Origin of the sequence: Bradyrhizobium sp. SZCCHNRI20481 (genome assembly GCF_032485055.1) — a bacterium.
Classification (GTDB): domain Bacteria; phylum Pseudomonadota; class Alphaproteobacteria; order Rhizobiales; family Xanthobacteraceae; genus Bradyrhizobium.
The window spans coordinates 1-54,987 of sequence record NZ_JAUEUE010000012.1; the positions used below are offsets into that span (position 1 = coordinate 1).

The window sequence follows — 54,987 nt, forward strand, 5'->3', positions numbered from 1 at the left end:
GCGAAAACCATGGTGTTACCTTTGAAACATTGTCCGCCGAAGTCTTCTCGTCCGATCCCAGAACCAAAAGCCGAAGCTCTCAATCCCGAGACCCGCAAGGACTCCGCCGTCCACGTTTCTCTTTCTTCATCTTCACTTGTCAAACAGCCCGCACTTGTTAGTTCGCTTGAACTAATTAGTGCAACTTCTCTGGTCTCTTTCGCCGTCGAAGTCCCCGTTGCCGGGGCGCTTCACATAGCTGATTTTGAGAGACCGTCAAGAGCTTTTCTGAAGAAAAACTCAGGAGCCAGTCGGAAGAAAAAACACCAAAGAAAGCAACGTTGGTCCCGAAAGTCGGGGGCCTCAGTCATCAGTGATGTCCGGCTGGCGTGGTGGTGAGATAGTGCGGCGCCGCATCCCGTGCAAGAACTTTTTGCGACGGCTGTGCAGAAATGTGGATAGCGCTGTCGCCCCCCACGCTCGGACCCGTCACACGCCGTTTCCGTTCCATTTTGAAACGGCTGGCGCGCGCAGCGTCAGAAATTGCTCGTGTGCGGTTGCACCAGCGCACGATACGAGTGCGGCATCCGCATGCGGGACGAGATCTTTCCGCCGGACGACGTTGGTCGGATAGAAGCTGTCGAGATTGCTGGTGTCGATGTCGACGGTCTCGATCCCCTCCCCGCCTGCAACGATCGCCTCACGGCGCGGAAACGCTGATGTATCCGGACCGAACACGCCGCTGAGCCCGGGATCGAAATTCGCGGCGTCGCACACATTCGCGAATGCGAAGTAGGCGTTGTTCTCGCCACCGCGAACACGGAGGTGAGGCCAGGTGATGCAGATCGGCACCGGCCGGGATGGGTCTTGCGATGGGTTGAGAGGGTGCCGTCCGGAATTGGCCCGGCCTCGGCCGGATCGGTCAGCCCTGTTGCCGCAAGTTCCGGAAACACCACTGGCAGCGCCGCGCCCCTTCGCCCCAAGCCGGCGCGAGACGGCGTCAACGCGATCGCGGCGAAGTGCTGCGTGCTGGAGCCGTCAGGAAGCGATCGAGCTCGACGATCGCTTCGGCCTCGCGGGCGCGCCGCAGCTGCCTGGCCTGCTCGATGCCCGGCGGCAGACGCTTCGCCCTGTCTCGCGCCTCGCGCGCCATCTCTAGCAACCGCTCACCCAACGACATCGTCTGCTTGACACGCCGACGCCGTTTCTTCCGACCTTCTACTTCCATGCGGGTTTGCATCCAGTTTCATTGATGCGCACCGACAACTCTAGATCAGGAGATGCCGGGCGCATCAACATAAGTGAATCGGCCGCGACCACCGTAGTCCGGGCGGCAGAGCAGCAGCGGCCGGCCGCGCCGGGAGCATCGAGGCTAGCCGCAGCGCCGGCCCGCTCTCGTATCATTTGATATGCGATGCACAGGTCTTCCGGCAGGCCTCTGCAAAGGCCGCTCGAGAAGTTCGAACGCTCGATCCGATGCCCCACGCATCGCCATGCGACGCGCAATCAAGCCGTTTCGATCGTTTGAGCGTTCCAAATCCGAGACCAACGCCGCCGCTCAGGATTGCGTGAACTTGATGGTCGACACCGGCCAGCGCCCGTCATGACCGCGAAGGGTGATGCGCAACCCATGCAGCTCATCAAGATACACCTGCTCCACGGTTCCGGCCTTGCCGTCGCTCAAGGCCACGCATTTGCCGATCAGCTCGGTCTGGACGTGCTCGAACTCGCACAGAATGGTGAAGGCTCGCGTCTTGGCAACCATGAGGGACCGGTGTGTGGGCTGATGGGAGCCGCAACGCTGCGGAGACAGGTCGGCTGGCAGATAGATCGGGTCATCCCCCTCCCGGGTCAACCGCTCATCAAGTGATCGTGCATACCGTGCAGACGGCATGCACGACCTGTTCAGCGGCACTCGAAATTCGCTGCATCCTCGAGGCTGCCGCTGCCCTTGGAGGTCAGCACCTTCGGGAACGCGCAGAGATCGCGCGTGCGCCCGGGCCGAGGCACATCGGCCGCACGCCGCGCGGTGGCGTGGATCGCCTCAGGCGCCGCGGCCGTGCCCTCCACCCATTGGTCCAGAGCGGTCAGCAAGTGAAACTGATTGGTGGCGGGTCCGCCGCCGCAATGGTTCATGCCGGGAACCAGGAACAGCCACGCGACCCGGCAAGCGGCACGCGATAGGCCGGCGCGCCCGCGATGACGCCGTCGAACAACTCGGGGAAGCGCTGCCCCAGAGGCGGTCACGCCCGCGGGTGCCGGCGGTGCCAGTTGCACGCCGCCCGCGGCGACGAACTCGGCCGTGACGACGCGCCCGCTGTCGGCGAAGCCTTGCGCGAGCGCGGCGCAACTCGCCTTGAAATCCTGCGCATGGACGGAGGCCACAGCCGACGATGTCAGTACCAGCGCGGCCAGCGTCGTGATCCGGATCGCCGTCAATCTCGTCCTCCCCACGTGCGGGCCACGGCCCGTCCTGCGCCGTCATTGATCCGCGGCGCGCAGCGGCCGTGCGCATCCACGCGATTGAAAACCATAGGCGAAGCGTGCCATCTGGTCGGCTCAAGACAGCGTCGAGGACATCATGGCTGCGGACATCCGGTTGAATGCGTTTGCGATGAACTGCGTCGGGCACCAATCGCCCGGCCTGTGGCGGCATCCGCGCGACCGCTCCTCCGACTACAATCGCCTGCCCTATTGGCTCGACCTCGCCAAGACCTTGGAGCGCGGCCGCTTCGATGGACTGTTTCTCGCCGACGTACTCGGCGTCTACGACGTCTATGGCGGCACCCCCGACGCGGCGCTCCGCCACGCCATCCAGGTGCCCGTCAATGATCCGATGATGCTGATCTCGGCAATGGCCGCCGTGACCGAGCATCTCGGCTTCGGCGTCACCTGCACGCTGTCCTATGAGCCGCCCTACCCGTTCGCGCGGCGGATGTCGACGCTCGATCATCTCACCGAGGGCCGCATCGGCTGGAATATCGTCACCGGCTATCTCGACAGCGCCGCACGCGGCATGGGCAGGGAGCGCCAGACTGCGCATGACGACCGCTACGACGTCGCCGACGAGTACATGGAGGTCGTCTACAAGCTGTGGGAAGGCAGCTGGGAGGACGACGCCGTCAAGCGCGACCGGACCAGCGGCGTGTTCACCGATCCCACGAAGGTTCACCGCGTCAGCCATCGCGGCGAGAACTACCAGCTCGACGCCATCCATCTCTGCGAGCCGTCGCCGCAGCGAACGCCGGTGCTGTATCAAGCCGGCACCTCGCCGCGCGGCCGCGTGTTCGCCGGCCGCCATGCCGAATGCGTGTTCATGTCCGGCCCGTCGGCCAAGATCATCGCGCCGCGCGTCGCCGCCATCCGCCAGGCCGCCGCCGACGCGGGTCGCGCCAGCAGCGACATCGTCATCTTCAGCATCGCCACCGTGGTGCTCGGCGAGACCGACGCGGCGGCCGAGGCGAAGTTCGCCGACTATCGCCGCTACATCGACCACGAGGCGTCGCTGACCCTGATGTCGGGCTGGACCGGCGTCGACTTCTCGACCTACGACCTCGACCAGCAGGTCCGCCACGTGCTCAACGATGCCGGCCGCAGCGCCATGGACAACGTCACGCGCGCCGATCCGGACCGGGTGTGGACCGTGCGCGAGGTTGCCGAGCATGTCGGCATCGGCGGCATCGGCCCGGTGTTCGTCGGCGGGCCTGCGAAGGTCGCCGATCTCGTCGAGAGTTGGATCGAGCAGACGGGCGTCGACGGCCTCAACCTCGCCTTTGCGCTGTCGCCGGAGAGTTTTGCCGATGTCACCGACATGCTGGTGCCGGAGCTGACCAGACGCGGCCGCTACAAGAAGGCGTATCAGCCAGGAACGTTGCGCGAAAAGCTGTTCGGCCGTGCCCGGCTCGCGGCGCCGCATCCGGCGGCAAGCTACCGGCCATAGCACAGCGCACTTGGCTGCTCACGCGGACAGCCGCTGCAGCAGCTGCGAAACCGCTGCCGCGATCGGCTTGATGATCGGCACGGCGAATTGCGGCTGCAGCTGATCGGCCGCCTGCGCCAGCGGTCCACCGCCGATGATCACGGCTTCTGCACCGTCCTCGGCAATACAAGCGCGCGTGACGTCAGCCAGGGCGGCAGCAAGCCGCGCCGGATCGACGGCGAGCGCGGCCGGGTCGCCTTGCGTCAGACGCGTCCCGGTGAACTGCGCCGACAGGTCCAGCCTGTCTGCAAGGCCCGCGATGCTCGCAACCAGCGCAGGCGTCACCGTGGCAACGCCGAAGCGCCGCCCGCCCTCTGCGGCCTCGCGCATCGACGCCTCGCCGATCCCGACCACCGGCAGCGGGCAGAGCCTGCGCAGCTCCGCGGCGCCGGGATCGCCGAACGCCGCGACGATGATGCCATCGCAAGCATCGCGATGCCCGCAGCCGATGTCGACCACTTCCGCAGCCGATGCCGCCAACGCCTCGGCATCGACGATCATGGCCGGCGCCCGCATCGCGGTCGCGCCGACCACCTCCGCCCGGCCGGCACAGCAGGCGGCCGCAATCGACACCATCATCGCGGTGGTCGCGGCCGAGCTGTTGGGATTGATCAGGAGGATGCGAGGCATGCGAACGGTTGCTCAGATGACGAAGCTCTCCTCGTGAACAATCGCCGGCCAAACGTCAACTCCAGGCACATTCGCCGATGAGGGTGGCGGACATCGCCGTTCGTCGCCGGCCGCTCACCCGATCCGCATCGACAATTCGACTTCGTCGCCGAACGGCATCGACAGATAGCCGTTGGCCGGCGAACGGACGTAGGCGAGGTAGTCGGGGCTGTGGTCGGCATTGTCAGCGACGATGAACGCGCCGGCGCTGAGCCGGCTCTCGAGCAGCGCCAGGATATCGCCATACAGCGGCTTGGCGCCGTCCAGCAGAACCAGGTCGATCGCGTCCGGGAGATCACCGCTCAGCGTCTGCAGGGCGTCGCCCTGGCGGATCTCGACCAGATCGGCCAGGCCGCCCTCCGCGAGGTTGGCACGGGCACGGGCGACCTTGGACAGCTCGAACTCCGTGGTGATCAGCTGGCCGCCGCCATTGTCACGCAGCGCCGCGGCGAGGAACAGCGTCGAGATGCCGAACGAGGTGCCGAATTCGACAATCGATCGCGCACTGACGCCGCGCGCCAGCATGTAGAGCAGCACGCCGGTGTCGCGCGACACGGGCAACGGAAAGTCCTTGAGCTGCGTGTAGAGCTCGACATGGCCGGACCTGCTGCGCATCAGTTGCGCGCCCCGTTCGGCCGTGCCGGCGAAGATCGGGCTCGTCTCCGGCCGCAGCAACGTGGCCTCGGCAAGCAGGCGATCCAGCAGCGGCGCTACCGGCTGAGTGGTCAGGGTGATCATTGATATTCTCCGTGTTCTCGATGCGTGTCGTTTGCGTCGAAGTCAGAATACGAATAATCATTCGCATTCGCTAATCGCATTTCGGAACGCTCCATGGCCCTGGTTCGAAAAGCCCCGATTTCCCCGCGAAAACTGCCGAAACAGGCACGCTCGGCCGACCTCGTCGCGGCCATTCTGCAGGCGGCTGTTCAGGTTTTGACGAAGGAAGGCGCGCAACGCTTCACCACTGCGCGCGTCGCCGAGAAGGCCGGCGTCAGCGTCGGCTCGCTCTATCAGTATTTTCCGAACAAGGCGGCGATCCTGTTCAGGCTGCAGAGCGACGAGTGGCAGCAGACGACGGAACTGCTGCACGACATTCTGGAGGACACGCGCCGTCCGCCTTTGACGCGATTGCGCGCACTCGTTCACGCGTTCCTGCAATCGGAGTGCGACGAAGCCGCGGTGCGCGGAGCGCTCGACGACGCCGCCCCGCTCTACCGCGATGCGCCCGAAGCGCGCCGGGCCAAGGCCAGTGGCCGCCACGCCATGCTCGCCTTCATGCACGAGGTGCTGCCTGGTGCTGGAGAGGCCGAGCACGCGCGGACAGCAGACCTGATCAAGACGACGCTCAGCCAGGTCGGCAAGCACTTCTCGGAGACGCCGCGCAGCCGGGCCGAGATATCGGCCTATGCCGATGCGATGGCCGACATGTTCTGTGCGTACCTCTCCACCGCGAACAAGCCTCACAGACGCAAGGCCGGGTAGTCCCGCAGCCGGCACGTCCCCGCCTCTCCTTAGCGCGATACTTCTTAGGTGTTTGCGCAAGGACGGCGGACGGGATTGCACTTGTTTGTTCGCACGTCGAGGTTTGCGAGTACGGCGACGCTGAAAATCCACTTGGGTGGGAAGTGTCCTGCCTCGAGACCGCGCAGCCATCCTACAAGGAACTGTTTCCGCATCACGTGAAAGCGTACGAAAGTCGGCTCAAAGAGTGACATTCGTCCGCTTCTGCCCATCCCGGGCCTTTCGGTCGAAGCTTGCGACGTCGGTTCTAGGGGTTCAACCGGAAGTAGGCCGTCGGACGGCGGCTTTGACCCAAAGCGAACGATCACGCTGCACCGGCAGAGTGCGTGGAGCGGCGTCACATTTGGGTGGATCAGAGGGGCTAACCTCTGACGCCGGGACCGCCGTTGCGCTGGGGCTTGGGCGCACAGTTGTTGTTCTCGGAGGTAGGTTCGCACTTCAAGACGTGGTCCTTGACGAAACCTCGGATCGTGCCGCCCGCCCGCCTCAGGATGCCGGGGTCGGACGGGGTGTAGGTCTGGTCGCATTTCGACATTACCGAGGCGACCTTCGTCATCTCGTTGCTCGCGCCGATCTGCACCGACTCCTTGCCGCAGCTGCCGGAATTGATCTGCTTGAGCAGTTCGATTCGCTTTCTCCCGAGGGCGAGAATGGGCCCGCACTGCTCACGCTCGCTGGCCCTCTGCCACAGACCCTTCAGCCTGTCGTCGTGAGCCTGCAGCGAGGCGATGTTTCCCGCCTTGCAGGCCCGATCGGGGGCGTCGGCCACCGTATCGGAGGCGCGCGAACGGGCGCTCGCCGGCGCCGGCCCGATCCGAGTCGCGGTGGCCGTGCCGGTCGACATCGACTTGCCGTCGGGCGCCAGCGTGTAGTTCCAGGTGCCGAGGCTATTGGTGTAGGTGAGGACGTTGCCCGAGCAGGTCCAGGTGCCCTGCACGCAGGCGGGATGTTCGCTGCACAGCGCGCGGCCGTCGGCCTTCACCGAACCGCGGTTGCCACTGCCGGAATGCCGCCACTCGCCGACGAACTTGGAGGCACAGCTGGCGGGCGGCGCGGCTAACGCCGGGGTGGCGAGGGTAGCGAAAATCAGGGAAGCCGCAATCAACGATCTCATCAATATGTCTCCTTTGGAATGCGGCAGCAATCCTACAGACCGGCGTCGGCGCGGCAAGGCCGACCGCCTGCCTTTTCCCCGACATGAGTCGAGGCAACCCCGCGATAGCTGCGGGTTATCCAACCATGCAGGCGTCGTCGGTGTGGGCGGCGGCTTCACCAACGTGCTGCGCAATGTAAACACGGCGCATGGCGACAAAGATTGTCACCATTCAGCTGATCGAGTGGACGTCCTGAGGAATGTGCTTGGCGACGACGAGTTGCCGCCTCCATTGCCATGTCCGCCCGTGGCCCGGGCTCGGACTACCCGGTCTACGCTTGGGATGCCCGCAATGGGCTGAGTGCGAACGCCGCTGACTCGGTCGCGGAGGCTTGCTTTAGTCACGGGCTGTCCTCCCGAATGCGCTTGCTCCGCGGCTCCTGCCCCCAATGGCTGCCGATTTATCGCACCGCGCAAGTCGGAGGCCTCAGGCCAAATCCGCTCATGAGCTCCCGCGCTTCATCTCGGCCGGCAGATGCAAGGCCGTTCGATCGGACAACCCGCCCAAACCTCTGCGGAGAGTTACTAAGACGTAGATGGCCGGGACGAGGCCCGGCCATGACGTGGAGGCAGAGGGGCTCAAGCTGATTGTCATATGCCAAAGCTCCAGGTCTTGCGTGACGAGCCTATTGCTTCTCCTCGCGCTTGCGCGACGGAACGAAATTCGCCCGCGTTCTCAAGCTGATTTGCCCTGTCCAGTCCTCCTGCGAAAAACATTCTTGTTTCTTTTTTTCGGAATTTGTGGTTGTATCACCCTATCCCGCCCGATCGAGAGGGGCGCTTCGCGAACGTCACGAAACGTTGGTGCGGGATGCGATGGCCGGTTCTCGTCGCAGCGTGCGTCAAGCGCGCGGACGAACGATGGGAGCCGGACGGCGAAATCGCGTGGTCCTGATACTCCGACGCTAGTATCAAGTTCGCGAAGATGCTTGCGTGTCTCGCGGATGACGGTGGCCAGAAAGCCCGGCGCACCGGGGAGATCGCGTATAAGCCGTAAGCCCATTGCGCAGGGAAGGCCGGATGTCCGGCTGATCCTGTGGTAACCGCCGCGTGCTTCCTTTTTTGCACGCGGGCCATGGGTGTCAGTCGACGCCCGGCCTTCCCTGTGCCCTCTCTCGATGGAGGGACGAACGGCAGACACATCTCGGACGCCCTGCGCGTCGCGAGGATGCGAGCGGCTGTCTCGTCAGATCTCGCGCGCCAAGAAAACAAAACCTCTCGCGGCACGGGCACATGAGAAACTTTCATCTCCATATGAACATATCTGCAAAATTGCGCAGGGCTCACGATCCTGCGAATGATCCTGGACAATTGCATGCAACCGCCTGTTTGGGAGATTGCCGAATGACACCGTCCTTCAGCGGCCTGCGCCGCGCGCGGCCCTTGCATCTCGCCCGTCGCGGCGTCCTGATGATGGCCGCGGCCCTGCTCGGTGCGCTCGCCACGTCGCAAGCCGACGCAGCCGAGACGCTGCGCATCGGCTATCAGAGATCCTCGACCCTGATCGCCCTCCTCAAAACCAATGGCGAGTTGGAGAAGGCGCTGACGCCGCTCGGCATCAAGGTGTCGTGGCACGAATTCTCCAGCGGCCTGCCACTGCTGGAAGCGATCAACATCGGCAGCATCGATGTCGGCGCCGATGTCGCCGATACCGTCCCGGTGTTCGCGCAGGCCGCGGGCGCGAGGCTCGCTTATGTCGCCGAGGAGGCCGCCTCGCCGTCGGCGCAGGCGATCCTCGTGGCAACGGCTTCGCCGACCAAGACGCTCGCTGAGCTGAAAGGCAGGAAGATCGCGGTGACCAAGGGCGCCGGCAGCCACTATCTGCTGCTCGCCGCGCTCGCCAAAGCGGGTCTCACCTTCAAGGACATCACCCCCGCCTATCTGCCGCCCGCCGACGGCAGGACCGCTTTCGTCAGCAACAATGTCGATGCCTGGGTCGCGTGGGATCCGTTCCTGACCAGCACCATCCGCCAGTCAGGGGCGCGCGTGCTCGCGGACGGCAGCGACGGGCTTGCCAGCTACAAGCGCTACTATCTCGCATCCGCCGACTACGCCGCCGGGCATGGCGACGCCCTCAACGTCATCTACGGCAAGCTCGTCGAAACCGGCAAATGGGTGAAGGCCAATCCGGGCGCCGCGGCGAGCCAGCTCGCTGCCCTGTGGGGCATCGATGCGGCCACCGTCGAGGAGGCCAACAGCCACCGCTCCTACCAGGTCGGCGCGGTCACCGCGGCCGGCCTGTCGGAGCAGCAGAAGATCGCGGATGCTTTCCTGGCGGAGCGCGTGCTGCCGGCGAAGGTGGACACATCGGCGTTGGCGATCTGGACTCCCAAAGCGCCGTGAGCCACACAGGAGCCGAGATTGTGCCCCGCAGCGAAGCGCGGCGCGAGGCCCGACGACGAGCCTGAACGAAGGAGACCCCCGTGACTGCCCATCTTCCCCCGCCGACCGACCGCATCACCGAGCATCCGGCGCATCGCATCTTCGTCGATCGCTGGTCGCCGCGCGGCTTCAGCGACGAGGCGCTTCCGGAGACGGAGCTCCTAACCTTCATCGAGGCGGCCCGCTGGGCGCCCTCCTCCTACAATTCGCAGCCCTGGCGCTTTCTCTACGCGCTGCGCGGCTCGGCCGAGTTCGACACCTTCCTGTCGCCGCTGGTCGAGTTCAACCGCGGCTGGGCGCAGCATGCCGCGGCGATCGTCTACGTGCTGTCGAAGAAGACCTTCACCCCGGCGGGCAAGACCGAGCCGGCACCGACGCGCACGCATTCCTTCGATGCCGGCGCGGCCTGGGCCAATTTCGCCAACCAGGCGGCGGTGTCCGGCTGGATCACCCACGGCATGAGCGGCTTCGACGTCGCCGCCGCACAGGCAGCGCTCGGGGTGCCCGACGGTTTCGCCGTGGAGATCGCGATCGCGGTCGGCCGCAAGGGCGATGGCGAGAAGCTGCCGGCCATGCTCAAGGAGCGCGAGAAGCCGAGCGCACGCCTGTCCATCGCCGAGATCGCCTCGGCCGGCCTGTTCCCGCAGCGCTTCGGCGGCTGATCGATGTCTCAGGGGCGGCGCACCGCGCCGCTCCTGACTGACGGCGAAATCTGTGGCAGAAGATGCGATCTGCTTGAGGAGAGTTGATCCGCATGCCGCCGCCGAAACCGCCCGCCTTCGAAACCCTGAGCCTGCACGCGGGCCAGCACCCGGATCCCGCGACCGGCGCCCGCGCGGTGCCGATCTATCAGACCACGTCCTATGTGTTCGACGACACCGAGCACGCCGCGGCGCTGTTCAATCTCGAACGTGCCGGCCACATCTATACCCGCATCTCCAACCCGACCACGGCCGTGCTCGAAGAGCGGCTCGCCGCGCTCGAAGGCGGCGTCGGCGCCGTCTGCACCGCGAGCGGCCAGGCGGCGCTGCATCTGGCCATCGCCACGCTCCTGAATGCGGGCGATCACATCGTGGCCTCCTCCTCGCTCTATGGCGGCACCATCAACCTGCTCGCGCACACGCTGCCGCGCTTCGGCATCACCACGAGCTTCGTCAAGCCCAGGGATCACGACGGTTTCCGCGCCGCGATCAAGCCGAACACGCGGCTCCTGATCGGCGAGACATTGGGCAATCCCGGTCTGGAGGTGCTGGACATCCCCAAGGTCTCGGCGATCGCGCATGCAGCCGGCGTGCCGCTCCTGATCGATAACACCTTCGCGACGCCCTATCTGAGCCAGCCGATTTCCCAAGGCGCCGACATCGTGATGCACTCTGCGACCAAGTGGCTCGGCGGCCATGGCATCGCGATCGGCGGCGCGATCATCGATGGCGGCCGGTTCGACTGGCGCGCGTCCGGCAAATTCCCGCAGCTCACCGAGCCCTATGCCGGCTATCACGGCATCGTCTTCGACGAGCAGTTCGGCGCGGCCGCCTTCATCATGCGCGCGCGGACCGAAGGCCTGCGCGATTTCGGCGCCTGCCTGTCGCCGACCAACGCGTTCCATCTGCTGCAGGGCGTCGAGACGCTGCATCTGCGCATGGAGCGGCACGTCGCCAACACCCGCGCCGTGCTGGAGGCGCTGACTGCCAACAAGGCCGTCGACTGGGTGCTGCATCCTTCGCTCGAGGCCCATCCGGACCATGCGCTCGCCAAGGAGCTGTTGCCGCGCGGCGCCGGCTCGATCATCTCGTTCGGCATCAAGGGCGGACGTCCCGCGGGGCGCAAGTTCATCGAGAGCCTGAAGCTGATCAGCCATCTCGCCAATGTCGGCGATGCCAAGACGCTGGTGATCCACCCCGCCTCGACCACGCATCAGCAGATGGACGCCGCCCAGCTCGCCGCGGCCGGAATCGGCGAGGAGCTGATCCGGCTCTCGGTCGGCATCGAGGCGGCCAGCGACATCATCGACGATCTCGGACAGGCGCTGCGCGCCTCGCAGAAGGTGTGAGCCATGCAGCTGTCGATCGGAGATCATGAGGTCTTCGCCGCCACGGGCGGCCGCGACTTCGATTCGTCCCTGCCCGCCGTCGTCTTCATCCATGGCGCCGGCTTCGATCATTCGGTCTGGGCGCTGCACAGTCGCTGGTTCGCCCATCATGGCTTTGCCGTGCTGGCGCCCGATCTGCCGGGCCATGGCCGCTCGGCGGGACCGGCGCTGCCGACCATCACCGCCATGGCCGATTGGATCGTCGCGCTGTTGCAGGCGGTAAACGCGAAACCCGCTCACCTGATCGGCCATTCGATGGGCTCGCTGATCGCGCTGGATGCCGCGGCACGCCGTCCCGATCGCGTGTCGGCGCTGAGCCTGATCGGCACCGCGGCGACGATGACGGTCGGGCCTGACCTCCTGAAGGCCGCCGAATCCAACGATCACGCCGCCATCGACATGGTCTCGATCTGGGGCCTCGGTTTTGCCGCCGAGCTCGGCGGCAGCCGCGCGCCGGGCTTGTGGATGCATGGCGGCGCGCAGGCGACCTTGGAACGCTGCGCGCCCGACGTGCTGTTCAACGATCTCTCGGCCTGCAACGAGTACCAGGATGCGCTGGCATCGGCGGCCAGGATCAAGGTGCCGACGCGGCTGATCCTCGGCGAGAAGGACATGATGACGCCGCTGAAGGCCGGCAAGGCGCTGGCGACTGCGATTGCGCAATCGCGCACGACCGTCCTGCCCGGCGCGGGACATACGATGATGACAGAATGTCCAGATGCGCTGCTCGATGCGCTGATCGATTAGCTTGCGGTCACGGTTCCGGTCGCCGACCCCAGCGACGCAGAACGCGACCGAGCCGCAGCAGGTGCAATATCGCCACTGGCGCGGCGGTTACGGTCCTCGCCACGGCTATTACGGCCATCGCTCTTACGGGCATCGCCACGGCTATGGTGCGGGTGCCGCCGCCCTCGGCGGCCTCGCGGCCGGCGCGATCATCGGGGGCGCCATCGCCGACAGCCGCGCCGAGGCCGCCAACGCCCAGGCCTATTGCGCCCAGCGGTTCCGGTCCTACGACCCGGGCTCCGGCACCTATCTCGGCAATAACGGCCTGCGCCATTCCTGCCCGTAACGACACCAAGGTCGATGCCCCCCCGGCATCGACCGCCGCCTGGACCAATGGCGCGTGACAAAACGTCCGCTGCGACAAATGCAACGAAGTTCGTCTCGTCCGGTTGAGCATAGCGCTGAATCAACGGGAGACATCAGGATGGTCACCTTCAAAGCCGCCGCGACGCTCGCCATCGCCGGCGCACTTTCTGTATCCACGCTGCACTCGGTCTCGGCTGCGCCGCTGACGTCGCTGTCAGCAGCCGCCAAACCGAGCGCCGAAAGCTCGAATGCCGTGCAGGTCCGCTACGGCGGCTGGCATGGCGGCTGGGGCGGCGGTGCCGCGATCGGCGCGGGGCTGTTGGCGGGTGCCCTGATCGGATCGGCGATCGCCGCACCCTCCTACTATGGCGGCTACGCGCCCTATCCCTACTACGGCGGGTACCGCTACGCCGCCTATCCCTACGGCTATGGCGGCTACTACCCGGCCTACCGGCCCTATTACGGCGGCTATGGCTACAGCTACGTGCCGCGCCCGATCTATCGCAGCTACGGCTATTCCTATGGCCCGCGGCCGTGGCGGCACAGCTACGGCTATTACCGCGGTCCGGGTTGGGGCCATTATGGCTGGCACGGCGGCCGTCATTTCGGACACCGCTACGGTCATGGCGTGATCCGCGCCCATCATCGCTGGTGATGTGATTTCGCTGGTGCGTGGGGCTCGCCCGACGCACCGGCACGGCGATGCGCAACCTCCGCCGCGGCGGATGACGTACTCCTCATGATCGCGCCAGACGAACACGACAAATGTCGCCAACGCCTCATTGCGCCGGGCGCGATTACCCACCAGATCTGCTTGAGAGCCACGACCGTGGCGACGAAGGCGCAGACGACTCCAGTGCGGAATTCCTTGGCAGCTCGACGTCCTGATCATCCTCTTCCCGCAGCTGGAGCTGCTGGACTTTCGCGTTTTCCTTGATCCGCCCATACCCACCCCACCGATCGCGCGCAGCGCCGCTGTCGAACGTCGCAAGCTAGGCAATTGAGAGGTCCGCCGACGAGATGCCCGCCAGCGAGCCGCATGGTTTGAATCGGCAGTCCGGCTCTGCTGGGCTCGCACGATGTCCCGAAACTCACCGCAGGTAACTGGCCAGGTTCAGGCTCTGGATCTTGGAGATGGCGGTATAACTCGCCGTGAGCTGGGCTTGATAAGTCGAGAGCTGGGCGGTGACCGCAGCGACGTCCACGCTGGTCAGGTCGGTCGCCAGACTCTCGGCATAGCTCTTGTAGTCGGTCTGCTGAGACTTCGCGCTCTCGATCCGGGACGCTGCATCGGAGACCTTGGCCTGCACCGTGGCGACATCGTCCACTGCTTGATCGGCAAGCGTCAGCGCGGAGGTGATGTCAGTTCCGGACAGGGTCGAGCTATTCGCAACGAACTTCAGAACACGCATGACCTCCTCGAAAGCAGGGTTGCCGGCGGTCACGCCATACGTCACGGACTGGCCGTCGGAGACACGGACCGAGGCAAGCTCGCTGTCGCCCTGATAATAGCTGGTATCCATCGTGGTCAGCGATCCCGAGCCGGACGCGAAGGTCGAGGTATCGACAGCCGGAGTCGAGGTGCGCCCCCCGCCGAACAGATATTGCCCATCATACTGGGTGTTCAGAATGCCCGCCATCTGCTGCAGCAACTGCTGCGCGGTACTGATCGCCGACGAGGTTCCCGTGCTGCTGCCGGAGCTCGCGGCGCTCAGGGCCGTGCGCAGCTGACTGACGATGTCGGACACCTGTCCCACCGCGGAATACATGACTTGCACCTTGCTGTCGGCCAGGGTCGCAGCATCGATATAGGATTGCGCCCGCGTGACCGAGACCTGAAGATTGACGACGTGCTGGGTGTCGGCGCCGTAACCGGCGAGATACTCCGATTTCAGCCCCGAGGCTTCCTGCACCTGGAGATTGGCCATGGTCGCCTGCGTCCGCAGCGCGCTCGTGATCATCTGGTCGGAGTTCGAGAATGTCGCAATCCGCATCGTCATGATCTGCGCTCCGGACTAGGTCGATTGCACGGCAGTGAGCAGCGACGAGAACATGCTGTTGATCACGGAGATCAGCTGCGAGGCGGCAGCGTATTTGTTCTGCAGCGAGCTCAGCCGCGCGGTCTCCTCGTCGAGATTGACGCCCGATTGCGAGGACAGCGAGCTGGCATAGCTCGACTGGGCCGTCGACTTCGCGGTGTAGGCAGTGGAGGCCTGCGAAGCCTTGCTGGCGACATTGGCGACGATCGCCGCGGCATAGTCGGCAAACGAGCCGGTCGTTGCGCTCAGACCTCCCGCCGACGCAAAGCTGGTCGAGCCGGTGAACTTGTCGATGAGCGCATTGATAACCGTCGCCGAGCCGGCCGTCAGCACCTGGCTGCCGGTCGTCAAGGTCGCAGAACCGTCGAGCGTGCCGGTCGGCAGACCAGAAGCGCCGCTCAAGATGCTGCTGTTGACGGCAAAATTGGCGGCGCTCGTGCCGGTGACGAGATCATTCATGCCGAAATAGTTGGAGAAGCCGCTGCCGCCGACCGCACTGGTCATATCGTTGATCGCGATGCCGTTCGACGACGACGTGGCGCTGATCGACAGGTGTCCGCTGGAGTCGATCGAGGCGGAGACCCCGGAGATGCCGTTGAGTGCCGTGACCAGATCGCCCACCGTCGCGTAGGACGACAGATCGAGATCCTGGTACGAAACGAGATTGCCGCTCTGGTCAGCCACGGCGATGCGGACCGTTCCGGACGCCGACAGGGCGGTCGTGCTGCTGACGCTCGCCGACCCGGTCAGAGTGGCCGGAGGTGGCACGGCCGACGCGCCATTGCTGATCTCATTCAGCGCCGATTTCAGCTGCGAAGCCAACTGATCGAGCTGGGTCTGCGCGGCCGGCAAGGTTTCGTCCCGCAACGTGACCAGCGAGCCGATCTTGCCCGACGTGATCTGGGACGTGACGTCGACGCCGTCGACCATGATGCCGCTGAAGCCGCCGGACGCATAGCTCGAAGCCGCCGAGACATTCGCCGAGGCCGTGTAGCTCAGCGCGTGCGCCGAGCTGTCGACGAGGGCTCGCCCCGACGAGGTATAGACCTGAAGATCGCCATTCGACGCCGTGTAGTAGCTGACGTTCATGTAGGACGAGAGGTCCTGCAGCGCGGCATTGCGTTCATCCTCGAGATCCGCGGTCGATTGGCCGGACGCTGCCATTCTGCGGATCTCGACATTGAGATCGGCGATCTGCTGCAGGTCGTCGTTGACGCTCTGAACCGACGACGCGATGTCCTTGTCGGCGTTGGCGCGCAACGTCTGCACGCCACCAGAGGTGCTGCGCAGCTGGCTGGCGAAATCGTCCAGAGCGCTGACGACGGCCGATTGCAGCGAAACACTGCTGGGCGAGCTTGCCAGCGACGACAAGGCGGACTCCAGCGATGCAAGAGAGTTTGCCAGCGACGTTCCCGTCGTCGAAGTGCCGGATGTGGACGCGCTGCCGAACAGCTGCTGCAGTTGCGTCAGGTAGTTGTTGGTGGTGTCGGCCGCGCCGAGCTCGGAATTGGCTCCGATCAGGGATTTCAGCAGCAGCTTGTCGACATTGCTCGAAATGCCGGTAATCGAAACACCGGTCCCAACTCCCCCGGTCACATTCGTGACCTGGTTGGCCGTCTTCTGCGTATACCCCTTCGTGTCGGCGTTCGAGATGTTCGACGACGCCACGCTGATCTGCAGCTCCGTGGCCGAGATGCCGCTGAACGCGACCAGCCGTGCTATGTCGAGCGACATCACTCTACTCCCGCTGCTGGGCGGCCATCATGCCCTGACATTGGTTCCACAGGACGTCGCACGCGCGGTGCGTCGCCCGCCTGCGCCATAGGGCGACGCATTCGCGATCTGCTCGCGGATCGCCTGCATGACTGCCTCGATGCGACGATTGCTGGCTTCGATCGCAGCCCGCAGCCGAACGAGGTTCTCGTCCATCGCGCCACGCAGGTTAAAGATGTGCTCCATGAGCTGTTCGCGCAGGACGCGGTCGCGGACGTCGAGACTCGCCGTTCGCCTGGCGCATTCGGCAACCCGCTGCTCAAACAGCCCGGCGAGCCGATTCTTGTCGTCAAGCTGCTTGGAGCGCGAGGCCGGGAGCCCTTTGGCAAGCTCCGCATTCTCCTCCGACACCACCGCGATGAGCTCGTCAATCAGCGCGATCAAGGTCCGCACTTCATCTTCGCTGGCCGGCCGCTGATCGGCCTGAACTGCGTGTTTCATCCTGTCGCTCCCATCCTACTGTTCACGCTGCGGTCGGCGGCTGATCTGCGCGACACGGGCGTAGGTATTCAGCGCCGTCACCCTCACGGTGGCGACCTTGAGCTCTTCGTCGAGCAGCGCGCATTCACGCAGAAGCTTTCGTCGGACCGTTTCGATATCGTCAATCAAGGTCAACAGTTGCGCGCGGTCGTCCTTGCCGACGGTCGCGGCGCGCAGTCTCAGCCGCCGCAGCTTCTTCAGCAGAGCCTCGCCCTCGCCGAGCCGCTCCCTCTTCAGGTCGGCCATGATCTACCTCATCGACGAGATCAGGGTGTCGTACATCTTGTTGACCGCCGAGATCACCTGCGATGCCGCCGAATAGGCCTGCTGAGCCGAGATCATATTGCTGAACTGGCCCGTGGTGTCGGTCGTACTCGACTCCAGCTCACTGCCGTAGATGGTTCCTGCACCATTCTCGCCGGACGCCTGCAGGGTCGCATTGCCCGACGTCGCCGTCGACGTGTACATGCCGCTGCTATGCGCCACGAGGCCATTGGGATCGGCGAAGGTCGCCACCGCGATCTTGTAGATCGGAACCGTCTGGCCGTTGGAATACGTCGCCTCGACGAGGCCGTTCTTGCCGACCGAAATGCTGCTCAGCGTACCGAAAGAGATGCCATCGGAATTGGCACTGAAATTGGAGACGCTCGGCGTCGTGCTGCCGGATGACAGCTGGGTCAGACCATCGGTGCCGCCGCCCGTCGTGCCGAAGCTGAGCGCGATCGAGCTGGCCGCCGCGCCGTTATTCCAGGTGATGCCGAGATTGGTCGAAGAGACCGTGCTCAGCGAGCCATCTGAGTTGAAATCGATTGTATAGGTGCCGCTCGTCACGGTGCCGTCCGACGCCGTGGCCGGCGCGAAATCGGCGGTCCATTCATTCGCCGTCGCCCCCTTGGTCCAGGTGACGTTGAGCGTGTGCGATTGCCCCAGCGAATCGTACACCGTCATCGAGCTGCTGAAGGTATCGCCGCTCGCGGCATCGGCCGGCAGGTTGGCGGCGAGCGACGTCTTGGTGGTCGCTCCACCATTCGTCAGCGCAACCTTGGTGTTAATCGATTCGAGCCCATTGCCGACCACGTTGCCGCTCGCATCGGTGCGCCAGCCTTCGAGATAATAGCCGTTGTTCTCGAGGTAGCCGGCATTGTCGGTGGTGAACGCGCCGTTGCGGGTGTAGAAGGTCTCGCCTCCGGCCGAAGTCGAGTTGGTCGCGACGAAGAAACCCGAGCCCTGGATTGCGACATCGGTCGCGTTGGTGGTGGCGGCCAGCAGCCCCTGCTGCGTGATATTGGCACGGCCGGAGACCGAGACGCCACCCGAGGAATAGGCTTTCGAGCTGCTTGATGCCGTCACCAGCTGCTCGAACAGGCCGGACGTGGTCTTGTATCCGGTCGTATCGGCGTTGGAGATGTTGTCGCTGATCATGGCGAGCGATGAACTCTGCGCGTTGAGCGCCGAGATCGCCGATGACAGGGCTCCAGAAAGACTCATGATTGTACTCCGAATGATGCCGTCAGGAGGTGACGCCGATAATGTTGCTGGCGCTGACAGGAATGCCGCCGACGGTGAGCGACGGCGTGCTGGTCGAGGTTTCGATGCCGGTTACGGTCCCGGTGATCGTCGTGTAGTTGAGAACCGAGGTGCCCGCGGAGTCAGTCGCCGTCACGGAGATCGTGTACTGGCCGCCGTCGCTGAGCTGATTGCCGCTGGAATCGGTGCCGTCCCAGGTGATCGAATTGGCGCCCTTGTTGCCGGTCCCGGTGCCGGTCCAGACCGTGCTTCCGGAGGAATCCTTGATCGATATCGAAACGTTCGATGCCGCCGACGAGAGAGAATAGCCGAAGGTCGCCGAGCCGTTCGACAGAACGGCGGTGTCACTCTTGGCCTCGACGGTGTGGCCGATGTAGTTCACCGAATTCAGCGTCACCAGGCTCGAGAACGAGCCGGCCAGCGAGGTCATGCTGCTGTTGAGCGACTGCTGCGAGGTGTAGTTGGCGTAGGACGTCATCTGGTTGATGAAGTCGGTCACGCTGGTCGCGTTGAGCGGATCTTGGTTCTGCAGTTCGCTCACCAGGAGCTGAAGAAAGTCGGTCGAGCTGAGCGTCGTACGCGATGTATCGCTGGATGATGAGGTCGATGAGGTGGTCGCGGTCGACGAACTCGCGGCGGAAACAGTCATGACGGAACTCCGGCTCGCGCCGCGAACGGCGGCGGGACACAGCACGACCACACGGTCGCGAAGGCGTTTGCTGATCAAACGGCCGGAGCGCCGAATCCAGGCGCACAATTAGTCGGTCGAATTAGTTGATCCGACGGCAGAATTTGCCGGCGCGCGGTTGCGCAGGGGCGGCAAAAATCGCCTGGTGCGGGGCCCCGCTCTGCATCGGCAGCGCGGCCTCGCGGCGCACTCGGCCGGTGGGCAGGACGAGACCAGCAGAGAGTATGGACGGCGCGACCAGGTCAGATCGGCTGCACCCGTCGCGTCATCTCCGCGCCACGGCTCGCGTCGTCGCACTCGGGCGCCCCCGATTCATGCGCAAACGAGCTCGACAAATTGAGGGAGATGGCAGCGGTGATGGTGTTGCGGTTCCGGCGCCCACGGCCCAACCGGCCGAAGCGCAGTCGCCCAAGCTCGGCCCTGGCGGAGCTCAGCCGGGCTGGTGGGCGTCAGCCGGGGCGGTTGACGCTTCCTCTTGGGTCAGGCGGTTGGCCGCAGCAAGGATACGCGACGTCAAGCCCGCGGGTGCACGAACCGGCGGCGACGACAGCGCCTCACGAACAAGACGTGCCTCGGACAGCAATCGATCGGCTTCGGGAGAGGACGCAAGCAGATCAGCAGCCGATTGACGCTGCTCCGCTGGCCAGCGCGAGATGTCCTCACCCAGCCTGCCGATCAGATCCTCGAATTCCCTGACGTCCATCGTCCGCCCAATCCAGCGCTTCCGGCTTGGTCATAAAGCATTCAGCCCGCGAACGAAATTGATATCGGCAATTGTGACGATCGACCGCAACCGGACGCGGGAAATTCCGTATTTTTCGGGAGCCGTCTGCACGCAACGCCGCACTGGATACCGAAACGAGAGACAATGCAGCCCGTTTCTGATCGGTTTCCCAAGATTTCCGCAGTGCGGCAGGTGCCTGATTCGGACAGAGCTACCGACGGTTGGCCGAATCACCGGCTGCTCGCTTTCCCCGGGCTGCCGCATCGACAGCCTCCCACGCCTCCCGCAGCTCCAGCAAACTTTGAGTGATCCGCTGGAAATTCTCGCGCATGTGAGGTCGACCGTAGGCCCGCAGCGCGGCCACGATCAGGGCGTTGTAGGTTCCGAACAGCTGGTCGGCGACCGGCCCGCCGCGCGTTGGATCAAGGTGAAGGCTCAATCCGCGCAGGATGGCGGTCGCCCGGGTCACATGGATGTGCCCCTCCTCGAAGCGGCGGGCCTCCTGCGCCTGCAGCGACTTCTGCAAGCTCAGCATCGCTCCGTTGAGCAGCATGATGACGGCCCGGAGCGGCGGAACGGCCACCGCAGCACCGCGATAGGCCTGACTTGCGAATTGCGCCATCGAATTTTGGGTCATCAGTTACTCGAACTCGCGTTGAGAAGGGCTTTTAGATAAGTGAGCGTGTTGTTGGCGCTCTCGATGGCGGCCTGATATTTGGCGTATTGCGCCGTGAGCTGAGTCTGGAACGTGGCGGCCGAGCTCTTGATGTCATCGACCTTGGCCTGCATCGTCTCGTCCTGCGAGGTCAGATTGTCGATCAGCGTCTGCAGCGATCCCGTGCTGGACGATGCGGTCTTGGCGATCTGGTAGATCTGGGTTGCAAGCCCCTGTGTGGAGGTCACGGTGACCGATTGCGACGTCGAGCCGGTGTAGGTGAAGGCCATCCCGGCATAGATCGTCCCGGAATTGCCCACGATCGTGTTGCCGCTGACCGTGAACAGCGAGCTGTCGCCGCCGACCGACGCGGTCGTGAGCGTCCCCGACGAGTCCACAGTCAGATCCAGGGTGAACGACTGCGGCGACGATCCGGTATTGACTACGCTGAGCTGGCTCGACGAGGTCTTGGTCTGCGCCGACAACAACGTCGTCACGCCGCTCAGATTGGTGCTGAGGATCGTCGACAGCGTGCCAGTATCGAGCTCGAGTTCGTTCTTCTCGTTGAACGACAGGCCCAGGTCCGCCATCGTCAGCCCGCCGACCGAGGTTCCGAGCACGGCCTGGAGCGAATTCATGATGTCGCGCATGGTGCCGTCGCCGAACAGGACGGAGCTCGAGGACGCCGTCCCGTCCGAATTGGTGGTCTGCTGCGCGATGACGGCATCGCGGAATGCGTTGTAGTCGGTGACGAATGTCTGCAATGCCGACGAGATCTGGCTCGTGTCCGTCCCGATGGTGACAGTCAGCGTCGTTCCGGACGGAGTCGCCTGCAGCAGATCAAAGGTGACGCCGCTGAGAACGTCGGTGATGTCGTTGGTGTTGCGCGTCAGGCTGATCCCATCGAGCGTGAATTCCGCCTCCTGCGCCGTCTGCAGCACGGTCGTGAAGGCACCCGAGCTGTCGGTCACGCCAAGCTTGTTGAGCACGTCGTCGCCGGACGAGCTGGCATAGGTGATGTCAGCGGAATCCTGGGTCCCCGTCAGCACCAGCTGATACGACCCGCTCGATACCTGGACGATCGACGCCTCGACATTGGTCGTAGAGGTCTGGGCATTGATCGCGTCGACGACATCCTGCAGCGACATGCCGCTGGTGATGGTGATGTCGGCCGTGCTGCCGCCGGATAGGCCGAGCGAGAACGTGCCGGAATAGCCGAGTGCCGCGGTCTGGCTCGACTGCGTCGTGCCTGTCACCTTGTGTGCGGTGGCGATCTGGCCGATCGTCAGCGTGTGGCTGCCGGTCGCAGCACCGTTGCTCACCGACATCGACAGAGCCGATGAGGCGCTGACGTCGCCGGTCGCGCTGATGGTGGCCGCCCGCGTGGCGAAGGCGTTGGTCGCAAGCGAGTTCACCATCGACGTCGCCAGTGACGACAATCCCGAGGACAGCGTCTTCAGCGCGGTCTGCAGCGTCTGGTAGGCCGTGATCTTGGCCTCATTGGCCGTGATCTTGGTCGAGATCTGGGTCGCCTGGGTGAGCTTGGCATTGACCGCGGATTCGATCAGCGCAGTCCAGTCGATCGTGCTCGTCGTGCTCGTTCCCGACGTCGTGAGCGAGCTGCTCGAACTCGTCGATGATGAGGAAGAAGACGACGTCGTGCCGCTCGTGCTCGAGGTTGCGCTGCTCACCGTCATCTATCGTCGTCCTCCGAGGGAAGGGCCGGACCGGCGTGGCGCCGGCCCGGCAGATCACAACTCAGCCCAGCAGCTTCAGGAGGTACTGCGGGATCTGGTTGGCGGCGGCTTCCGCCGACACCGCGGCCTGGGTCTTCACCTGCGCCGACGACAGTTTCGCCTGCTCCGACGCGATGTCGACGTCCTTGATCGCGGAGTTGGCCGATTGCAGGTTCTGCGTCTGCGTGGAGATCGAGTCCGCCGAGAAGTTGAAGCGCGATTCCTGCGCGCCGATGTCGGCGCGGGCCTTCGACACGGTGTCGATCGCGGTGTCGAGAGCGGTCAAGGCTGCGGTCGCGCCGGTCTGGGTGCTGACGTCGAGCGACGAGACGCCGAGCGTGCTCGCGGTGAGATCCGACAGCGTGATGTTGATGGTGTCGGACGCGGACGAGCCGACCAGGACCGAGACGCCCGACGAGAAGGTGCTGGTGCCGTCGAGCAGGCTCTGGCCGCTATAGCGCGTTCCGGTCGCGATCGACGAAATTTCGCTGATCAGCTGCGAGAATTCCGACTGGATGTAGGTGCGGCTGGTTCCGACCGTGGTGCCCGATGCGGACTCTGAGGCCAGCGACTTCATGCGCGCCAGGATGTCGCTGATGTTGGACGCGCCGCCATCCGCTGTCTGCAGGATCGACGTCGCCTGCGCCGCGTTGGTCGCAGCCTGCTGCAGCGTGGTGATGTCCGACGAGATGCGCGTGGAAATGGCGAGACCGGCCGCGTCGTCCGAGGCTGACGTGATGCGCGAACCGCTCGACAGCTTGGCGAGCGAGCTCGTCTCCTGGTTGGAGTTGATGTTCAGGTAACGGACGGCGGAGTTGGCGGCGATGTTGGTGGAAATTGCGGGCACGGTGAGGACTCCTGAGTGATCGGCAAAGCACGCCGCATCGTGGAAGGACTGACGGTGCGGATCGGCCCCGTCTGACCGATCAAACGGAAGCGCCTGCGGGATTCAGGCGGGATTTCTCCTGCGCCGAGAATTTTATGGTTAGCAATCCGTGAAGGCGCCGCGAATGTCGCGCTCGTGACGCCGCAGCATGTCGCGCAGTTGCTGGCGTCCCCGCTTCAACAGGGACTCCACGGCGGCCACTGTCGTGTCCATCACCTCGGCGATCTCGCCGTTGCTCATGTTCTCGTGATACGACAGGATCACGGCGATCCGTTGCTGCTCCGGAAGCCGCTGCATCGCCCCCTCCAGGAGGACGCTGAGCTCCGCACGCTCGATGACGCTCACTGCATCCGGCTTGCCGTCCGCAACCTCGGGTACCACGTCGACATTCTCGGTCCGCGGCTTGCGGCGGATGTCGATGCAGCGGTTGCTGACGACGCGATAGAGCCAGGTCGAGAATTTGGCGCGACCGTGCTGCCACCGCCCCCGGTGAGTCCAGACCTTCAACATCGTGTCCTGCACGACGTCCTCGGCGTCGGCGGCATTGCCGACGATGCGCAACGCAATCGCATAGGCGCGATCGATGTGGCGCTCGACGAGAAGACGAAATGCGAGCTCCTCTCCGGTGGCGAGCCGGTCGAGCAGGTCCTTGTCCTCGTCGAAGACCGCGGTCTCGCCTGGCGGCGCGGAGTCGGGAACCGTGCTGGCCGACTCGCTCGACGACAGCGCCGCGACGTCCGGGGACCCCGGCTCTTTCGAAGATATGCCATCGGCCGGGGCCCAGACGTCCAGCGCGTAGCTCATTTCCGAATCTCCAACCCGCAATGCCGAATGCGGCATTCGCAGACGGCTTCCGATCGTTGAACGCGGCGACCGAAAGAAGCAGGCGAAGATTTTTTGTGACTTTTCAGGTAGTTAGATGGAATGTTTTGCCTAGGGACAGGCAAATTCTGCCGCACGCGGATCGAGCGCCCGACGATCGTTGAGAAAGAGAGGCCGAGGTTCGGCATGGCGGGGGATTCATTCCAGAAGACGAATTCAGCAGAAAACGCGAGCTGCAACGCTTACTAACAGCATCCGTGGATGCATACCGCGCACACAAAGTCCGCGGCTGAGCAAGGTTCGGAATTGTTGCGAAACGATCATCTTCGCCCGGCAATTTTTTCCGAATCACCTCGACGAAATTATCGCATTTTTCGACTCTGTCAGTTGCCGCGGACGCGATTTTTGAATCGCGTGACGATTTTTTCGACATTGCGCGCCTGATCCATCGCCTTCGTACGTTGTAGTTGCTGATAGCACGATAGATGAAGCGATCGACGCGCTGCGTCGCGCGCCGCCGACGCGCGCGCGTAGATGGCCATCATGTCTATAGCGTCAACGAATGTTGCTGAATGTTTCGATCTGCATCGAGGCTCCAGAGCGTCACCGCACGCGATATATCCGGTGTGAAGCTCGTGATCCGCACTGCGACTTCGTTTACGAGACCAATCGTCCGCTTCGGCCTTGATAAGGCGCATCAGATCGAAGTGATTGCGAATACTTCTGCTCGCGCAGCCACGGTGTTTGTCATCTGTTGCAGCCTCGAGCAGCGCGCCCGGCAACATTGCGAAACGAAGCTCGCGTTTTCCGTGTCGAAAGCCCGGTCTTACTCGCATTGTCGCAAGACACCGACGCAAGCGCATGAGCGATCGACGCGCCTGATTGGCCGACGTGATCCGTTCTATTGTGCGGGAGGGCCCGGCATGACGCGACAAGATCTGAAGACCAACGACCACGACCCGGTGCAAAGCCTGCGCGCTCACGGCGTCAGGCTCGGTCAGCGGCAAGGTGATCGTCTGCAATGGCTGTCGCGAACATTCGGGCCGGTGGTTCACTGCGATGACCTTCCACGGCCTGGCCGTGGCCGCACTATCGTCCTGATCGACCCGCCAACGGGCGCCGGGGCGGAGCTGCTGTACGGCGCGCTGACCTCGCATGACGCCGTGGTGATCCCCTTCGGCGAAAACCCCGCGTTCGATTTCCTGAAATCCAAGTTGACCGAGTTCGGTACCGTCGGCACCTCAGCCGACGGTCCGCACGAATTATGGTGGGGCGGCCGCGACTGGCCTGCGCCGGACGCAGCACCGGCAACTGCGATGCGTGTCGTGTCCTGCCATCCAACGACGGTCGGCGACTTGCACGTCTATCATCTCAGACGCTCGTTGCAGCGGCTCGGGCTCCCATTCGACATCGAGGCGATCGATCGCCGCCCCGGCGAACGCCTGAGCGCTGCGGACAAGGCCGACTTCATCGCGCGGATGTGGCAGCGGAATCGCGAACCGCTGTTGTACGTCGAGGCCGACGTGATGTTCCAAGCACCTCCGGACCTTCCTCATCTGGCAGGCTGCGACTTCGCCGTCCATAAGTGGAACGGCTGGGAGATGTCGCCGCGCACCCTCTATTTCGGCCGGTCCAAGGCGGCCGGGACAATGCTGACGACCTGGCGTGAGATCGCCTCTTCATATCCCGATATATGGGACGGCTATCAGATCGATCAGGCCTGGAGTGCGGTGAGCTCCCAGATCGCGCTCGACACGGTCTGGCTTCCCCGCAGCTACCATGCCGTCGCAGGGGAAGCCGGAGTCCGCAACGCGACGATCGTCCACAATCTGAAGCCGACAAAGGCTGATCTTGGTCTCGACCCGGACTTTTCCGAGGTGGCGCGGTCGCCCCGGCGGGCCGGGCGCGTCGGCGCGTTGGAGTCGCTGCTCGTGGTGCGCTCGAAAGTAAAATCCGGCAGAGGTATCACGGTGATCCTGCGCGACGTCGGACGCAGCAGCGCACGCGCCGCCGCTGACAGCATCGAGAAGCTGACCAGCGCCTTCGTCGCTGATTGCGGCGGCTTTGGCCGCCTCGAGCTCTCACTGTGCTCGTGGCAGCCGGAGGTTCGCATCGCGCGGGAGGCCGCTTTGCTGGCCGACAACATGGTGCTCGAGATCATCCCCGGTCAGGAGCTGCCGGCCAATTTGTTCGCCGCGACGGCCACCTCCGGAGCTGCGCACCGGCCCGCCACCTTCAACGCCCATCGCCGCTGACGCCAACCAGGACAAATCATGTTCGACACCATCATTCTTCTCACCGGCAGCCGCGACCAACAACTTGCGCTGTCGGAGCTGCTACGGGCGCACAACCCTGCCCTCGCATTCCGTTTCGCGGTCAGCCTGCAGGACATCGAAGCCATCGAACGCGATGTGCTCGGCAGATCCCGCCTGCTTGCCTTCACGACCGGCGTCATCGTGCCTGCCGACATCCTTCAGGCGCTCGGCCACGGCGCCTACAATTTTCATCCGGCCCCGCCGGATTATCCGGGCTGGGCGCCGGCTCATTTCGCGATGTACGACGGTGCGACGCGCTTCGGCGCAACGGCCCATGTGATGGAGACCCGTGTCGACTGCGGCCCGATCGTCGGTGTCGAGACGTTCGACATCCCGCGCGGCGTGGATGTCCGTGGTTTGGAACAGATGACGTTCGTGCGGCTCGCCTATTTGTTCTGGCGCATGTCGCGCGACCTCGCCTGCGACGCCGGCCCGCTGCCGGCGCTCGGCGTCGGTTGGAGCGGAGCGAAGAGCACCAGACAGATGTACGCCGCCAAGTGCGACATGCCCGCCGACATCGATCCGGCCGAAATGGCGCGCCGCATCCGCGCCTTTCACGACGACTTCCGCGGCATTCCACTGACCATCAACCTGCACGGCACACGGTTTCAGCTCATGAGCGCCGCGGGCGCTGTTGGCGAGCCAAGGACGGTTGACGCACCGGCGTTGGCGCTCGCATCGTGACCTAGCGCTTGAGCGGCTTGATCACTGTCTGGTCGAGCCGCGTTTCCCAGCCGTGACGTTCCAGTTCGGGATCGTCATGTTCCTCCTGCGGCCAGCCGACGCAGAGATACGCAATCAGGCTCCAGTCGGACGGCAACGCGAGTTCGCGACAGACAGCCGCCGGGTCCAGGATCGACACCCAGCCCACGCCGAGACCTTCGGCGCGCGCCGCCAGCCAGAACGTCTGGATCGCCGCCACCACCGAGTAGCGGAGCGTTTCCGGCATCGTGGCGCGGCCGAGCCGATGACCGGTGGCAGCGCCCTCGTCGGCACAGACGGCGAGATGGATCGGCGCCTGCGTCAAGCCTTCCAGTTTGAGACTCGCATAGAGCGCGCGTCGCTCTCCATCATAACCGGCGAGCGCGGCCTGGTTCGCGCGCTCGAAGTTCTCGATGACCGTCGCGCGACGTTCGGGGCTCTCGACGAGCACGAATCGCCAAGGCTGGCAGAAGCCAACCGATGGCGCATGGGACGCGAGCGCGAGCAACTGTTCGATCAGCTCTGGGGAGACCGGATCGGCGCGGAAACGGCGGACGTCGCGACGCCAGCGCACCAGCTCGGCAAAGCGCTGCCGGAATGTCGCGTCGAACTGCGGAGGGCTTCGGCCTGGCTCGCTCATGCGCCCTCCCCGCTCAGGACGTGCAGGAACGATCCGGTCACCGACCCGCGCCGGGCGCCGCGCTCGGCGACGACGCCGCCCGACGCATCGCGGCACGCGATCAGCGGATCGTCTGCCTCGCTCAGGATGGTTGCATAGTGGAATTCGTGACCGTGAACGACGGCGCCCCTTCGGCCGAGGCTGCAATCGGCCAATAGGGTCGCTTGACGGTAGCCGAGATGCAAGCGGCGTCGTGCGAACGAGGTTTCCAGCGACAGCAGCCCCGCCATCGCATGCCGGACACCGTGGGCATCTTCGAGTCCCGCCCCCAGTGTCATGTAGCCACCGCACTCGCCGTGGATCGGCACGCCGCGCAAGGCCATCGCGCGCAGCGCATCGAGGAACGACCGCGCCGAGGCCAACCGTCCCGCATGCAATTCGGGATAGCCGCCTGGCAGCCAGACCGCGTCGGCTGCGGGATCTGGAGCCTCGTCGTTCAACGGCGAAAACGGGATGGCCTCCGCGCCCTGAGCGCGCCAGTGCCGCAGGAGATGCGGATAACTGAACGAGAAGGCCGCATCTGCGGCAAGCGCAATGCGCTGTCCGGGCGGTTTGATGCCAGGGCCAGATGTCTGCGCAGCGAGATCGGTAGAGCGGATCGGATTCGCGAGACCCAGCAGCGCCTCGAGATCGACGGCTCCGGAGACGCTTGCCGCGAGACGCTCGAGATGGGCTTCGAGGGCCGTGATCTCCTGGGCCTGGACCAGTCCGAGATGACGTTCGGGAAATGTCAATTGCGCGTCCCGCGCCAGCGCGCCGAGCAGCCTGATTCCGATGGTCGCGAACGCCGGCTCGATGAGCGCCCTATGCCGCTCGCTCGCGACCCGATTGAGGATCACGCCGGCCACGTGAACATCGTCGCGAAAACGCGCGCAGCCGAGCGCGACGGCAGCGGCCGTCTCGGTCTGCCCACTCACATCGAGAACGAGCACCACCGGCCAGCCGGTCAGGGCTGCGAGACCCGCGGCCGAGCCGCTGCCCGCGCGTCCGGGATGCGACGCGCCATCGAACAGGCCCATGACGCCCTCGACGATGGCGATATCGGCGTCGGCGGCAACGTCGCGGACAAGCCCCAGCAGTTGCGGCGCCGACATCGCCCAGCTGTCGAGATTGTAGCTCGTCCGTCCTGCCGCAACCGTGTGAAAGGCGAGATCGATATAGTCGGGGCCACATTTGAAGGGTTGCACGCGCGTGCCGCGCCGGCTGAGGGCACGCAGCAGTCCGAGCGTCACCGTCGTCTTGCCGGCGCCCGAACGCGGCGCGGCGATGATGATCCCGCTGGGCGCCACCCTGGTCATGGCCGCAACGCCGCCGAGGCATGGCAAAACGTGCTATGCGAACGGACATGATGGAAACCGCGGATCCGCCGAACCGACCGCTGAAGCGTGGCTGGACGACCGGCAGCTGCGCCACGGCCGCGGCGCGCGCCGCCTACGAGCTGCTGATCACGGGCAACTGTCCTGCCATGGTCGAGATCGCCCTGCCCGGCGGACGTCGTGTCGGCTTTGCGGTCGCGATGCACGAGGCCGACGGCGCGAAGGCAACCGCCGGCGTCATCAAGGACGCCGGCGACGATCCTGACGTCACGCACGGTGCGCTGGTCAAAGCGACTCTGCGGCGCGGTGCAGACAACTCCGGCATGACGTTCCGCGCAGGTCCGGGCGTCGGCACCGTGACGCGCCCGGGGTTGCCGCTGCCGCCGGGAGAACCTGCGATCAATCCGGTGCCGCGGGAGATGATCGCGGCGGCGATCGGCGAAGCCGCCGCAGCGCTCGGCGCGACGGGCGACGTCATCATCGAGATCTCCATTCCTGGCGGCGAGGAGCTTGCCAAGAAGACGCTGAACCCGCGCCTCGGCATCGTCGGCGGCCTGTCGATCCTCGGCACCACGGGAATCGTCGTGCCGTTCAGTTGCGCCGCCTGGATCCACTCCATTTATCGTGGCATCGACGTCGCGCGCGCCGCCGGCCTGCCGCACATCGCCGGCGCGACGGGAAGCACGTCGGAGAAGGCCGTGCAGCAGCTCCACAGCCTGCCGGAGACGGCGCTGATCGACATGGGCGATTTCGCCGGCGGCATGCTGAAATATCTGCGCCGGCATCCGGTGGCCCGCATCACCGTGGCCGGCGGCTTCGCCAAGATGACCAAGCTCGGCCAGGGCCTGCTCGACCTGCATTCGCGCGCCGGCGAAGTCGATCTCGGCTGGCTCGCGAACACGTTGCATGACGCCGGCGCGCCGGACGCGTTGGTCACGACCGCGCGCACCGCCAACACCGCGCTGCAGGTGCTTCAGGAGGCCGAGCGGCTCGGATTTCCGGCCGGCGAGGTCGTCGCGCACGCCGCCTGGCAGACGGCGCGGCGTGCGCTGAGCGACAACGACATTGCGCTCGATGTCGCCGTGTTCGACCGCGATGGCCGGCTCGTCGGACAGAGTTACGGGCCGGCTCATTCGCCCCTCCCGCGGAAGCGTCGCTGATAATCGGCATCATACAGCGCGCTATTGCGAAAATCCTCAGCTGCGAGCGCGCGGCCCACCAGGATCAGCGCGGTCCGCTCCACGGCGGAAGTCGTGATCTGCCCGACGATCGTCGCCAGCGTGCCGGTCAGGATCAACTGATCCGGCCAGCTCGCGCGATAGACGATCGCCACCGGACAGTCGTCGCCGTAGTGCGGCCGCAGCTCCTCGACGACTTTATCGAGAACGTGGATCGAGAGATGGATGGCGAGCGTGGCGCGCGACTGCGCGAACAGCGAGAGCTGTTCCGTCTCGGGCATGGCCGAAGCGCGGCCGGAGGTACGCGTGAGCACCACCGATTGTGCGAGTCCCGGCAAGGTCAGCTCGCGACCGAGCGCGGCCGCCGCCGCCGCGAACGACGGCACGCCGGGTGTGATCGTGTAGGGTATCCTCAACGCGTCGAGGCGCCGCAGCTGTTCGCCGAGCGCGCTCCAGATCGAGAGATCGCCGGAATGCAGCCGCGCCACATCTTCGCCCGCGAGCGTGGCACGCTCGATCTCGGCCACGATCTCGTCGAGCGACATCGGTGCGGTATCGACGATACGCGCACCGGGCGGACAATGATCGAGCAGCGCCTGAGGAACCAGCGAGCCCGCATAGAGACACACCGGGCAGCGCGCGATCAGGTCGCGACCACGCAAGGTGATCAGGTCGGCGGCACCGGGACCGGCGCCGATGAAGTGCACCGTCATGGCGCAGGCTCCGCATCGGTGACAGCCTCGCCCTCCGCCAGCGCGCAGGTCGCCGCGGCGTTTGCGACGCGCGCGAGGATCAGCCGGGCATTCGCGCCGGCGGCAGCCAGCGCGGCCGTCTCGGCCACCGAAGGTACACCCTTCAAGCGCCTCACGCGATCGCTTCGCGTGATCGCGCGGTCGGCGACAGCCGTCATCGCTGCAGAGGCAATTCCGAGCAGCGGACGGCCAAGCCGCTGCGCGGCGCAGATCACGCCAGGCTCGCTGACCTTGTCGGCCGCAGTGGCGAGCACCGCCACGTCCGCGGGTGCGAGGCGCGCAAGCGAGAGCGCATGTGCAATCACCGCCTCGATGTCTGCGACGCTGGCGGCACGGCGGCAGCCAATCCCGAGCGCGATCATGGCTTCGTCACCCGCCACTGCGTGATCGGCATGGCCTGCCGCCAGCCATGCATGCGACCGACCGGTTCGATCCGCGAAACGGCGATGCGGATCAGTTCACCGCCATGCTTGCCGAACAACTCGATCAGCCGCGCCTCGCCTTCGAGCGACACCACGTTGGCGACGAGGCGGCCGCCGGGTTTCAGCCGCGACCAGACGGCTTCGAACACCCCCGCTTCCGAAATGCCGCCGCCGATGAAGACCGCATCCGGCGTCTCGAGATCCGCCAGCACCGCCGGCGCGCGCCCCATCACCAGCTTCAGCTCGGGAGCGCCGAGCGCCAGCGCGTTGCGCATCGCCCGGTCGGCCCGGTCCTGCCGCGCCTCGATGCCGATCACGCGCAACGAGCCATGACGCAGCAGCCACTCGATTGCCACCGAACCCGAGCCCAGCCCGACGTCCCACAGCAGTTCGCCTGGACGTGGCGCCAGGGCCGACAACGTCACGGCGCGGACCTCGCGCTTGGTCAACTGGCCGTCATGCTCGAATAGGTCATCGGCAAGACCGGCGGTCAGCGGGATCACGGGCGCATCAACCTCTGCGTCAACCTCGATCGCGATCGTGGTCAACGGATGGATATCGGAAAGATCGAACGCGTCAGCCAGCGCGCTTCGCACCCGTTCGTGCGCGCCGCCGATCGCTTCCAGCACCGTCAGGCGCGAGCGTCCCATGCGGCGTGAGGTCAGCAGCGCGGCGAGCCTTGGGGCGGTGGATCCATCCCAGGCCAGCGCCAGAATGCGCGCCCCCGGCGCAAGATGGCGGATGATCCCTTCGAGCGCGCGGCCGTGCAACGTCACCTGCGCCACGTCCTGCAGCGGCCAGCCGAGCCGCGCCGCCGCGAGGCTGAAGGCCGAGGGCTGCGGGACGCACAGCATCTCGGCGGACGCGAAACGCTGCATGAGCTGCTTGCCGACGCCGTAGTTGAAAGGATCGCCGCTTGCGAGAACCACGACGGGCTCTCCCCGTCGCGCCGCGATCTGATCGAACGCAAGCTTCAGCGGGCTGGGCCAGGCCAGCCGTTCGCCCGCAATCAGCGGCGCTGCAAGCTCGAGATGACGGGTGCCGCCGACCACGAGGGCCGCCTGCGCAATGAGACGTCGCGCAGGCGTCGAGAGGCCGTCAACGCCGTCCTCGCCAATCCCGACGATGGACAGCCAGCGCTGCGCGTTGCAAGTTGCGGCCGAGTTCACCATGGACCCTGCCCCGCATGCGCATCCTCATTCTCGGCGGGACGACCGAGGCTTCGGAGCTGGCGAAGCTGCTCGCCGGCGACGACCGGTTCGCAGCGACGCTCTCGCTCGCCGGCCGCACCGCTTCGCCCAAACCGCAGCCGCTGCCGACGCGCATCGGCGGCTTCGGCGGCATCGCCGGACTGGAAGCCTGGCTGCGGGATCATGCGATCGACGCCGTCATCGATGCCACGCATCCCTACGCCGACCAGATCTCGCGCCATGCCGTCGCAGCCTGCCATGCGCTGTCGGTGCCGCTGGCGTCGATCCGGCGCGCGGCCTGGCAACGTCAGGCCGGCGACCGCTGGATCGAGGTCGACAGTGCCGACGACGCGGCTTCGGCGCTCGGAGCCGATCCGGCGCGTGTGTTCCTCAGCCTTGGTCGCCTGGAGCTCGCAGCCTTCGGGGCAGCCCCGCAGCATCACTATGTCGCCCGAACCATCGATCCGCCTGGTGACGTCCTGCTGCCCTCCGACATTCGCTTCGTCCATGATCGGGGGCCGTTCGACGAGCCGACAGAGGAAGCCTTTCTGATCCAGGAGCGCATCGCCTTCGTGGTGTCGAAAAACTCCGGCGGAGCCGCGACCTACCCGAAGATCGCAGCCGCGCGACGGCTCGCGATTCCGGTGGTGATGATCACCCGCCCCGTGAAGCCGCATGGCGTCGCGCTGGACGGCGCGCGGGCCGCGTTGCTGTGGCTGGAGGCGCAGCTCGCTCATGCGCCGCCCTCGACTTCACGACGCAGCGTATAGACGAAGGGCGGCTGGCGCCCGCGCGCGATCAGGCGCGTGGCCGTCGATCCGATCAGCACGAGCGTGCGCATGTCCGCCCTGTCGGGATCCACCTCGCCCAGCGTGGTGATGATCTGTCTGACATCACCACTGCCCGCGGCCCGCACCAGGATGACGATAGTCGAAGCCGGCTTGATCTGCCGCAGCAGCGCGAACGCCTCGCCCAGCTGATGCGGGCGCGCCTTGGACAGCGGATTATACAGCGCGATGACGAAATCAGCTGCAGCGGCCGCCTCCAGGCGGCGGCGGATGGTCGTCCAGCTCTTGAGATTGTCAGACAGCGAGATCGCACAGAAGTCGCCACCGAGCGGCGCCCCGACCTCGGCCGCGGCTGCCAGCATGGCCGTGACACCAGGCTCGACACGGATGTCGAGGTCGCGCCAGGCCGCCGGTCCCGCCTCGACCGCTTCGAACACCGCTGCGGCCATCGCGAAGACGCCGGGATCACCGCCCGACACCACCGCGACCTGCTTGCCGTCGCTTGCGAGCCCGAGTGCGTGGCGGGCGCGGTCGAGCTCGACGCGATTGTCGCTGGCGTGCCGGATCTGGCCCGGACTCGTCGTGGTCACTCTGTCGAGATACGGTCCATAACCGATCAGATCGGTCGCGCGAGCGATGGCGGCCGAGGCGGCCGGCGTGATCAGTTCGGCTCGCCCCGGGCCGACGCCGACGATGGTCAGCGTGCCCGTCATAGCCGTCGCCCCTGTCCGGGGATCAGGATCATCGAGAAATAGGGGCCGCGCTCCAGCTCCACCTCGGCCAGGGGCGCGACACGCTGCGCCTCCATCGTGCCGCGCTCGACATAGAGCGCGCGATCGAGCAAGCCGGCGCTGATGATCGCGCGCTTCACCTTGGTGAGGTTGCGCCCGACCTTCATGATGACGGCGGCCTCACAACGCGTCAGCCGGTCATGCAGGACGTCCTCGCCCAGCGTGCCCGGCAGCACGGAGAGGACGTCGTCGCCCCAGGTGATTGGAACATTGGCCTTGGTCCAGCAGCCGGACATGCCGGTTACGCCCGGGACGACCTCGACCGGATGATCGCGCTCGAGCCGCCGCCACATATGCATGAACGAGCCGTAGAAGAACGGGTCGCCTTCGGATAGCAGACCGACCGATCGCCCCGCCGCCAGATGCGCGGTGATGCTGTCCGACGCACGTCGGTAGAAGTCGGCGATCTGGGACTGATAGAACAGGTCGGCAACGGGCAATTCCTCCGTGACCGGATATTCGAGCCGCAGCTCGTGCCGGCCCGATTCCATCAACGGCGCCACGATCCGTCGCGCGTTGCCTTCCATGCCGCGCTTGGCAAAGAACGCCACCACGTCGACGGACCGAACCAGACCAGCGGCGCGCAAGGTCAGATAGCGAACGTCGCCCGGACCGACGCCGATGCCGTACAGCGTACCCGGATCGGCCGAGCCCGCGATGGTGTCGAGCAGGCTCATTCGACGTCGCTCGCGATCGCATTCACCGCCGCGACCGCCATGGCGCTGCCGCCCTTGCGACCCCTCACGATCAGATAGGGCACACGGCCGTCCACCGCGAGCGCCTCCTTGGATTCCCGGGCTCCGACGAACCCAACGGCCGTTCCGATCACCGCAGCCGGTCGCGGCGCGCCCTGATCGAGCATGTCGAGCAGATGAAACAGCGACGTCGGCGCGTTGCCGATCGCCACCAGCGCGCCGCCGAGATGCGGCCGCCACAGCTCCAGCGCTGCCGCGGACCGCGTCGTGCCGAGCTGCTCCGCAAGCGCCGGCACGGCGGGAGCATCGAGCGTGCAGATGATCTCGTTCCTCGCCGGCAGCCGCGCCCGCGTGATCCCCTGCGCCACCATCTTGGCGTCGCACAGGATTGGCGCGCCACGATCGAGCGCCGCCCGCGCTTCGGCGGCGAAGTGTTCGGACATGGCGATGTCGGAGGTGATCTCGACCATGCCGCAGGCATGGATGATGCGCACGGCGATCTTCTCTTCCAGTCCGTGGAAGCGCGACAGATCGGCCTCGGCGCGGATGGTCGCGAACGAACGGCGATAGATCTCCGCCCCGTCCTTGATGTAGTCGCGCAGCTCAGACATCGGCCTTTTCTTTCGTTTCGAACAGCCCGTCGACGTCGGTCTCAGTGGGATCGAGCATGCCGCAGGATTCGCTCTTCACCGTGCCGTTGCGGACGATGTGATAACCTTCGCCCTCGCCGACCAGCACGACGTCCGCGGCTGCCGAGCGTGCGCAGCCCTTGGCGCAGCCGGAGACGTGCAGCGTGCCGTTGAATCCGGTCCGGGCCATCGCATCCGCGAGCACGCGGGCATGCTGTCGCGTCGCCAGTCCGGTCGATGGACAGCAGCCGGCGCCCGAGCAGGCGTCGATGCGCATCAATGGATCGGCATCGTCGACGACCAGGCCGAGCCGGGCGGCATCCGCCACCAGTTGCTCCGCGGTCACGGCGCCCGCGGCGACATACAGCGCACGCCATGGTGACAGGCGGACCTCGGCAACATCGTGTGCCGCGAGCATGGCCGCAAGCCGCGCCAGCGTGCCGCTATCGATGCGGCCGAATGGCACGCCGAGACCGACGGCGCAGGTTTGATCCGTCAGGGCAATGATGCCGCAACGTCGCTGCGAAATGGTTGCTGACGCCGTCGCGACGGCGTTTGAAACATCGAGGCCCAGTTCAGCGCGGATGGCAGCGCTCGCTTGCGGCTGCAACGTCGCGGAACGTCGCGTCGGGCTGTGTTGCAGCACCAGCCGCGCGAGGTGAACGGCCGTCGACGCCGCGTCGGTCACGGCTGCCGTTCCCAGCCACACATAGTCGTTCGAACCGGCAATGCCGACGGCGATCCGCCTTGCCTCGGTGCCACCACAGGCGACGAGACGAATATCCGCGGCGAGCCCGGTCAGCGGCAGCCTGCCGCCGCCATCCAGCGCAAAGCCGAACTTGGGCGGCAGCGCATGGAGCGCCTGATCCGAGGCCAGCAGCGTCTCCAGCTCGGCAGCGACGGGACGCATGTCGACCCATTCGGCCGGGTCGAGTCCCGCCAGCGGATTGACGACGATGTTGCGGATGGCCTCGAGCTCGGCGCTGTCATCGAGCAGGCCGAGCGATGCCATCAGCTCCCACAGCGGCGCGAGCGTCTCGGACGATACGCCACGTATTTGCAGATTGGCGCGGCGCGTGAGGTCGATCTGGCCGTTGCCGTAGCGCCGAGCGGCCTCGGCAAGCTCGCGCAGCGCCGACACCGGCAACGCGCCGCCATGCGGCCGGACACGAACGATGAGGCCGTCGCCGCTCGGCATCGGCCGCCGCGCGCCCGGGCACCAGCCCTTGATCTCGACCGAGGCGGTCATGACGCGCTCTCCGCTTGCGTCAGGCGCGTGCGCGCATGCGCAAGCTCATCGGCGACGGCATTTCGGCGTGGCACCCACAGCTGCCGTCGCAGCGCGTCTTCGAATCGCGCCACGATCGCGGCGACGGCCGCGGGATTGCGTGCGGTCATGCCGTCCAGCACGGCCTCGTCACGCAGCAGCGCCCCATGCGCCAGATCGAACAGGTGCTCGGCAACGGTGTCGGAGGTGGCCGCAAAGGCGTAGAGCGCGTCGACGCCCTGCGCGATCTCGGCGACGCCGCGATAGCCATGCGCAAGCATTCCCGCAATCCAGCGCGGATTGGTGAGACGGCCGCGCACCACGCGGGCAATCTCCTCGCTGAAGCTCCGCGCCGCCGGCGCCTCCGGACGGCTGGTGTCGAGATGCAGCAGCGTCGGCGACGCGCCGAGCGACGCTGCAGCGGCTGCGAAGCCTCCGGCAAAGTCGGCGGCCTCCTCGCCATCGAGCAGGTCGCGCTCACGATCGTCCTGCGGATGCACGAGGGCGTCGGCACTGCGGACGCGGGCGCGGAACGTGTCGGAAGCAGACGCGCCGTCATGCGTCCCGCCAAAGCTATAAGCGGCGCTCTCGAGATACGCCTCGCCGAGCTGCCACCGGCTCGTCCAGTCCATTCCGAGCGCAAGGTCGGCGGCAACGGCACCGTAGCTGCCAGGCGCCCCGCCGAACACGCGCGCGAGGCTCTCGCCGCGCCGCCGTGCCGCGGCCAGCGGATTGTCGGCATCGTCCTCGTCGAGAGACGCCACTTTCTGCACGGCGAGATCGAACAGCGCGATCTGCGCTTCGAACAGGTCGCGAAACAGCCCCGAGATCCGCAGCGTCGCATCGATGCGCGGGCGGTCGAGCATCGCCAACGGCAGTACGTCGACGCCGGTGACACGATTGGAGTTCAGGTCCCAGCGCGGCCGCACGCCCAGATAAGCCAAGGCCTGGGCCAGATCGTCACCGCCCGTGCGCAGCGATGCGGACGCCCAGAGATCGAGCATGAGCGCGCGCGGGTAGTCACCATGATCCTGCAAATAGCGCCGGATCACCTCGTCAGCCGCGCGTACGCCGACCACAGCGGCGGTCCGGGTCGGGATCGCACGCGGGTCGATCGCGGTGAGATTGCGCCCCGTGGGCAACACGTCGAGCCGGCCGCGGCTCGGCGCGCCGGCGGGACCGGCAGCGACGCGGCGACCGTCGAGTGCCGCGAGCAACGCGCTACCTTCGGCTGCAGCGCTCGCGGCGATCCGTGCGGCGATGTCGGCGCGATCGACCGTCGCGGCCGCCGGCCCCATGGCCGCCGTGATCGCGTCCGCAAGCAGGCCGGTCGCCGCCGTGTCGGGCGCTTCCCCGAACACATGCAGGCGGTCGCGCACCGCGAGCTCCTTGATGTCGCAGAGCTGCGCATCGAGCTGTGCGATCGCCTCGCGTCCGGTCATTGCGCGGTCGAGCCCGCAATCGGCGGCCAGGCCGCTCTGCCAGGCCCGCGCGACAATCTCGTCCTCAAGGAGTCCGAGCCGGCGTTTGTCGAGGCCATCCGCCTCGGCATATTCCTCGACCAGCCCCTCCAACTCCAGCAACGGTCCGTGCAGACCGGCCTGCGACAGCGGCGGCGTCAGATGCCCGAGCGTCAGTGCCGACAACCGCCGCTTGGCCTGCATCGCTTCGCCGGGATTGTTGACGATGAAGGGATAGATCACCGGCAGCGGACCCAGCACGGCCTCCGGCCAGCACGCATTTGACAGCGCCAGCGCCTTGCCCGGCAGCCATTCCAGTGTGCCATGCGCACCGAGATGAATCAGCGCATCGATCCGCTCGGCCTCACGCAGATGCGCATAGAGCGCGACATAGGCGTGCCGCGGAGGCACGCTCGTGTCATGGTAGCCAGACTTGCGATCGGCGCGATTGCCACGATCCGGCTGTAGCAGGATCGATAGTTGTCCGGCGTGCAGCACCGAAAAACGAAAGGCGCCATCTCGAACCGCCGGGTCGGCTTCCGCCTCTCCCCAATTGTCATGCAAGGCACGCTGCAGATCGTCCGGCAACAGCGCCAGAGCACACCGATAGGCCGCGAGCGGCACGACGAGCTCATCTGCCTCGTCCCGCAGCAGCGCGTCGACATCTTCGGCGGTCGGCGCTGCGCGGCCGATATCGTACCCCGCCTCCGCCAACAGCCGCGCAATGGCGGCTGCGCTTTCGCTGGTGTCGAGACCGACAGCGTAGCCGCGGCGCCCGCCGCGCGCCGGATAGTCGGAGAGCAGCAGCGCCACGCGCCGCTCGCTTGCCGGCAGCGCCCGCAGCCGCGCCCATCGCGCCGCGAGCCGGGCGACGTAAGCGATGCGGTCGTGTCGGGGCACATAGCGCATCGTGCCGAACTGCAGACGCTCATCCGCGGGCGCTTCGCCCTTGAACGCAATCGGGCGCGCCAACAGTCGGCCGTCGAGCTCCGGCAGAACGACATTCATGGCCAGATCCGTCGGCGACAGTCCGCGCGCCGACGAGGCCCAGGCCTCTTCGGTGCTCTGCGCCTGGATGATCTGCAAGACCGGCGCGTCCGCGAGGTCGAGCACCGTGGTGCCGTCGTCGCGCAGCGCCGAGAACGCGGTGGCGTTCAAAATGATCGCAGGACGCCGGCGCTGGACGAGTCGCGCCAGTGCATCCCCGATATTGGGATCCTTCAGGCTGGTCACCGCGACCGCGACTGCCGCCAGCCCTTCACCTTCGAGCGCCCGCATCAGGTCCGCGATCCCTGCCGTATCCGCGGCGAGCAGGCCCGCACGGTAGAACACGATCAACGCGGTGGGCCGCGCATCATCGTGGCCGCAGAGATCATCGATGCCGACGGCTCCGCGATCGGGCATGAAGCCGACGATCGAACCGATCGCGACCGGCTCCGCAAAATGCGCGTCGCGCCCGAGCAGCGTCGCGAGATAGCGCAGGGCCTCGCGCGCATTGCCGACGCCGCCCTCGTGCAGATAGCCGTAGAGACGCGAGGTCGCGTCCTGCGGCAGGGTCGAGAGCGCATCGAGCCTCTCGTCGGCGCGATCATCACCCGGCAGTGCCGCGAACAGGATGTGGCGGCTGCGGCAGACCGATGCGATGCGCTCCAGCCCGTAGCGCCAATAGTCGAGCCCGCCGAGACAGCGCACGACGACGGCGCGCGCGCCCAGCACGACGCGGTCGACATAGAGATCGACCGACATCGGATGCTTCAGCCGTTTCAGGCTCGCGAGGCGCAGGCTCGGCAGCTCATCCGACGACGCGGTCCAGGCCTCGGCCAATGCCGACAAGTCGCTATCCGAGAACGACAGCACGACGATTTCGGCCGGCGACTGCGCAAGATCCACGGCCTGTTCGAGGTCGTCGAGATCCGCGCCCGTTGTCGCCAGCAGGTGCATCGGTCCCGCCTATCCTGTGATCAGGCTCTGGATGGCGGCGGCATCGAGGCCGCGCTCGCCGATGATCACCAGCCGCCCCTGCCGCGATTCGCCGGATCGCCACGGGCGCTCGAACTGATGCTGGATGCGGTTGCCGACGGCCTGCACCAGGAGGCGCAGCGGCTTGCCGGCGACTTCCACGAACCCCTTCACGCGCAATACGTCATGCGCGTCGACGGCGGCCGCGATGCGGTCGACGAGCGCATCGGGCGAAGCCTGCGCCGGAACGTCGAGCACGAAACTCTCGAAATCGTCGTGGTCGTGCTCGGCCTCGTTGTCGTGATGTGACGGTCGGGCCGCGAGATCGTCCTCCGCTGCGGCACCGAGCCCGAGCAGAATTGAAGCCGACAGCCTGCCGTGCTCCGTCGCGATCACCTTGACGGCACGCTGCACCTTCGCCGTGATCTCGGCCGCGACATCCTTGCGCTGCTCCTCGCTCATCAGGTCGCTCTTGTTCATCACAACGAGATCGGCGCACAGCAGCTGGTCCTCGTAGACCTCCTCCAGCGGGTTGTCGTGATCGAGTGAAGCATCACTGGCGCGCTGCGCGGCGAGCGCTTCGGGATCGTCGGCGAAGCGTCCCGCGACCACCGCCGGGCCGTCGACGACCGCCACCACACCGTCGACGGTGACGCGCGTCGCGATCTCCGGCCAGTTGAAGGCCTGCACCAGCGGCTTCGGCAGCGCGAGCCCCGAGGTCTCGATCACGATATGCTCGGGCGGCTCCTTCTGATCCAGCAGGCTCCTGAGCGCGGGCACGAAATCATCGGCAACGGTGCAGCACAGACAGCCGTTCGACAGCTCGACGATGCGATCCTCCGGACAGTCCGGCACGCCGCAGCCTTTCAGGATGTCGCCGTCGATGCCGACATCGCCGAACTCGTTGACGATGATGGCGAGCCGGCGACCGTTCGCGGTCTCGATCAGGTTGCGCACCAGCGTGGTCTTGCCGGCGCCGAGGAAACCGGTGACGATGGTGCAAGGCGTCTTGGCGAACGACTTCGTCATGGCGATACGATCTCTCGTTTCAGCGTGGTGCTGACAGCGCGGGAACGCGCGCAACGGTGTTCTTGCGGATGTATTCGGGACGCTCGCGCCAGGCCGGCAGGCCGGCGTCATGGCGCTGATGCAGCTGCGCGAATGTCAGCACATCCTGAACATGCAGATCCGGATCGAGCGCGCCGAGCACATAGGTCCATTTGCCCGGCGCCGTCACCGCAACCGTGCACGCACGATTGCAGTTCGACAGGCACTCGACGCCGACCACGGTGACACCGGCGCGCTGCGCGGTCGGCAACGTCTCGATCGCGGCGAGCAGACGGGCTCCGGCCCGCGGCTGATCAGGCGGCGCAGCTTCCGTCACCTGCGTGCGGCAGGTGACACAGACGAACAGCGTCGTCTCACCAATCTCCGATGCGGACATCAATCAGCCGATCACGCCGGCTGCGGTCGCCGCGGCGACGCCGCCCACCAGCACGATGGCAGCGCCCGCGAGCCGCAGCGCCAGCGGTGCGGCCGCTTTGGCCTTCGCCGACAGCAGCCTGGTGCCGAGGAACGCGCCGGCGGCGATGAGGGTCTGGATCACGAGCAGACCGACGAGATAGGCCCCGAGCGGGGTGTTCTCGGCCCCAACGATCGATTCACCCAGCGCATATCCATGGACGAGGCCGGTCACGGCGAACAGGCCGGCGACGGGCAGCACGCCGAAACCGCCACGCATCACCACCACCAGACCGACCACGACGGTGGTCAGGCCGACCAGCAGCTCGGCAGCCGGGATGTTGGCCTTGGCCACATGAAGGCCGACGCCCGCGATCATCGCTGTGGTGAAGGCGAGCACCGGCGCGAAGCCGCGGCCCAGAAGCGCTGCAACGATGCCCGCGCCCACGATCGCGGCCAGGTGGTCGATTCCGATGACAGGATGGCCGAGGCCGGACAGCAGGCCCTGCGCAAACGTCTGCGGCAGCTTGCCCCCCATCATGTGATGCGCGAAGGCGGGATCGGCGGCGAGCAGCACCAGGCTCGCGGCTGCAAAGGTGGTGGTACGGGTCAACTTCATGGCCGTCTCCGTCGCTTGCCGGCTCCCCAGAGGACCGGACGATGCGCTGCATCCGACGGCATCCCACCCATCCCGGCGGGATCAGAACCAGCATCGCGACTCCCCGCGCGACGGGTCGGCCAACAGCAATGTCGACGGCAGGTCTCCTGGCTCTCGGGTCACCGCATGAAGCCACCTTCCCGGTTTCCCAGTGGTGCTTTGGCCTCACACTCGCCGATTACAGTTGCGGGGGCAGCCACGGCCTTGGGTCAAGAACCCGCACCGTGTTCCCTAAATCTCTCCTTTCGGAGAACCGTCATCTGTTAGATACGGGTCGCGCCAAAGCCCGTCAATCGGAATCGTCCCCCATGGTCCCCGCCCGCCCGCATCCCGCCCTGCCGCGCCTCACCCTGGTGCTCGGCGGCGCGCGCTCCGGCAAGAGCCGCCATGCAGAGGCGCTCGTGACCGCCCTTCCCGCACCTTGGACCTATGTTGCGACCGCGCAGGCGTTCGACGATGAGATGAAGGACCGAATCGCGCAGCACAAAGCGCGCCGCACCGAGGGATGGCAGACGTTGGAGACCACGCATGATCTTGCAGGCCTGGTCCGTGCACGGGCAAATTCGAGCGCGCCGATGCTGATCGATTGCCTGACGCTGTGGCTCAGCAATGTGATGCTCGCCGACATGAACGTGGCGGCAAGATCAGCCGAGTTGATCGACGCGCTCAGGAACGCGCGTGGCCCGATCGTGGCCGTGTCCAACGAAGTCGGACTCGGCATCGTGCCGGACAATGCGCTTGCCCGCGCCTTCCGTGATGCGCAGGGACGGCTGAACCAGAACGTCGCGGCCGTCGCGGATCGCGTGATCCTGATGGCGGCCGGCCTGCCGCTGACATTGAAGTAACGGGAAGGACATGCCGATGACCGAAAGCGCCGACGATTCACGCCACAAGGCGAAGATGGAGAACCGCAAGGCGGTGCAGGATGCCGAGGTCGCCTCCAAGACCGTCGAGAAGGGCCTGCTGATCGTTCACACCGGCAAGGGCAAGGGCAAATCGACGGCGGCCTGGGGCCTGATGCTGCGCGCACTCGGCCGCGGTTTTCGCATCGGCGTCGTGCAGTTCGGCAAGGGCGCGTGGGAAACCGGCGAGCGCAAGGCGATCGAGCGGTTCGGCGACCAGGTGTCGTGGCACACGCTCGGCGAAGGCTTTACGTGGGAGACGCAAGATCGCGCGCGCGACGTCGCCGCGGCCGAGCGCGCCTGGACGAAGGCTCGGGAATTGCTGGCGGATCCTTCGATCCGGCTGCTCGTTCTCGACGAGCTCAACATCGCGCTGCGCTATGATCACCTTGATATCGCAGATATCGTCGCCACGCTCGCCGCGCGCCGTCCCGATCTGCACGTGGTGGTCACCGGGCGCAACGCCAAGCCGGAGCTGATCGAGGCCGCCGATCTCGTCACCGAGATGAACCTCGTGAAGCATCACTTCGCAGCCGGCGTGAAGGCGCAGGAAGGCATCGAGTACTGAGCTCATGAGCGCGCGCGCCATCATGTTCCAGGGCACCGGCTCCGACGTCGGCAAATCGCTGATCGTCGCGGGGCTCGCGCGCGCGCTGACATTGCGCGGCCTCAAGGTGGCGCCGTTCAAGCCGCAGAACATGTCGAACAACGCCGCCGTCACCGCTGACGGCGGCGAGATCGGCCGTGCCCAGGCGCTGCAGGCGCGCGCGGCGCGGCGGCCGACGACCGTGCACATGAACCCGGTGCTGCTGAAGCCGCAGAGCGAGATCGGGTCGCAGGTCGTGGTCCAGGGTCGCGTCATCGGCAACGCCAAGGCATCCGCCTATCAGGCGATGAAGCCGCAACTGATGGCGGCCGTGCTCGACAGCTTCCATCACCTCGCAGCGGATGCCGACATCGTGCTGGTCGAAGGCGCAGGCTCCGCCTCCGAGATCAACCTGCGCGCGGGCGACATCGCCAACATGGGTTTTGCGCAAGCGACGCAGATTCCGGTGGTGCTGATCGGCGATATCGATCGGGGCGGCGTGATTGCGAGCCTGGTCGGCACCAGGACTGTGATCCCGCCGGACGATGCCGCGCGCGTGGCAGGTTTCCTCGTCAACAAGTTTCGCGGCGATCCGGCCTTGTTTGCGTCGGGCATGAACGAGATCGCGCAGCGGACGGGGTGGACATCGCTCGGGCTCATTCCGCATTTTTCGAATGCGCGCCGCCTGCCAGCGGAGGATGCGCTTGGCCTGGCTGAACGCGGATCATCGGGAGGACAACGGCCGAAGGTCATCATCCTCGCCTACCCGCGCATCTCCAATTTCGACGAGTTCGATCCGTTACGGCTGGAGGACGGAATCGATCTGCAGTTCCTGCGGCCGGGCAAACCCATTCCCGGCGACGCATCGATGGTGATCCTGCCGGGCTCGAAGGCCACGATTGCCGATCTCGCCGCCTTGCGTGAAGTCGGCTGGGACATCGATCTTATCGCGCATCTGCGCCGCGGCGGCCGCGTGCTCGGCATCTGCGGCGGCTATCAGATGCTGGGGCACGTGATCTGCGACCCCGACGGACACGAGGGCACGCCCGAGTCCGTCGCGGGACTTGGCCTGCTCGACGTCGAAACGACATTGACCGATGACAAGGCGTTGCGCGAGGTCCAGGGCACGCTGACGGAAGATCAGCTGTCGTTCCGCGGTTACGAGATGCATATCGGCCGCACTGACGGACCGGCGACACAGAGCCCCTTCCTGACCTTCTCCGACGGCCGTCGCGATGGCGCCATCGCAGCGAACGGCCTGGTTACCGGCTGCTATGTGCATGGCCTGTTCGCCGATGATGGCCTGCGCGCCCATTGGCTGCGCAGCCTCGGCGCAACGACAAGCGGCTTAGCCTATGAGACCGATGTGGACACGACGTTGGATGCACTCGCGGCGCATCTCGAGCGCTACGTCGACGTGGACCGTATCCTGGCATTGGCGAGCAAGCCCGCGCCGCCCGTGGCGGCTACAGGATCCTGACCAGGACGAGTCCTGCGACGACCAGGGCCTGAACCAGACAGGCCAGCCGATACAGCCGCAAGGCCTGCCGGATGTCGGACGCGTCGAGATCGGCGCGCCCGTCGCCCATCCAGGCATCGGTGACCAGATGGCCGTGATAGACGCGCGGCCCCGCCAGGCGCAGTCCGAGCGCACCGGCCATCGCCGCTTCCGGCCAGCCGGCATTGGGCGAACGATGCTTCGACGCATCACGTGCAACGGCTCGCACCGCGGCCGAAGCCGAGGCGCTCGGGATGCAGGCCGCAGCGGCTGCGATCCACAGCGCGGACAGGCGCGAGGCCGGCAAGTTGACGAGATCGTCGAGCCGCGCCGCCGCCCAGCCGAACGCGCGGTGCCGGTCCGAGAGATGACCGATCATGCTGTCCGCGGTGTTGAGAGCCTTGTAGATCAGGATGCCCGGCAGCCCGCCGACGACGAGCCAGAACACGGGCGCGACGACGCCATCGGAGAAGTTTTCTGCCAGGCTCTCGATCGCGGCCCGCGCAACGCCTGCTTCATCCAGCCGATCGGGATCGCGGCCGACGATCATCGAGACGGCTCGGCGGCCGCCCTCGAGCCCCTCCTGCTCCAGTCCCTCTGCAACCGCGGCGACATGCGTGTCGAGACTGCGCTGGGCCAGCAGGCTGCTTGCCGCCACACCAAGGATGATCGTTGCGACCGGCTCGCCCACGGCCGCCTGCATCACCCATGCTGCGGCGAGGCCGATGGTCATCATGCCGGCCACGAGCAGACAGACGAGCCCGACGCCGCGGGCTCGTCGCGCGGCAAAGCCGTCTCCTGCCCCGTTCCAGCGGCGGTCCGCCCATGCTATCAGCGCACCCATCCACATCACGGGATGGCCGATCCGCCGCACCAGGACCTGGGGATAACCGACCGCCGCCTCGACGAGCAGCGCCGTGAGCGCGAGAGAGACGAACATCGATCTCCGCTGAAGGACAGACATGGACGACAGAGCGACTAGCACGGGCGCGGACCAGCCGGAAGCGATCCTTCACGGCGGCGATCTCGCTGCGATCAGCCGTCGCTACCCGGATGCGCCGCGGCCGTGGATCGATCTGTCGACCGGCATCAATCCCGTCGCCTACCCGGTGCCGACCATTCCGCCCGCAAGTTGGGCGCGCTTGCCGGCCCAAGCCGAAGACGACGCGCTGCGCGCAGCGGCTGCTGCGCGCTATGGCGTGGCGGGGCCCGAAATGATCGTTATCGCGCCCGGCACGCAGGCGCTGTTGCAGATCCTGCCGCGGCTGCGCCCACGCTCGAGGGTTGCCGTGCTCGCCCCGACCTACGAGGAGCATGCGCTGTGCTGGCGCCGCTGTGGGCATCGCGTCGGTCTGGTCGATGATGTCGATGCGCTCGCCGATGCTGATGTTGCCGTCGTCGTGAATCCCAACAATCCCACCGGCCGCCTGCTGCCCCGCGATGTGCTGGTCGGATTGGCCGCGACCTTGCGCCGGCGCGACGGCCTGCTGATCGTCGACGAAGCATTCATCGATCTTTGTCCCGCCGACGCCAGCCTCGCAGCCGACCTGCCGCCGGCGACGATCGTGCTGCGCTCGTTCGGCAAGACCTACGGCCTTGCCGGCGTCCGCCTCGGTTTCGCGATCGGCTCCGCTGACGTCGTCCGCCGACTCCGCGACGAGCTCGGGCCTTGGGCCGTATCCGGACCTGCGCTCGCGATCGGAACGACGGCCTTGGCCGACGCTGCTTGGCTGGAGCAGACACGCGCGCGGCTGGCGAACGACTGTCAGCGCATCGACGATCTTCTGAGCAAGGCCGGCTGCGCGGTCATCGGCGGCACGCCGCTGTTCAGGCTGATCACATCGCCGAACGCGCCTGACATCGCCGAGCGGCTCGCCCGGCACGGCATCCACGTCCGGCGCTTTCCGGCTCAGCCGAGCTGGCTGCGCTTCGGCCTGCCGGGCAATGCGTCCGAGTGGCACCGGCTGGCGCCGGCGCTCGGCGATGCCTTCTAACCGAGCACGCAGGCGGCAAGCAGCAGCGTTTCCGTGACCTCGATGCTGGCGCCATGGCAATCGCCGGTGATGCCGCCGAGCCGCCATTGCCAGTAGAACGCGACCGCCGGAACGAGACCAATCGCAACCAGCGTCGGTACCGCGCCGGCGAGCGCACCGATCGCGAGTCCGCCGCCCCAGGCGACGATGACGTTCCAGCCGACGCTGTTGGAGATGCTCGCCCCCAGCCCCGGCTTCAGCGAAAGCAGCGTCTTGTTGCACACCAGCGTTCCCCAGCGCGCCCAGGCCGGGATCAGCACGAGCGCCCAGGCCGTCGGCCCCGTCGCCAGCTCGGCGATCAGCACCAGCTTCGCGGCGATCTGCAGGGATATCGCGACGACAGCGAAGCTGCCGGCGTGGGGATCGCCAAGCACGGCGATGAAGCGCTCCGGCTTGCCATGCGAGGCGCCGAACGCATCGGCGACGTCGCCGAGCCCATCGAGATGCAACGCGCCGGTGATCCCGATCCAGGCGACCAGCACGGTCAGCGCGACGATCCACGGATCGGCATCATGAAAAAGGCGGGCGACCAGCGCCAGACAGGCGCCAATCACCAGTCCGGCTGCCGGAAACCAGACCGACGCCCGCGCCAGATCGTCCGGTCGTAACTCAGCGACCCGCGGTGTCGGCAGCCGTGTCAGGAATTGCAATGCGATCCAGAATTCACGAAGCATCATGGCTGGATGATCTCGACGATTTCGCCCCAAGGTACACCATCATCGCCCTGCCCGGCTTCGAGCGTGATCCGCGTACCAGGGCGAATGCGTAAGCTCCACAGCTGGTGCAGCGGCCAGCCGAGCAGATGCGAGAGCGCTGCGCGTATGGCGCCGCCATGCGCCACCACCAAAACCGGCGCAGGCCCGGACCTGGCAAGAATGCGACGAGTCGCGCGCGATACCCGCGCCTGCAGATCGGCCCAGCTCTCACCGTTCGGCGCCCGGACCGCGGGATCAGCGTGGAAGGCGTGGAGCGCGGCTTCCCCTCCCCGCTCGGCAGCGATGTCACGGCGGCTTCTTCCGTCCCAGCGTCCGAAATCGAGCTCGCTCCAATCCGCATCGATGTCCAGCGCACAGTTGGTCTGCCGGGCATAATCCTCCGCTGCCGCACGTGCGCGCGCCAACGGCGAACTCACGACACTGTGCCAGATCCGGCTTTGCGTCTGCAGCCGGAATTGATCCCAGCCGGGCTCGCTGAGCGGTGGGTCGGTGCGGCCGTCGAGATAGCCGTCCCGTCCTGTCGTCCCGTGCCGCAGCAGATCGATCCGCATCAGGACTTGGCTCCCGAGACCGCGGCCTCCGCAAAGGTGGCCATGCCCCCGTGGAGCGCACAGGCCAGCCGGATGATCGGCAGCGCAGTGGCGGCGCCGGAGGCTTCGCCGAGCCGCAGATCGAGGTCGATCAGGGGACGGGCACCGAGGGCGTCGAGCACGATGGCGTGGCCGCGCTCGGCCGAGCGATGCGAGAACAGCAGCCAAGGCCGGCAGGAGGGATTGAGGCGGACGGCGACCAGCGCCGCGACAGAAACGATGAAGCCGTCGACCAGCACCGGCCAGCGCCGCTGCGCGGCGGCGACGATCGCGCCGGCCATCGCAATGATCTCGAAACCGCCGACGGCGACCAGGACGTCCGCGACGGCCGCTCCCGCCGTGAGCCCGTGTCGCCCCAACGCATCGGCAATCGCCGCAGCCTTCCTGGCCCGTCCGTCGGCGTCGAGCCCGGTGCCGCTGCCGACGATGTCCGCGGGCGCGCATGACAGCAGCGCGGCGGCAATCGCTGCCGCCGATGTCGTGTTGCCGATCCCCATCTCGCCGAAGATCACGAGTTGCGGCGCGTGATCGGCCTGCCGCACCACCGCGCGCCGTCCGGCTTCGGCCGCAAACGCGACCTCCTCCAGCGTCAGCGCCGCCTCGGTGCTGAAGTCGCGCGTGCCGCGCCGCGGCTTGTCGACGACCACGCCGGGCACCGGCTCGCTCGCCAGCGTGCCGACGTCGACCACCTCCAGCGGACAGCCGAGGCTGCGCGACAGCACCGAAATCGCCGCACCGCCGCGGGCGAAGTTGTGAAGCATCTGGACCGTGACTTCGGGCGGATAGGCCGAGACCCCCCGCGCCGCGATGCCGTGGTCGCCTGCGAACAGCACCACCGGCACCCGGTCGGCCCCTGGACGTTCCGACGCCTGCAGCGCGGCTAGATCGACCGCCACCTGCTCCAATCGCCCAAGGGCGCCAAACGGCTTGGTCAACTGGGCCTGGCGTTCCAGCGCTGCCTGCCGATGGAGCTCGGACGGCGCCACACAATCAAGGCTGATCCATTCGGGAAGCACCACGGATCCTTTCAGCGTCACTCGGGTTCGGGACGATTGCCACTGCGAGGCGGCCGAGACAAGCTCCGTGAGGCGCCCTATTGTCATCGAAGCGTCATCGAACGTGACGACAGGTGGCTGCCCACCCAGCCCGAAAGACTCTCATGGAATACTTCCGCCGCTTCACCTTCCTGTTCGCCGCGCCCGTGTTCGAGACCGACGACCTTGCGGGGCTCCGCTTCAACCAGATCATCGAGGAGATCCAGCGCTCGGGCTTCGAGGTGGTGCGCGCCCGCAAGCTGGAGGACGCCGAGATCGCCGTGCAGACGGATGCCGCGATCGGCTGCATGGTCGTCGATTGGGGCAAGAAGGGCCTGGAAGGCAAGACGGCGTCGCTGATCAACCTGATGCGCCGTCGCGGACTGGACTTCCCGATCATCCTCCTGATCCGCCGCAAGCGGTTCGAGGATCTGCCGGTCGAGGTGCTCGATTTCATCGACGGCTACGTGTTCCTGTCGGAAGAGACTCCAGCCTTCATCGCCAAGAACCTGGTCAGCCGGCTGAAGCAATATGCCGAGACACTGAAGACGCCATTCTTCGGCGCGCTGGTCGACTATGCCGAGGAAGGCAACCAGCTCTGGACCTGCCCCGGGCACAATGGCGGCGTGTTCTATAGCCGCAGCCCGATCGGCCGGGTCTTCGTCGAGCATCTCGGCGAGGCCGTGTTCCGCGACGATCTCGACAATTCCGTGCTCGATCTCGGCGATCTCCTGACCCATGAGGGGCCGGCGCTGCGCGCGCAGAAGGAAGCCGCGCAGATCTTCGGCGCCGAGAAGACCTATTTCGTCCTCAACGGTACCTCGACCTCCAACAAGGTCGTGCTCGGGGCCCTGGTCACCGACGGCGACCTCGTGCTGTTCGATCGCAACAACCACAAGGCCGCTCATCACGGCGCGCTGCTGATTTCGGGCGGCGTCCCGATCTACGTCCCAACGGTTCGCAACCCCTGGGGCCTGATCGGCCCGATGCGCTGGGATCTGCTGGACGAAGAGCATCTGCGACAGCAGATCCGCGACAACCCGCTGGTCAAGGACCCCGACGCCTGGCGCAAGGAGCGGCCGTTCCGCGTCGCGGTGGTCGAGCAGTGCACCTATGACGGCACGATCCACAGCGCCGAGATGATCCTGAAGCGGATCGGGCACCTCTGCGACTACATCATGTTCGACGAGGCCTGGGCGGGCTTCATGAAATTCCACCCGCTCTACGCCGGCCGCTTCGCCATGGGCCTCGGCGATCTCGGACCCGACGCCCCCGGCATCATCGCCACGCAATCGACCCACAAGCAGCTCGCGAGCTTCTCCCAGGCCTCGCAGATCCACGTCAAGGACCGCCACATCAAGGGCCAGCGGCGGCGGGTCGAGCATCGCCGCTTCAACGAAAGCTTCATGCAGCACGCCTCGACCTCGCCGTTCTACCCGCTGTTCGCCTCGCTGGACGTCGGCGCGCAGATGATGAAGGGCCGCTCCGGTGAGGTGCTGTGGGACGACACGATCCGGCTCGGAATCGAATTGCGCAAGAAGATCAGGGCGATGCGCCGGGAATTCGAGGAGAAGGAGAAGGATCCGGCGCGGCGCTGGTTCTTCGAGCCGTTCGTGCCGGACCGGGTGTCGATCCCCGATGCGGCCAATCCCGGGGCTAGCCATGACGTGGCCTGGGAGGCGATCTCGACCGACCAGCTCGCAACCGATACCGCGCTGTGGCAGCTCGCGCCGGGCGCGGCATGGCACGGCTTTCCGGACCTCGCCCCTGGCTTCGCGATGACCGATCCGAACAAGCTGACCCTGCTGACCCCGGGCTTCGATCGCGCCACCGGCGGCTATGCCGATCACGGCATCCCGGCTCCGATCGTTGCTCAATATCTGCGCGAGAACCGCATCGTGGCGGAGAAGAACGATCTCAACTCGCTGCTGTTCCTGCTGACGCCGGGGGTCGAGGCGAGCAAGGCGGGAACCCTGATCAGTGGCCTGGTCGCCTTCAAGCGGCTCCACGATGACAACGTGCTTCTGGAGGACGCCATTCCGGAGTTCACCCGCAAGCGCTTTGCGCGTTACGGCAAGCTGCGGCTGCGCGACCTCTGCGGCGAGATGCACCGCTTCTACCGCGACGCCGAAGTGAGCGCGCTGCAGGCAAAGCAGTTTCAGCCGCAGCACATGCCGGAGATCGCGATGTCGCCACGCGAGGCGGCGCGTGCGCTGATGCGCAACGAGGTCGACTACCTGCCGATCGATCGCATCTCCGACCGCATTGCGACGACCCCCTTCGTGGTCTATCCGCCGGGCATCGCCACCATCGTTCCGGGCGAGCGGCTATCCGACCGCGCCCAGCCGATGATCGATTACCTCAAGATGTTCGAGCGGGCGTTCAACGCCTATCCCGGTTTCGAGGTCGAAATACAGGGGCTGTATAAGGAGCTCGACGAGTCCGGCCGGATCCGGCTCCATACCTATGTCTGCGCAGAGTAATTCGAACCATGGACAGCGCGATCACGGCTCGCGACACCGAGCCGCCGGTCCTCGTCAGGCCGTCACGCGACGAGGATGTCGAGGCCATGCTCTCGATCTACCGGCGGCATGTCCGCCGCGGGGTCGAGGACAGCGCCGCCGGTTCCGGGGCGCCCGAGCCGGACGACCTCAAGCAGCGGCGCAAGAATCTGCGAAATCATCGGCTGCCACATCTGGTCGCGACATTCCGCGGCGAAGTCGTGGGCTATGCCTATGTCGTCTTGTTCAGGAAGCGGCCGGCCTACCGGTTCGCGGTCAAGCATTCGATCTATGTCCACCATGAGCATCTCGGCCGTGGTGTCGGCGGGCTGCTGATGCAGGCGCTGATCGATGCTTCCGCCGCGGCCGGATATCGCCAGATGATCGGCTATATCGACGCCGATAATGTCGCCTCGCTCGGCATTCATGAGCGCTTCGGGTTCGTCAGGGTGGGGCTGCTGCCGGGAGTAGCCTACCGTTACGGCCGCTGGTGCGACACCGTGATGGTGCAGCGCTCGCTGGGCCCCGGGGCCAGCGATGCACCGGCTGGGCTGGGCCGCTGAGCCGCAGGTCAGGACGGAAAGTCGGCCGCCTTCACCTCAATGCGGTCGGCATGCAGCGACCAGTCGCGCACCTCCTGCTGTTTACAGAACCTGGACTTTGCGATTTCTGCGGCTTCGCCTTCGCTGTCGGCCTCAACCTCCAACGTGCTCTGGCAAATCTCGCACTGGCGGCCATTCTCGCCCAGCACGTCCTTCATGAAATGGATGACATAGCGCGACATGCAACCTCCTGCCTCTCACGCAGTGCTCGAAGGTGATGTTACCGCGCTTCTCCTCCCGCTGTTCACCGATATCAAGCGGCCGATGCAAATATTTGACGCAGCGGTGGAACCGGCGCTCAGGCGCCCACCGAAGGCAGGCTCGCGGCGGCGATCGCGACGAACTCCGAGACGGCGCGACGGACGCGGCCGTGGGTCGACTTCAGGATGGCGTTCAACCGGCGCATCGGACCAATTTCCCTTCCGCGCCGAGCGAAAAACGTGGCCTAAGCTCATGGCGCCCCTGGAAAAATGATCAGCCACCACTGGGCTGTCGAGACGGCTCCGAAAATAGCAATGTCCGCTTCGCCGAAGCCGCCCTGGAGAGAAGATTTATTGCTGCGTCGCAGCTTGCGACGCATGAAATCTTCTCCCCGCAATCACTTCTCTTCTGGCTACGAGGGCGTCACTCCGAACGCCTCGCGGAAACGAGCGCTGTAGCGCGGCCAGGCCTCGGGATTGATCAGGCGCGGCGGCCGGCCGCCGTCGAGCGCGTTACGCAGTTGCTCGGCCGCGATCCGGCCCATGTTCTGCCGCGCCTCCCGCGTCACGCCGGCGGTGTGCGGGCTCGCCAGCACGTTGTCGAGCTGCAGCAGCGGATGGTCCGGCGGCGGCGGTTCCTTGGCCCAGACGTCGAGCCCGGCGCCGGCGATGCGCTTTTCGCTGAGCGCGGCGAACAGCGCCTCCTCGTCATGGATGAAGCCGCGGGCGGTGGTGACGAAATAGGCGCTAGGCTGCATCAGCGCGAACTCGCGGGCACCGATCATGCCGCGGCTTTCCTTCGTCAGCGGGCAGTTGATCGAGACGAAATCCGAGCGCCGCATCAGGTCCTCGAGTTCCACCTTCTCCGCGCCGCGTGCGGCGATCTCATCGGACGACAGATATGGGTCATAGGCCAGCACCGTCATGCCGAGGATGCCGCGGCACAGCTCGGCAACCCGGCGGCCGACATTGCCAAGCCCGACGATGCCGATCGTCCGTCCCTGCACCTCGTTGCCGATCAAATCGTTGCGGTTGACGTCGCGCTCCCGGCGCAGCCGGCGGTCGGACTGGATGATGCGCTTCGACAGGGTCAGCATCATGCCGAGTGTGTGCTCCGCCACCGAATGGGCGTTGCCGCCGGACTGGTTCACGACGAGGACGCCGGCCTCGGTGCAGGCGTCGACGTCGACCGGGTCGTATCCGGCCCCGTTGCTGGACACGACGAGGAGGTTTGGGGCGCGGCGCAGCAGGTCTGCATCGACGTGGAAGCGCGGCGCGAGCTCGTCGCGGGCCGCCCCGATCTGGTAGGCGTGAGCCGCCGCGAGGATCTGCGCCGTCTCGGCCTCGGAGCTCTCGTTCTCCAGCCGGTCGAGCCGGACGTCGGGGCGCGCGGCGAGCAGCTCGCTGAAGATCGGGTGGGCCAGATATTTGACGTAGAAGACGCGCTTGGAATTCGCGGCCATGAACAGCCGACCTCCTGGTTTCTTGGTTCTTGATTTCGGACTTGAAAGGCGGATGCCTGACCGGCCGGGCCGGCATGTTGACAATCGTTCCGGTGCCGTCAAGCTCAGCGCCAAGCCCCGTGCGCCGGGCCCCCTATCAGGAACGACCGGAGGAACAGCAATGGCCGCCGATGCCGATGCGGCGCGATCAGCAACCGCTGTGCCGAATTGGCACGAGATCGTGCTGCAGACGTTCAAGCACAACGCCGTCGACCTCATCCCCTACGTTCCCGACCGGGTGCTGACGCCGCTGATCCAGAACCTGCACGACGATCCGTTCTTCACGACCTTTGCGACGGCGCGCGAGGAGGAAGCGGTCGGCATTCTCGCTGGGGCCTGGATGGGCGGCCGGCGCGGCGCGCTGTTG

58 protein-coding genes, 1 pseudogene and 1 riboswitch (1 of these 60 only partly in view) are annotated in these 54,987 nt (G+C 66.2%); of the genes and pseudogenes, 20 read left to right on the forward strand and 39 right to left on the reverse strand.

Going from position 1 to position 54,987, the window contains the following annotated elements; all coding sequences use genetic code 11:
- A partial coding sequence (locus tag QX132_RS19930; RefSeq protein ID WP_315739727.1) for a hypothetical protein occupies nt 1-378 on the forward strand: 378 nt, incomplete at its 5' end.
- A gap of 137 nt (nt 379-515) precedes the next feature.
- On the opposite strand, the pseudogene QX132_RS19935 reads toward QX132_RS19930, so the two are convergent.
- From QX132_RS19935 to QX132_RS19950, 4 genes and pseudogenes are all read right to left on the reverse strand, one after another.
- Nucleotides 516-844 (reverse strand): annotated as a pseudogene (locus QX132_RS19935) (amidohydrolase); the annotation flags it as partial.
- A gap of 135 nt (nt 845-979) precedes the next feature.
- A complete protein-coding gene (locus QX132_RS19940) occupies nt 980-1,207 on the reverse strand; it encodes a hypothetical protein (protein ID WP_316162782.1) in 228 nt (75 codons plus the stop codon).
- A gap of 330 nt (nt 1,208-1,537) precedes the next feature.
- Nucleotides 1,538-1,744: a PRC-barrel domain containing protein gene (locus tag QX132_RS19945; RefSeq protein ID WP_315739728.1), complete on the reverse strand. Its 207-nt coding sequence runs from the start codon at nt 1,742-1,744 to the stop codon at nt 1,538-1,540.
- A 140-nt stretch (nt 1,745-1,884) separates the two neighbouring features.
- Nucleotides 1,885-2,418 (reverse strand): tannase/feruloyl esterase family alpha/beta hydrolase, encoded by a 534-nt coding sequence (locus tag QX132_RS19950; RefSeq protein WP_315799139.1) that lies wholly within the window; start codon nt 2,416-2,418, stop codon nt 1,885-1,887.
- 142 nt (nt 2,419-2,560) lie between these two features.
- Here QX132_RS19950 and QX132_RS19955 point away from each other — a divergent pair, with 142 nt between their 5' ends.
- Nucleotides 2,561-3,919, forward strand: a complete 1,359-nt coding sequence (locus QX132_RS19955; protein WP_316162576.1) for an LLM class flavin-dependent oxidoreductase — start codon at nt 2,561-2,563, stop codon at nt 3,917-3,919.
- Nucleotides 3,920-3,937: 18 nt separating this feature from the next.
- Here QX132_RS19955 and QX132_RS19960 read toward each other — a convergent pair whose 3' ends face one another.
- On the reverse strand, nt 3,938-4,588 hold the full coding sequence (locus tag QX132_RS19960) for an aspartate/glutamate racemase family protein (protein ID WP_316162578.1): 651 nt from the start codon (nt 4,586-4,588) through the stop codon (nt 3,938-3,940).
- Nucleotides 4,589-4,702: 114 nt separating this feature from the next.
- On the reverse strand, nt 4,703-5,365 hold the full coding sequence (locus QX132_RS19965; protein WP_316162580.1) for an O-methyltransferase: 663 nt from the start codon (nt 5,363-5,365) through the stop codon (nt 4,703-4,705).
- Between the two features lie 93 nt (nt 5,366-5,458).
- On the opposite strand from QX132_RS19965, the gene QX132_RS19970 reads away from it, so the two are divergent.
- Nucleotides 5,459-6,109 (forward strand): TetR family transcriptional regulator, encoded by a 651-nt coding sequence (locus QX132_RS19970; protein WP_316162582.1) that lies wholly within the window; start codon nt 5,459-5,461, stop codon nt 6,107-6,109.
- 400 nt (nt 6,110-6,509) lie between these two features.
- Here QX132_RS19970 and QX132_RS19975 read toward each other — a convergent pair whose 3' ends face one another.
- On the reverse strand, nt 6,510-7,262 hold the full coding sequence (locus tag QX132_RS19975) for a hypothetical protein (protein WP_315739734.1): 753 nt from the start codon (nt 7,260-7,262) through the stop codon (nt 6,510-6,512).
- 1,452 nt (nt 7,263-8,714) lie between these two features.
- Here QX132_RS19975 and QX132_RS19980 point away from each other — a divergent pair.
- The 6 genes from QX132_RS19980 to QX132_RS20005 all read left to right on the forward strand — a co-directional run bounded on the left by QX132_RS19980 (nt 8,715) and on the right by QX132_RS20005 (nt 13,519).
- A complete protein-coding gene (locus tag QX132_RS19980) occupies nt 8,715-9,644 on the forward strand; it encodes an aliphatic sulfonate ABC transporter substrate-binding protein (protein ID WP_315777648.1) in 930 nt (309 codons plus the stop codon).
- An 80-nt stretch (nt 9,645-9,724) separates the two neighbouring features.
- Nucleotides 9,725-10,345, forward strand: a complete 621-nt coding sequence (locus QX132_RS19985; RefSeq protein WP_316162584.1) for a nitroreductase family protein — start codon at nt 9,725-9,727, stop codon at nt 10,343-10,345.
- A 92-nt stretch (nt 10,346-10,437) separates the two neighbouring features.
- Nucleotides 10,438-11,733, forward strand: coding sequence for an O-acetylhomoserine aminocarboxypropyltransferase (locus QX132_RS19990; protein WP_316162586.1), 1,296 nt, complete (start codon nt 10,438-10,440; stop codon nt 11,731-11,733).
- A gap of 3 nt (nt 11,734-11,736) precedes the next feature.
- Complete coding sequence (locus QX132_RS19995) at nt 11,737-12,519, forward strand: alpha/beta hydrolase (protein WP_316162587.1); 783 nt, start codon at nt 11,737-11,739, stop codon at nt 12,517-12,519.
- Nucleotide 12,520: 1 nt separating this feature from the next.
- A complete protein-coding gene (locus tag QX132_RS20000) occupies nt 12,521-12,844 on the forward strand; it encodes a BA14K family protein (RefSeq protein ID WP_316162589.1) in 324 nt (107 codons plus the stop codon).
- Between the two features lie 138 nt (nt 12,845-12,982).
- The gene (locus QX132_RS20005; RefSeq protein WP_316162592.1) at nt 12,983-13,519 is read left to right on the forward strand and encodes a hypothetical protein; all 537 of its coding nucleotides are present in this window, start codon (nt 12,983-12,985) and stop codon (nt 13,517-13,519) included.
- Between the two features lie 436 nt (nt 13,520-13,955).
- On the opposite strand, the gene QX132_RS20010 is transcribed toward QX132_RS20005, so the two are convergent.
- The 12 genes from QX132_RS20010 to QX132_RS20065 form a co-directional block, all read right to left on the reverse strand.
- Entirely contained in the window at nt 13,956-14,864 is a 909-nt protein-coding gene (locus QX132_RS20010) for a flagellin (protein ID WP_315813735.1), read from the reverse strand.
- A 15-nt stretch (nt 14,865-14,879) separates the two neighbouring features.
- On the reverse strand, nt 14,880-16,637 hold the full coding sequence (gene flgK / locus QX132_RS20015) for a flagellar hook-associated protein FlgK (protein WP_315813736.1): 1,758 nt from the start codon (nt 16,635-16,637) through the stop codon (nt 14,880-14,882).
- 27 nt (nt 16,638-16,664) lie between these two features.
- Nucleotides 16,665-17,117 carry a flagellar protein FlgN gene (locus QX132_RS20020; RefSeq protein WP_315739743.1) on the reverse strand — a complete coding sequence of 151 codons (453 nt, stop codon included), beginning with the start codon at nt 17,115-17,117 and terminating at the stop codon, nt 16,665-16,667.
- Nucleotides 17,118-17,132: 15 nt separating this feature from the next.
- Complete coding sequence (locus QX132_RS20025) at nt 17,133-17,402, reverse strand: hypothetical protein (protein WP_315739744.1); 270 nt, start codon at nt 17,400-17,402, stop codon at nt 17,133-17,135.
- A gap of 3 nt (nt 17,403-17,405) precedes the next feature.
- A complete protein-coding gene (flgE, locus tag QX132_RS20030; protein ID WP_315739745.1) occupies nt 17,406-18,644 on the reverse strand; it encodes a flagellar hook protein FlgE in 1,239 nt (412 codons plus the stop codon).
- Between the two features lie 22 nt (nt 18,645-18,666).
- Nucleotides 18,667-19,332, reverse strand: coding sequence for a flagellar hook assembly protein FlgD (locus QX132_RS20035; RefSeq protein WP_316162594.1), 666 nt, complete (start codon nt 19,330-19,332; stop codon nt 18,667-18,669).
- Between the two features lie 469 nt (nt 19,333-19,801).
- The gene (locus tag QX132_RS20040; protein ID WP_315739747.1) at nt 19,802-20,074 is read right to left on the reverse strand and encodes a hypothetical protein; all 273 of its coding nucleotides are present in this window, start codon (nt 20,072-20,074) and stop codon (nt 19,802-19,804) included.
- Nucleotides 20,075-20,306: 232 nt separating this feature from the next.
- Nucleotides 20,307-20,732: a flagellar export chaperone FliS gene (locus QX132_RS20045; RefSeq protein ID WP_315739748.1), complete on the reverse strand. Its 426-nt coding sequence runs from the start codon at nt 20,730-20,732 to the stop codon at nt 20,307-20,309.
- Nucleotides 20,732-22,447 carry a flagellar filament capping protein FliD gene (gene fliD / locus QX132_RS20050; protein ID WP_315777624.1) on the reverse strand — a complete coding sequence of 572 codons (1,716 nt, stop codon included), beginning with the start codon at nt 22,445-22,447 and terminating at the stop codon, nt 20,732-20,734. Before fliD ends, QX132_RS20045 begins: the two co-directional genes overlap by 1 nt.
- A 61-nt stretch (nt 22,448-22,508) precedes the next feature.
- A complete protein-coding gene (locus QX132_RS20055; RefSeq protein WP_315739750.1) occupies nt 22,509-23,333 on the reverse strand; it encodes a flagellin in 825 nt (274 codons plus the stop codon).
- 138 nt (nt 23,334-23,471) lie between these two features.
- On the reverse strand, nt 23,472-24,176 hold the full coding sequence (locus QX132_RS20060) for an RNA polymerase sigma factor (protein ID WP_315756401.1): 705 nt from the start codon (nt 24,174-24,176) through the stop codon (nt 23,472-23,474).
- 401 nt (nt 24,177-24,577) lie between these two features.
- Nucleotides 24,578-24,739, reverse strand: coding sequence for a hypothetical protein (locus QX132_RS20065; RefSeq protein ID WP_316162597.1), 162 nt, complete (start codon nt 24,737-24,739; stop codon nt 24,578-24,580).
- A 378-nt stretch (nt 24,740-25,117) separates the two neighbouring features.
- Here QX132_RS20065 and QX132_RS20070 point away from each other — a divergent pair, with 378 nt between their 5' ends.
- Both QX132_RS20070 and QX132_RS20075 read left to right on the forward strand, forming a co-directional pair.
- A complete protein-coding gene (locus QX132_RS20070) occupies nt 25,118-26,449 on the forward strand; it encodes a hypothetical protein (RefSeq protein WP_316162784.1) in 1,332 nt (443 codons plus the stop codon).
- An 18-nt stretch (nt 26,450-26,467) separates the two neighbouring features.
- Entirely contained in the window at nt 26,468-27,193 is a 726-nt protein-coding gene (locus QX132_RS20075; protein WP_316162598.1) for a formyltransferase family protein, read from the forward strand.
- Between the two features lies 1 nt (nt 27,194).
- Here the strand turns inward: QX132_RS20075 and bluB are convergent, their stop codons facing one another.
- Entirely contained in the window at nt 27,195-27,851 is a 657-nt protein-coding gene (gene bluB / locus QX132_RS20080) for a 5,6-dimethylbenzimidazole synthase (protein WP_315813743.1), read from the reverse strand.
- Nucleotides 27,848-29,188: a cobyrinate a,c-diamide synthase gene (locus QX132_RS20085; protein ID WP_316162600.1), complete on the reverse strand. Its 1,341-nt coding sequence runs from the start codon at nt 29,186-29,188 to the stop codon at nt 27,848-27,850. Before QX132_RS20085 ends, bluB begins: the two co-directional genes overlap by 4 nt.
- Before the next feature lie 47 nt (nt 29,189-29,235).
- On the opposite strand from QX132_RS20085, the gene QX132_RS20090 reads away from it, so the two are divergent.
- Nucleotides 29,236-30,366, forward strand: a complete 1,131-nt coding sequence (locus QX132_RS20090; protein ID WP_316162602.1) for a cobalt-precorrin-5B (C(1))-methyltransferase — start codon at nt 29,236-29,238, stop codon at nt 30,364-30,366.
- On the opposite strand, the gene cobM is transcribed toward QX132_RS20090, so the two are convergent.
- From cobM to cbiE, 3 genes are read right to left on the reverse strand one after another with little or no spacing between them, the layout of a single operon-like run.
- Nucleotides 30,336-31,097, reverse strand: coding sequence for a precorrin-4 C(11)-methyltransferase (cobM, locus tag QX132_RS20095; protein ID WP_315777618.1), 762 nt, complete (start codon nt 31,095-31,097; stop codon nt 30,336-30,338). The two genes, QX132_RS20090 and cobM, sit on opposite strands and share 31 nt — an antisense overlap.
- Nucleotides 31,094-31,498 (reverse strand): cobalamin biosynthesis protein, encoded by a 405-nt coding sequence (locus QX132_RS20100; protein WP_315739759.1) that lies wholly within the window; start codon nt 31,496-31,498, stop codon nt 31,094-31,096. Before QX132_RS20100 ends, cobM begins: the two co-directional genes overlap by 4 nt.
- On the reverse strand, nt 31,495-32,730 hold the full coding sequence (cbiE, locus tag QX132_RS20105; protein WP_316162604.1) for a precorrin-6y C5,15-methyltransferase (decarboxylating) subunit CbiE: 1,236 nt from the start codon (nt 32,728-32,730) through the stop codon (nt 31,495-31,497). The genes QX132_RS20100 and cbiE overlap by 4 nt, the downstream gene beginning before the upstream one ends.
- Nucleotides 32,731-32,744: 14 nt before the next feature.
- On the opposite strand from cbiE, the gene QX132_RS20110 reads away from it, so the two are divergent.
- Nucleotides 32,745-33,518 carry a cobalt-precorrin-6A reductase gene (locus QX132_RS20110; protein ID WP_316162606.1) on the forward strand — a complete coding sequence of 258 codons (774 nt, stop codon included), beginning with the start codon at nt 32,745-32,747 and terminating at the stop codon, nt 33,516-33,518.
- On the opposite strand, the gene cobJ is transcribed toward QX132_RS20110, so the two are convergent.
- From cobJ to QX132_RS20150, 8 genes are read right to left on the reverse strand one after another with little or no spacing between them, the layout of a single operon-like run.
- Nucleotides 33,482-34,249 carry a precorrin-3B C(17)-methyltransferase gene (gene cobJ / locus QX132_RS20115; RefSeq protein WP_316162608.1) on the reverse strand — a complete coding sequence of 256 codons (768 nt, stop codon included), beginning with the start codon at nt 34,247-34,249 and terminating at the stop codon, nt 33,482-33,484. The two genes, QX132_RS20110 and cobJ, sit on opposite strands and share 37 nt — an antisense overlap.
- Nucleotides 34,246-35,004, reverse strand: a complete 759-nt coding sequence (locus QX132_RS20120; protein ID WP_316162610.1) for a precorrin-2 C(20)-methyltransferase — start codon at nt 35,002-35,004, stop codon at nt 34,246-34,248. The genes cobJ and QX132_RS20120 overlap by 4 nt, the downstream gene beginning before the upstream one ends.
- Nucleotides 35,001-35,633 carry a precorrin-8X methylmutase gene (locus QX132_RS20125; protein WP_316162612.1) on the reverse strand — a complete coding sequence of 211 codons (633 nt, stop codon included), beginning with the start codon at nt 35,631-35,633 and terminating at the stop codon, nt 35,001-35,003. Before QX132_RS20125 ends, QX132_RS20120 begins: the two co-directional genes overlap by 4 nt.
- On the reverse strand, nt 35,626-36,900 hold the full coding sequence (gene cobG, locus QX132_RS20130; RefSeq protein ID WP_316162614.1) for a precorrin-3B synthase: 1,275 nt from the start codon (nt 36,898-36,900) through the stop codon (nt 35,626-35,628). Before cobG ends, QX132_RS20125 begins: the two co-directional genes overlap by 8 nt.
- Entirely contained in the window at nt 36,897-40,319 is a 3,423-nt protein-coding gene (gene cobN, locus QX132_RS20135) for a cobaltochelatase subunit CobN (RefSeq protein ID WP_316162615.1), read from the reverse strand. Before cobN ends, cobG begins: the two co-directional genes overlap by 4 nt.
- 9 nt (nt 40,320-40,328) lie before the next feature.
- The gene (cobW, locus tag QX132_RS20140; protein WP_315799163.1) at nt 40,329-41,366 is read right to left on the reverse strand and encodes a cobalamin biosynthesis protein CobW; all 1,038 of its coding nucleotides are present in this window, start codon (nt 41,364-41,366) and stop codon (nt 40,329-40,331) included.
- A gap of 19 nt (nt 41,367-41,385) precedes the next feature.
- Nucleotides 41,386-41,781, reverse strand: a complete 396-nt coding sequence (locus QX132_RS20145) for a DUF1636 domain-containing protein (RefSeq protein WP_316162617.1) — start codon at nt 41,779-41,781, stop codon at nt 41,386-41,388.
- A 3-nt stretch (nt 41,782-41,784) separates the two neighbouring features.
- A complete protein-coding gene (locus QX132_RS20150; protein ID WP_316162619.1) occupies nt 41,785-42,417 on the reverse strand; it encodes a HupE/UreJ family protein in 633 nt (210 codons plus the stop codon).
- 118 nt (nt 42,418-42,535) lie between these two features.
- A riboswitch (cobalamin riboswitch) is annotated at nt 42,536-42,729 on the reverse strand.
- Nucleotides 42,730-42,764: 35 nt separating this feature from the next.
- Between QX132_RS20150 and cobU the strand changes: the two genes are divergently transcribed.
- Genes cobU through QX132_RS20165 form a run of 3 tightly spaced genes read left to right on the forward strand, consistent with a single transcriptional unit; the run spans nt 42,765 to nt 45,424 of the window.
- A complete protein-coding gene (gene cobU, locus QX132_RS20155; RefSeq protein WP_316162621.1) occupies nt 42,765-43,301 on the forward strand; it encodes a bifunctional adenosylcobinamide kinase/adenosylcobinamide-phosphate guanylyltransferase in 537 nt (178 codons plus the stop codon).
- A gap of 16 nt (nt 43,302-43,317) precedes the next feature.
- Entirely contained in the window at nt 43,318-43,926 is a 609-nt protein-coding gene (gene cobO / locus QX132_RS20160; protein WP_315777605.1) for a cob(I)yrinic acid a,c-diamide adenosyltransferase, read from the forward strand.
- A gap of 4 nt (nt 43,927-43,930) precedes the next feature.
- Nucleotides 43,931-45,424: a cobyric acid synthase gene (locus QX132_RS20165; protein ID WP_316162623.1), complete on the forward strand. Its 1,494-nt coding sequence runs from the start codon at nt 43,931-43,933 to the stop codon at nt 45,422-45,424.
- Here the strand turns inward: QX132_RS20165 and cbiB are convergent.
- The gene (gene cbiB, locus QX132_RS20170; protein ID WP_316162625.1) at nt 45,411-46,382 is read right to left on the reverse strand and encodes an adenosylcobinamide-phosphate synthase CbiB; all 972 of its coding nucleotides are present in this window, start codon (nt 46,380-46,382) and stop codon (nt 45,411-45,413) included. The two genes, QX132_RS20165 and cbiB, sit on opposite strands and share 14 nt — an antisense overlap.
- 22 nt (nt 46,383-46,404) lie before the next feature.
- Here cbiB and cobD point away from each other — a divergent pair, with 22 nt between their 5' ends.
- A complete protein-coding gene (gene cobD, locus QX132_RS20175; protein ID WP_316162627.1) occupies nt 46,405-47,436 on the forward strand; it encodes a threonine-phosphate decarboxylase CobD in 1,032 nt (343 codons plus the stop codon).
- Here cobD and cobS read toward each other — a convergent pair.
- The 3 genes from cobS to cobT are packed head-to-tail and all read right to left on the reverse strand — an operon-like array spanning nt 47,433 to nt 49,797.
- A complete protein-coding gene (gene cobS, locus QX132_RS20180) occupies nt 47,433-48,152 on the reverse strand; it encodes an adenosylcobinamide-GDP ribazoletransferase (protein ID WP_315739776.1) in 720 nt (239 codons plus the stop codon). The two genes, cobD and cobS, sit on opposite strands and share 4 nt — an antisense overlap.
- Nucleotides 48,149-48,742: a histidine phosphatase family protein gene (locus QX132_RS20185; RefSeq protein WP_316162629.1), complete on the reverse strand. Its 594-nt coding sequence runs from the start codon at nt 48,740-48,742 to the stop codon at nt 48,149-48,151. Before QX132_RS20185 ends, cobS begins: the two co-directional genes overlap by 4 nt.
- Entirely contained in the window at nt 48,742-49,797 is a 1,056-nt protein-coding gene (gene cobT, locus QX132_RS20190) for a nicotinate-nucleotide--dimethylbenzimidazole phosphoribosyltransferase (RefSeq protein WP_316162787.1), read from the reverse strand. The genes QX132_RS20185 and cobT overlap by 1 nt, the downstream gene beginning before the upstream one ends.
- Nucleotides 49,798-49,940: 143 nt before the next feature.
- On the opposite strand from cobT, the gene QX132_RS20195 reads away from it, so the two are divergent.
- Nucleotides 49,941-52,298, forward strand: a complete 2,358-nt coding sequence (locus QX132_RS20195; protein WP_316162631.1) for an Orn/Lys/Arg decarboxylase N-terminal domain-containing protein — start codon at nt 49,941-49,943, stop codon at nt 52,296-52,298.
- Between the two features lie 8 nt (nt 52,299-52,306).
- Nucleotides 52,307-52,879: an N-acetyltransferase family protein gene (locus tag QX132_RS20200; RefSeq protein WP_316162632.1), complete on the forward strand. Its 573-nt coding sequence runs from the start codon at nt 52,307-52,309 to the stop codon at nt 52,877-52,879.
- Between the two features lie 8 nt (nt 52,880-52,887).
- Here QX132_RS20200 and QX132_RS20205 read toward each other — a convergent pair whose 3' ends face one another.
- From QX132_RS20205 to QX132_RS20215, 3 genes are all read right to left on the reverse strand, one after another.
- Nucleotides 52,888-53,100 carry a hypothetical protein gene (locus QX132_RS20205; RefSeq protein ID WP_315739782.1) on the reverse strand — a complete coding sequence of 71 codons (213 nt, stop codon included), beginning with the start codon at nt 53,098-53,100 and terminating at the stop codon, nt 52,888-52,890.
- 269 nt (nt 53,101-53,369) lie between these two features.
- Nucleotides 53,370-53,498, reverse strand: a complete 129-nt coding sequence (locus QX132_RS20210; RefSeq protein WP_315739783.1) for a hypothetical protein — start codon at nt 53,496-53,498, stop codon at nt 53,370-53,372.
- Nucleotides 53,499-53,531: 33 nt separating this feature from the next.
- Nucleotides 53,532-54,581, reverse strand: coding sequence for a hydroxyacid dehydrogenase (locus tag QX132_RS20215; RefSeq protein WP_316162633.1), 1,050 nt, complete (start codon nt 54,579-54,581; stop codon nt 53,532-53,534).
- A gap of 160 nt (nt 54,582-54,741) precedes the next feature.
- Here QX132_RS20215 and QX132_RS20220 point away from each other — a divergent pair, with 160 nt between their 5' ends.
- Nucleotides 54,742-54,987, forward strand: partial view of a thiamine pyrophosphate-binding protein gene (locus tag QX132_RS20220; RefSeq protein ID WP_316162634.1) — the beginning only. The gene runs 306 nt beyond the window's last position; 246 of the gene's 552 nt are visible here — the first part of the coding sequence; its start codon is at nt 54,742-54,744; its stop codon lies beyond the right edge, outside the window.

Coding starts and splice junctions, on each gene's coding strand:
- QX132_RS20185 (WP_316162629.1), bottom strand. CDS start 48,742: ATGCGGATCGATCTGCTGCGGCACGGGACGACAGGACGGGACGGCTAT.
- QX132_RS20010 (WP_315813735.1), bottom strand. CDS start 14,864: ATGACGATGCGGATTGCGACATTCTCGAACTCCGACCAGATGATCACG.
- QX132_RS20020 (WP_315739743.1), bottom strand. CDS start 17,117: ATGAAACACGCAGTTCAGGCCGATCAGCGGCCGGCCAGCGAAGATGAA.
- QX132_RS20035 (WP_316162594.1), bottom strand. CDS start 19,332: ATGACTGTTTCCGCCGCGAGTTCGTCGACCGCGACCACCTCATCGACC.
- QX132_RS20085 (WP_316162600.1), bottom strand. CDS start 29,188: ATGACCAGGGTGGCGCCCAGCGGGATCATCATCGCCGCGCCGCGTTCG.
- cbiB (WP_316162625.1), bottom strand. CDS start 46,382: ATGTTCGTCTCTCTCGCGCTCACGGCGCTGCTCGTCGAGGCGGCGGTC.
- QX132_RS19955 (WP_316162576.1), top strand. CDS start 2,561: ATGGCTGCGGACATCCGGTTGAATGCGTTTGCGATGAACTGCGTCGGG.
- cobD (WP_316162627.1), top strand. CDS start 46,405: ATGGACGACAGAGCGACTAGCACGGGCGCGGACCAGCCGGAAGCGATC.
- QX132_RS19965 (WP_316162580.1), bottom strand. CDS start 5,365: ATGATCACCCTGACCACTCAGCCGGTAGCGCCGCTGCTGGATCGCCTG.
- cobW (WP_315799163.1), bottom strand. CDS start 41,366: ATGACGAAGTCGTTCGCCAAGACGCCTTGCACCATCGTCACCGGTTTC.
- flgE (WP_315739745.1), bottom strand. CDS start 18,644: ATGAGTCTTTCTGGAGCCCTGTCATCGGCGATCTCGGCGCTCAACGCG.
- cobM (WP_315777618.1), bottom strand. CDS start 31,097: ATGACGGTGCACTTCATCGGCGCCGGTCCCGGTGCCGCCGACCTGATC.
- QX132_RS20125 (WP_316162612.1), bottom strand. CDS start 35,633: ATGTCTGAGCTGCGCGACTACATCAAGGACGGGGCGGAGATCTATCGC.
- QX132_RS19970 (WP_316162582.1), top strand. CDS start 5,459: ATGGCCCTGGTTCGAAAAGCCCCGATTTCCCCGCGAAAACTGCCGAAA.
- fliD (WP_315777624.1), bottom strand. CDS start 22,447: ATGACGGTGAGCAGCGCAACCTCGAGCACGAGCGGCACGACGTCGTCT.
- QX132_RS20200 (WP_316162632.1), top strand. CDS start 52,307: ATGGACAGCGCGATCACGGCTCGCGACACCGAGCCGCCGGTCCTCGTC.
- flgK (WP_315813736.1), bottom strand. CDS start 16,637: ATGTCGCTCGACATAGCACGGCTGGTCGCGTTCAGCGGCATCTCGGCC.
- cobS (WP_315739776.1), bottom strand. CDS start 48,152: ATGATGCTTCGTGAATTCTGGATCGCATTGCAATTCCTGACACGGCTG.
- QX132_RS20070 (WP_316162784.1), top strand. CDS start 25,118: ATGACGCGACAAGATCTGAAGACCAACGACCACGACCCGGTGCAAAGC.
- QX132_RS20215 (WP_316162633.1), bottom strand. CDS start 54,581: ATGGCCGCGAATTCCAAGCGCGTCTTCTACGTCAAATATCTGGCCCAC.
- QX132_RS20040 (WP_315739747.1), bottom strand. CDS start 20,074: ATGGACGTCAGGGAATTCGAGGATCTGATCGGCAGGCTGGGTGAGGAC.
- cobG (WP_316162614.1), bottom strand. CDS start 36,900: ATGACCGCCTCGGTCGAGATCAAGGGCTGGTGCCCGGGCGCGCGGCGG.
- QX132_RS19940 (WP_316162782.1), bottom strand. CDS start 1,207: ATGGAAGTAGAAGGTCGGAAGAAACGGCGTCGGCGTGTCAAGCAGACG.
- QX132_RS20145 (WP_316162617.1), bottom strand. CDS start 41,781: ATGTCCGCATCGGAGATTGGTGAGACGACGCTGTTCGTCTGTGTCACC.
- QX132_RS20090 (WP_316162602.1), top strand. CDS start 29,236: ATGATGGAAACCGCGGATCCGCCGAACCGACCGCTGAAGCGTGGCTGG.
- QX132_RS20195 (WP_316162631.1), top strand. CDS start 49,941: ATGGAATACTTCCGCCGCTTCACCTTCCTGTTCGCCGCGCCCGTGTTC.
- QX132_RS20205 (WP_315739782.1), bottom strand. CDS start 53,100: ATGTCGCGCTATGTCATCCATTTCATGAAGGACGTGCTGGGCGAGAAT.
- QX132_RS20075 (WP_316162598.1), top strand. CDS start 26,468: ATGTTCGACACCATCATTCTTCTCACCGGCAGCCGCGACCAACAACTT.
- QX132_RS20120 (WP_316162610.1), bottom strand. CDS start 35,004: ATGAGCCTGCTCGACACCATCGCGGGCTCGGCCGATCCGGGTACGCTG.
- QX132_RS20210 (WP_315739783.1), bottom strand. CDS start 53,498: ATGCGTCGCAAGCTGCGACGCAGCAATAAATCTTCTCTCCAGGGCGGC.
- cobJ (WP_316162608.1), bottom strand. CDS start 34,249: ATGACGGGCACGCTGACCATCGTCGGCGTCGGCCCGGGGCGAGCCGAA.
- QX132_RS20165 (WP_316162623.1), top strand. CDS start 43,931: ATGAGCGCGCGCGCCATCATGTTCCAGGGCACCGGCTCCGACGTCGGC.
- cobO (WP_315777605.1), top strand. CDS start 43,318: ATGACCGAAAGCGCCGACGATTCACGCCACAAGGCGAAGATGGAGAAC.
- QX132_RS19980 (WP_315777648.1), top strand. CDS start 8,715: ATGGCCGCGGCCCTGCTCGGTGCGCTCGCCACGTCGCAAGCCGACGCA.
- cobN (WP_316162615.1), bottom strand. CDS start 40,319: ATGCACCTGCTGGCGACAACGGGCGCGGATCTCGACGACCTCGAACAG.
- QX132_RS19975 (WP_315739734.1), bottom strand. CDS start 7,262: ATGAGATCGTTGATTGCGGCTTCCCTGATTTTCGCTACCCTCGCCACC.
- QX132_RS20065 (WP_316162597.1), bottom strand. CDS start 24,739: ATGATGGCCATCTACGCGCGCGCGTCGGCGGCGCGCGACGCAGCGCGT.
- cobU (WP_316162621.1), top strand. CDS start 42,765: ATGGTCCCCGCCCGCCCGCATCCCGCCCTGCCGCGCCTCACCCTGGTG.
- QX132_RS20150 (WP_316162619.1), bottom strand. CDS start 42,417: ATGAAGTTGACCCGTACCACCACCTTTGCAGCCGCGAGCCTGGTGCTG.
- QX132_RS20005 (WP_316162592.1), top strand. CDS start 12,983: ATGGTCACCTTCAAAGCCGCCGCGACGCTCGCCATCGCCGGCGCACTT.
- QX132_RS20045 (WP_315739748.1), bottom strand. CDS start 20,732: ATGACCCAAAATTCGATGGCGCAATTCGCAAGTCAGGCCTATCGCGGT.
- QX132_RS20100 (WP_315739759.1), bottom strand. CDS start 31,498: ATGATCGCGCTCGGGATTGGCTGCCGCCGTGCCGCCAGCGTCGCAGAC.
- QX132_RS20060 (WP_315756401.1), bottom strand. CDS start 24,176: ATGAGCTACGCGCTGGACGTCTGGGCCCCGGCCGATGGCATATCTTCG.
- QX132_RS20025 (WP_315739744.1), bottom strand. CDS start 17,402: ATGGCCGACCTGAAGAGGGAGCGGCTCGGCGAGGGCGAGGCTCTGCTG.
- QX132_RS19990 (WP_316162586.1), top strand. CDS start 10,438: ATGCCGCCGCCGAAACCGCCCGCCTTCGAAACCCTGAGCCTGCACGCG.
- QX132_RS19995 (WP_316162587.1), top strand. CDS start 11,737: ATGCAGCTGTCGATCGGAGATCATGAGGTCTTCGCCGCCACGGGCGGC.
- bluB (WP_315813743.1), bottom strand. CDS start 27,851: ATGAGCGAGCCAGGCCGAAGCCCTCCGCAGTTCGACGCGACATTCCGG.
- QX132_RS20110 (WP_316162606.1), top strand. CDS start 32,745: ATGCGCATCCTCATTCTCGGCGGGACGACCGAGGCTTCGGAGCTGGCG.
- QX132_RS19945 (WP_315739728.1), bottom strand. CDS start 1,744: ATGGTTGCCAAGACGCGAGCCTTCACCATTCTGTGCGAGTTCGAGCAC.
- QX132_RS19960 (WP_316162578.1), bottom strand. CDS start 4,588: ATGCCTCGCATCCTCCTGATCAATCCCAACAGCTCGGCCGCGACCACC.
- cbiE (WP_316162604.1), bottom strand. CDS start 32,730: ATGGTGAACTCGGCCGCAACTTGCAACGCGCAGCGCTGGCTGTCCATC.